This is a genomic window from Streptomyces sp. NPDC013455 (assembly GCF_040632975.1).
Lineage (GTDB): Bacteria > Actinomycetota > Actinomycetes > Streptomycetales > Streptomycetaceae > Streptomyces.
Genome location: NZ_JBEYCX010000019.1, coordinates 113,703 through 161,022, shown reverse-complemented (window position 1 = coordinate 161,022; position 47,320 = coordinate 113,703). Strand labels below are relative to the sequence as shown.

Here is a 47,320-nt window from a genome sequence, read left to right as displayed (position 1 = left end):
TACGGCTACCAGGTCACCAACGTCGAGGCGTCGATGTCCTCGCCCTCGTCGCTGCTGCACTGGACCCGCCGCATGATCGAGATCCGCAAGCAGAATCCTGCCTTCGGACTGGGGTCCTACACCGAGCTGCCGTCGTCGAACCCGGCGGTGCTCGCCTTCCTGCGCGAGGCTCCCCTGTCGAAGGACGGCGGGGACGACCTCGTGCTGTGCGTCCACAACTTCTCCCGCTTCGCCCAGCCCACGGAGCTGGACCTGAGCCGGTTCGGCGGGCGGCACCCCGTCGAGCTGTTCGGCGGGGTCCGGTTCCCGGCGATCGGCGAACTGCCGTACCTGCTCACCCTCGCGGGGCACGGCTTCTACTGGTTCCGGCTGCGCCGGGACACCGTCTAGCCGGCCCGGGTGGGGCGGTTTCCACCGCCCCACCCGGGGCACGCATACGTAACACCCCGACGACCCCCGGGGAAAGGACGTGACGCCCATGGCGGAAACGGTCACCCCCTTCGGCACCACCGGCTCCCTTCTCGCCTCGCTCGATCCGCTGTTGCGCACCTGGCTGCCACGGCAGCGCTGGTTCGCGGGCAAGGGCCGCCCGGTCACCGGCTTCACCCCGGTGGCCGTCACCGAACTGCTGCCCCCCGACGGCCGGCTGGGCCTGTACCACCTGCTCCTGCGCGTCCACCAGCCCGACCTGCCGGGCACCCCGCCGCACCCCGGCGACTGCTACCAGCTCCTCATAGGCGTGCGCGAGGCGCTGCCGCCCCGGCTGGCGCCCGCGCTGATCGGACACGTGAGCGAGGGCCCGCTCGCCGGACGCACGGTGTACGAGGCCCTGTACGACCCCCGGCCCGCCGAGGTGCTCCTGGAGGCCCTGCGCACCCGGGCCCGCATCGGCGGGCTGCGCTTCGAGCGGGACGCGCGGCAGGAGATCCGGGCCGGCCTGGTGGCCCGGCTGCTGACCGCCGAGCAGTCCAACTCCTCCGTGGTCTACGGAGATACGTTCATCCTAAAGCTGCTGCGCAGGGTCGTGCCCGGCGTCAACCCCGATCTGGAGATACCGCTGGCCCTGGCCCGCGAGGGCTGTCCCCGGGTGCCCGCGCCGACGGCCTGGCTGCACACCGAGGTGGACGCCGAGCCGTACGTCCTGGCCGTGCTCCAGCCCTTCGTGAACGGCGCGAGCGACGGCTGGGAGCTGGCGCTGCGCGAGCTGGCCAAGGGCGAGGACTTCGCCGCCGAGGCCCGCGCGCTGGGCCGGGCCACCGCCGAGGTGCACACCGCGCTGGCCCGCGCGCTGCCGACGGTCACCCTCGGCCGCACCCAGCTGGAGCTGCTGGTCGACGGCATGGCCGAGCGGCTGACGGCGGCGGTGCGTGCGGTGCCGGCGCTGCGGCCGTACGAGGACGGGCTGCGCTCGGCGTACGCGGCGCTCGGCCAGCTCGCCGCCGAGGGCCGCACCTGGACCGCGCAGCGGGTGCACGGCGATCTGCACCTCGGGCAGTGCCTGCGTTCCCCGTCCGGGCAGTGGTCGCTCATCGACTTCGAGGGCGAACCGGCCCGGCCGCCGGCCGAACGTCGGATGCCGCAGCCGCCGGCGCGGGACATCGCGGGCATGCTCCGCTCCTTCGACTACGCCGCCCACTCGGCCACCCCGCCCGCCCCGGAGTGGGCGCGGGCCTGCCGGGCCGCCTACTGCACCGGGTACGCGGAGGTGTCCGGCCGCGACCCGCGCACCGACCCGGTGCTGCTGCGGGCCTTCGAGACCGACAAGGCGGTCTACGAAGCCGTGTACGAGGCCCGGCACCGCCCCGACTGGCTCCCCGTCCCGCTGTCGGCGATCCGCCGCCTCGCCGCGTCCGACCCGACCTGACCTGACCTGACCCGATCCTCGCCCGGGAGACTCCCTCGTGACGTCCAAGAAGTCAGCCAGCAGGAAGAACTCCGGCAAGACCAAGGCCGTGCGGAAGGCCACGGCGCCCCGGGCCGCGCAGGTGCCGCCGCAGCCGGCGCCGCCCGCGCCGGAGACCGCCGTCTCCCCCGCCCTCGGCGCCGACGACCGCGAGCGGCTGCTGCACGGCACCCACCACGACCCGCACTCCGTGCTGGGGGCCCACCCGGTGCCGGGCGGCATCGCGTTCCGCGCCTTCCGCCCGTACGCGCGGGCGGTCACCGTGGTCTCGGACGAGCTGCGCGCGGAGCTGCACGACGACGGCGACGGCTTCTTCTCCGGCCTGCTGCCGGTCACCGAGGTGCCCGCCTACCGGCTGCTCGTGGCGTACGACACGACCGTCCACGAGACCGAGGACGCCTACCGCTTCCTGCCCACCCTCGGCGAGCTGGACCTGCACCTGATCGGCGAGGGCCGGCACGAGCAGCTGTGGCAGGCGCTCGGCGCGCATGTGACCACCCACCAGGGCGTCACCGGCACGCGGTTCGCGGTGTGGGCGCCGAACGCGCGGGGCGTGCGGGTCACGGGCGGTTTCAACTTCTGGGACGGCGCCGGCTTCCCGATGCGCTCGCTCGGCGCCACCGGGGTGTGGGAGCTGTTCGTGCCGGGGATCGGCGAGGGCGAGCTGTACAAGTTCGAGATCACCCGCCCGGACGGCTCGCGCACCCTGCGCGCCGACCCGCTGGCCCGGCGTACCGAGGTCCCGCCCGCCACCTCCTCGATCGTGTACGCCTCGCACCACACCTGGGGCGACGCGGAGTGGCTGGCCCGCCGGGCGGAGACGCCGGTCCACGAGGCGCCCTTCTCGGTGTACGAGGTGCACCTGCCGTCCTGGCGGCCGGGGCTCACCTACCGCGGGCTCGCCGAGCAGCTGCCGTCGTACGTGCGGGAGATGGGCTTCACGCACGTGGAGCTGATGCCGGTGGCGGAGCATCCCTTCGGCGGCTCCTGGGGCTACCAGGTGACCGGGTTCTACGCCCCGACGGCCCGGCTCGGCACGCCCGACGACTTCAAGTACCTGGTGGACAGGCTGCACCAGGCGGGCATCGGGGTGCTGATGGACTGGGTGCCGGCCCACTTCCCGCGCGACGACTGGGCGCTGGCCGAGTTCGACGGGCGCCCGCTGTACGAGCACCACGACCCGCTGCGGGCCGCCCACCCCGACTGGGGCACGCTGGAGTTCGACTTCGGCCGGCGCGAGGTGCGCAACTTCCTGGTCGCGAACGCCGTGTACTGGTGCGAGGAGTTCCACATCGACGGGCTGCGCGTGGACGCGGTCGCCTCGATGCTCTACCTGGACTACTCGCGCGAGCCGGGCGGGTGGACGCCGAACGAGCACGGCGGCCGGGAGAACCTGGACGCGGTGGCCTTCCTCCAGGAGATGAACGCGACCGTGTACCGGCGCTGCCCGGGCGTGGTGACCGTCGCCGAGGAGTCGACGGCCTGGGACGGCGTCACCCGGCCGACCCACCACCGGGGTCCGAGCGGCTTCGGCGGGCTCGGTTTCGGTCTGAAGTGGAACATGGGGTGGATGCACGACTCGCTCGGGTACATGAGCCACGACCCCGTGCACCGCCAGTACCACCACCACGAGATGACGTTCTCGATGGTGTACGCCTACAGCGAGAACTACGTGCTGCCCATCTCCCACGACGAGGTGGTCCACGGCAAGCGGTCCCTGGTGTCGAAGATGCCCGGCGACTGGTGGCGGCAGCGCGCCGACCTCCGTGCCTACCTGGCCTTCATGTGGGCGCACCCGGGCAAGAAGCTGCTGTTCATGGGACAGGAGTTCGCGCAGGGCGCCGAGTGGTCCGAGGTGCACGGACCGGACTGGTGGCTGCTCGACCCGGCGTACGGCGCCGAGGCGGACCACCGGGGCGTGCGGGACCTCGTACGGGACCTCAACACGCTGTACCGGCAGACCCCGGCGCTGTGGCAGCGGGACACCGACCCGGCGGGGTTCGCATGGATCACCGGGGACGCGGCCGGCGACAACGTCTTCGCGTTCCTGCGCCACGACGCCGACGGCACCCCGCTGCTCGCGGTCTCCCACCTGGCCCCGGTGGTCCGCCCCGACTACCGGATCGGGGTGCCGGAGGAGGTGCCGGCCTGGGTGGAGGTGCTGAACACCGACGCGGCCCGCTACGGCGGCGGCGACGTCGTCCACCCGGACGTCGTCAAGCCCGAGCCGCAGTCCTGGCACGGCCGCCCGGCGAGCATCCGGCTGACCCTGCCGCCGCTGGCGACGGTCTGGCTGCGGCCTGCCTGATCCGCCGCCGCTGGCGACGGTGTGGCTGCGGCCTGCCTGATCTGCCGCCGCTGGCGACGGTGTGGCTGCGGCCTGCCTGATCTGCCGCCGCTGGCGACGGTCTGGCTGCGGCCTGCCTGATCCCTGCCTGACCTGCGCTTTGCCTTCCGCCCCGCCCGGCGCCTACGCTCGGGCGCCCGGTGGGGCGGAAGGGGCGGAGGGGGACATGCGGCGGATCGTCGTGGCTCTGGGCACGGTGGCGGCCCTGACGGGGTGTGCGCCGGAGCGGCTGTGCACCCAGGCGGACATGGACTCGGGCGTCGCCGTGCTGTGGCGGCCGGCGGACTTCGGCGGGCAGCGGGACGCGGTGACGGTCCGGCTGTGCGTGGACGGCCGCTGTGCGCAGCGCACGTCCGGCGATCCCGCAGACCCCTTCGGCAGGGTGTCGGTCCGGCTCCCGGACGACGTGGGGGCCGGCCCGGTGGCGGTGCGGCTCACGGTGACCGACGGGAAGGACGGCCGGGTCGTCGTACGGGACAGCCGGCGGGCGCGGCTGGCGGAGCAGCATCCGAACGGCCGGTCCTGCCCGCCCACGGCGTGGACGGCGGCCTTCCGCGCGCATCCCGAGCGGGGGCTCACGTCGACGCGGGGCATGCGGTTGCGGCCGGAGCGGGGGGCCTGAGAGCGCTCGCCCCCAGGCCCCCGCGCGTCACTCCGCGTCGGTCAGGCCCGGCGGCAGCACGCCGGTGTGCAGCACACCGAGCCGCTGGGTGGCCCGGGTCAGGGCCACGTACAGGTCGCTGGTGCCGTACGCGGCCGGCTCCACCACCAGCACCGAGTCGAACTCCAGCCCCTTGGCCTGGCGCGGGTCGAGCAGGACCACCGCCCGGGTCAGGTCGGGTTCGGCGCCGGCCGTGACGCCGTCCAGCCGGGCGGCCAGGGAGCGGTGCAGGGCGCGCGGGGCGATCACCGCGAGCCGGCCCTCGGCCGGGGTGAGTTCGGCGACCGCCCCGGCGACCGCGCCGGGCAGGTCGCCGGCGGCCCGCCGCACCCAGGGCCGGACGCCGGTGGCCCGGACGGAGCTCGGCGGTTCGAAGCCGGGCTGCGCGGCCCGGACCACGGCCGCGGCCAGGTCCATGATCTCCGCGGGGGTGCGGTAGTTGACGCCCAGGCGGGTGTGCTCCCAGCGGTCCTCGACGTAGGGGCGGAGGATGTCCGCCCAGGAGCCGACGCCGGCCGCCTCCGCCGTCTGGGCCGGGTCGCCGACCAGGGTCATGGAGCGGGTCGGGCTGCGTCGCATCAGCAGCCGCCAGGCCATCGGGGACAGCTCCTGTGCCTCGTCCACGATGATGTGGCCGAACGCCCAGGTGCGGTCGGCGGCGGCCCGCTCGGCGGCGCTGCGGTGGTCCGCCTCCTCCTGCCGCTCGGCGAACCGCTCGGCGTCGATGATGTCGTGGGCGGACAGCACCTCGGAGGCGTCCGGGTCGCTGTCCTCCTTGTCCTCGAACTCGTACGTCCGGGAGGCGTACGACACGTCCAGGACGCCCTGGGCGTAGGCCACCTGGGTCTCGCGTTCCCGCTCGGCGCGGGCCCGGGCCACCCGGTCGTCCTCGCCGAGGAGCTCGGCCGCCTCGTCCAGCAGCGGGACGTCGGCGACGGTCCAGGCGCGGGTGACCGGGCGGCGGATCGCGTCGGCGTCCGCCTCCGGGAGGTAGGCGTCCGGTTCCGCGAGGAAGTCGGCGACCAGCCGGCGCGGGGTGAGCCGGGGCCACAGCCGGTCGATGGCGTCCCACACCTCCGGGTTCTCGGCGAGCTCGTCGCGGATCTGGGTGATGTCGGCGGGGTCGAGCAGGCTGCCGCCGTCGTAGGGGTCGGTGCCCACGCGTTCGGCGTACAGCTCGGTGAGGGTGTTGAGGATGTGGCCCTCGAAGTACTCGCGGGCCGCGTTGTGCGGCAGCTTGGCGGCCCGGGTGCGCTCGCGGGCGACGCCGACGAGGCCGTCGTCCAGCATGAGCACCTCGCGGTCGTGCTCGATCGCGATGACCGGATCGGGCAGGGCCTGCCGGTCGCGGACGACGGCGGCGAGCACGTCGGCCATGTCGGCGCGGCCCTTGACGGCGGCGGCCTCGGGGGTGTCGGCGGCGGTGGCGCGCACGCCGGGGAACAGTTCGCCGACGGTGGCCAGCAGCACCCCGGTCTCGCCGAGGGAGGGCAGCACCTCGCCGATGTAGCCGAGGAAGGCGGGGTTGGGGCCGACGATGAGGACCGCGCGGCGGGCCAGCAGTTCCCGGTACTCGTAGAGGAGGTAGGCCGCGCGGTGCAGGGCGACGGCGGTCTTGCCGGTGCCGGGGCCGCCCTCCACGACGAGCACGCCCTGGTGCGGTGCGCGGATGATGCGGTCCTGGTCGGCCTGGATGGTCTGCACGATGTCGCCCATCCGGCCGGTGCGCGCGGAGTTCAGCGCGGCCAGCAGCACGGCGTCGCCGTTGTGGTCCTCGTGCCCGGTGCGGGTGGCGTCGCCGAGGTCCAGGATCTCGTCGTGCAGGGAGGTGACGGTCCGGCCCTCGGTGGCGATGTGCCTGCGGCGGCGCAGGCCCATCGGGGTGTGGCCGGTGGCCAGGTAGAAGGGGCGGGCGACGTCGGCCCGCCAGTCGATGAGGACGGGGGTGCGCGCGGCGTCCTCCTCGCGCAGCCCGATCCGGCCGATGTGGTGCTTGGTGCCGTCGGTCAGGTCGATCCGGCCGAAGCAGAGCGAGCCGTCCACGGCGTTGAGCGCGGCGAGCAGCCCCGAGCGCTCGGCGACCAGGATGTCCCGCTCCAGCCGGGCCTGCATCGGCTTGTCGCCCTGGGCGAGCGCGTCCGCGACCGAGGACTCGGCCTCGCCGCGCAGCACATCCACGCGCGCGTACAGTCCGTCGATGAATTCCTGCTCGTGCCGCAATTCATCGTCCGGATATTCACTGTTCGACAGATCCGCGTTTGACAATTCCGCTCCCGCCCGCATATACTGTGCTCACTGGACTTCTCCGCGACTCATTCCGATATGAAGTCGCGAACCACCGAATATACGCACAGAAATCCCCCGAGCGCAATTGCCCGGGGGATTTCTCGTGGCGGTTCCACCGCTTTACAGCACGTCGGCCAGTTCTTCCAGCAGCCGCCGCTTGGGCCGCGCCCCCACCATCGACTTCACCGGCTCGCCGTCCCGGAACACCATGAACGTCGGCATCGACAGCACCTTGTAGGCGTTCGTGGTGTCCGGGTTGTGGTCCACGTCCAGCTGGACGACCTTCAGCCGGTCGCCCTCCTCGGACGCGAGCTGGCTGAGCACCGGCGCCATCTGCCGGCACGGCGGACACCAGTCGGCCGTGAACTCCACCAGCACCGGCAGTTCGGACGCCAGGACCTCCGTCGCGAAGTCCGCGTCGCCCACCTCCGGCACACCCGCCGCTCTGCTCACCGTTTCTGCCCTCCCAGTTCGCACCGGGGTTCCGGACCTCCCGGAACCCGCGCCTCGGCGGCCAGCTCGTCCCGCGCCCGCTCGGCCCGCGCCAGCTGCCCCGCGACCGTCTCGCGCACCGCGGTCAGCTCTCCGATGAGCGAGTCCAGCTCGGCCAGCTTGCGCCGGTAGACGACGAGCGAGGCCGGGCAGGAGTCGCCCTCCGGATGCCCGGCCCGCAGGCACTCCACGAACGGCCGGGTCTCCTCCAGGTCGAAACCGAAGTGCTGGAGGGTGCGGATCTGCTCCAGCAGCCGCAGGTCGCTCTCGTCGTACGTGCGGTGTCCGTTGCCGTCACGCCGGGCCGGCAGCAGGCCCCGGGACTCGTAGTAGCGCAGGGTGCGTGTCGTGGTTCCGGCCCGTGCGGCCAGCTCGCCGATTCGCATGCGTACGACGGTAGGTGTTGACGTCGGCGTCAAGGCAAGGCGATCAGGCCGCCGCGCTGTCCACCAGTTCCTTCTCGTCCTCGGTCGCCTCCGGCGCGGCGGCCTCACGGCGCGGCAGCAGGAAGGCCACCAGGACCGTGCCGACGCCGAGGACCACCGCGCCGACCAGGCTGGTGTGGGCCACCGCGTCGGAGAAGGCGGAGCCCACCGCGTCGGACATCTGCCGGGCGCCGGCGGCCAGTTCGGCGGCCTGCTGCTTGAGCTGTCCGGCCTGCTGCGGGTCGGTGGCCTGCTGGGCCTGCGCGGCGGCCTGGTGCGCCTTCTCGCCGATGCCCTGCGCGACGGCGTACCCGGCGCCGACCGAGTCCTGCGCGGTGTCCAGGGCGTCGGCCGGAAGCCTGCTGCCGGCGGTGGCGTCCGCGAGGTGGTCACCGTAGGAGGTGGCCAGCAGCGAGCCGAGGATGGCGATGCCGAGCGAGCCGCCCAGCTCCAGCGAGGTGTCGTTGACGGCGCCGCCGACACCCAGCTCGGACTCCGGGAAGGCGCCCATGATGGCGTCGGTGCAGGGCGAGAGGGCGAGACCGATGGCGAGGCCCAGGATGACCAGGGGGGCGACGAAGTCGCCGTAGCCGGACCCCGCGTCGATCCGGGTGAGCAGGGCCAGGGCGGTCGTACCGCCGACCATGCCGGCGCTGACGGTCCACTTCATGCCCACGCGCGGGGTGAGCCAGCCGGTCAGGGCGGAGCCGACGAAGACGGCACCGGCCAGCGGCAGCATGCGCACACCGGTCTCCAGGGCGTCGTAGCGCAGGACGAACTGGAGGTGCTGGGTGAGGTAGTAGAAGGCGCCGAAGACGGCGAGGAAGAAGAGGGCGACGGCGAGGTTGGAGCCGGCGAAGCGGCGGCCGGTGAAGCGGCGCACGTCCAGGATCGGGCGCGGGTGGCGCAGCTCCCACACGACGAAGGCGATCAGGCCGGCACCCGCGACGACGGCCGCCCCGACGGCCTTGGCGCCCCAGCCGAAGTGCGGACCCTCGATGATCATGTAGACGAGCGCACCGGTCCAGAGCACCGACAGCAGGCCGCCGACGTAGTCGACGCGGTCCTGGTGGCCGGAGTTCGACGGCGGCACGAGGACGAGGGCCCCGACGATCGCGACGGCCGCGATGGGCACGTTGATCAGGAAGGTCGAGGACCAGCCGTGGTCGCGCAGCAGGGCGCCGGCGACCACCGGTCCGGCGGCGATGGCGAGCCCGGCCGTGGCCGTCCACAGCACGATCGCCTTGGCCCGCTCGGCGCGCGGGAAGGTCGCGGCGAGCAGCGACAGGGTGGCCGGCATGATGAGGGCCGCGCCGACACCCATCACGGCCCGGGCCGCGATGACGGTCGTGGAGCTGTCGGCGAGGTATCCGAAGACGGCCCCGCCGCCGAACACCAGCAGGCCGAGGACGAGCGCTCCGCGCCGGCTGTACTTGTCGCCGATCGCGCCGAGCAGCAGCATCAGCGCCGCGTAGGGGACGGTATAGCCGTCGATCACCCACTGGAGGTCGGCGCTGGAGAGGCCGAGATCCTTCGTCATGTCGGGCGCCGCGACCGTGAGGGCGGTGTTCGCCATCACGATGATCAGCAGGCTCAGGCACAGGACCAGCAGCGCCCACCAGCGCCGGGCGTAGGGCCGGTCCATCCTTTCGACCGGTTCGGTCATGACGAGTCGCATGGCAGGGGGTCGCCTTCCTCGGGTACGCGACGGACTTGCACATTGGCGTGCAATTGCACAACCATGTGCAATGTACGGCGTTGCACACTGCTGTGCAAGTCGGGTCGGGAAGGGTCCGGGAAGGCACAATGACCGCCATGACCACGGGTAACACCAGCCGCGCCGACGCCAACCGGCGCCGCATCCTCGACGTCGCCCTCGCCGAACTGCTGCGCGATCCCGACGCCTCCATGGACCAGATCGCGCGCGCCGCGGGGGTCGTCCGACGGACGGTCTACGGCCACTTCCCCAACCGGGAAGCGCTGATCAGCACCCTGGTGGACGGGGCCGTGGAGGCGCTGGCGGACGCCGACGCGGACGCCCGGGCCGGGGTGAGCGACCCGGCCGAGGCGGTGGCCCGCTCGGTGCTCGCGCTGTGGCCGGTCGCCGACCGCTACCGGCTGCTGATCGCCCTGGCCCAGCGCACGGTCACCGTGCAGGGCATCCGTGAACGCCTCGCGCCGCTGCGCGAGAACAAGGTGCGCCTCCTCCAGCGCGGTCTGGACGAGGGCGCGTTCACCTCCCCGCTGCCCGCGCCGGCCCTCGCCTACGTGCACGAGCAGATGCTCTTCGCGGTGACGGAGGCGGTGAACGACGGACTGCTGGCGGCGGAGGAGGCGGGCCGCTCGGCGACGGTCGCCGTACTGACGGCTGCGGGCGTGCCCGCCGCGCGGGCCACCGCGCTGGTGGCCGAGGTGTCGCGGCACACGGAGAAGCCGGGCGGCTGAGCGTACGGGGGGTACTCAGCCGCCCGGCGGCGGTACCGGACGCCCGGCCCCGGTTCAGGCGGGGCCGGACGTCCGGAGCTGACGGCCGCGCCCCTGGGGGCGCGACGAACTGCGTGGCAAGCCTCGTGGCCGGGGCTCCGCGCCCCCGAAGGAGCGCGGGGAACTGCGCGGCGAGCGCCGTCGGACCCGCGGCCGCGCCGCGGCCGGTCCCGGCGGGGCCGGCAGGCGCCTAGGCCTTGACCAGCCCCTCCTCCCGGACCGCGGGGGCGTCGGTCACCTCGGCGCGGCCCTCGTCCAGCAGCGTCGTCTCGTCGAACGGCAGTTCCCCGCCCAGCACCCGCCGCACCCGGACCTTGTCGATCTCCTTGGTCCACGTGCCGACCAGCACGGTCGCGACCGCGTTGCCCGCGAAGTTCGTCAGCGCCCGGGCCTCGCTCATGAACCGGTCGATGCCGACGATCAGCCCGACCCCGTCCACCAGCGCCGGCTTGTGCGACTGGAGACCGCCGGCCAGCGTGGCGAGCCCGGCACCGCTGACACCGGCCGCGCCCTTGGACGCCAGCAGCAGGAAGAGCAGCAGCGGGATCTGCTCGCCGATCGACATCGGCGTGCCCAGCGCGTCCGCGATGTACAGCGACGCCATCGTCATGTAGATCATCGTGCCGTCGAGGTTGAACGAGTAGCCGGTCGGCACGGTGATGCCGACGACCGGCCGGCTGACGCCCAGGTGCTCCATCTTCGCGATGAGCCGCGGCAGCGCGGACTCGGACGAGGAGGTGGACAGGATCAGCAGGAACTCCCGGCCCAGGTAGGTGAAGAGGGAGAAGACGTTCAGGCCCGCGACGATCCGCAGCAGCGCGCCGAGCACGACGAAGACGAACAGGAAGCAGGTGACGTAGAAGCCGAGCATCAGCACGGCCAGGCTCTTGAGGGCGTCCAGGCCCGCGGAGCCGACCACGGCCGCGATCGCGCCGAAGGCGCCGACCGGCGCGGCCCACATCACCATGGACAGGATCCGGAAGACGAGCCGCTGGATGTGCTCGACACCGCGCAGCACCGGCTCCCCGGCCGGCCCCATAGCCTGGAGGGCGAACCCGGCGAGCAGGGCCACCAGCAGCGTCTGGAGCACCTGCTGCTGGGTGAAGGCGGACAGGAACGTGGTGGGGATGATCGACAGCACGAAGTCGACGGGCGGCAGCGCCTCGGACGACACCTGTTCGTGTCCGGTCTGCTTCAGCGCGTCGGTCAGCTGCAGCCCGTCGCCGGGGTGCAGCACGTTGCCGACCACGAGCCCGATGGCCAGGGCGACGAGCGACATCACCAGGAAGTAGCCGAGAGCGATACCGCCGACGGCGCCGACCTTGGCCGCCTTCCGTACGGAACCGATGCCGAGCACGATCGTGCAGAAGATGATCGGCGAGATCATCATCTTGATCAGGTTCACGAAACCGGTGCCCAGCGGCTTCAGTTCCACCGCGGCATCGGGCCAGACCAGCCCCACGGCGATGCCGAGCGCGACCGCCGCGATGACGGCGATGTACAGGTAATGGGTCCGGTCCCGCTTCACACGGGGTGCGGCAGGTGCCGTAGGGGGAGTGCTGGCGGCCACGACTGCCCTCCTTGACGTCTTCGTCGGTGAACACCGGCGTGCGGCTCACGTCCGGATGGGGAATGCCGTGACTATCTCCCGGGGCTGTGAGGGCGGTCACCCTTGCGTTCATTTAGTTCGCGCTCGGCCGGAGAGGGACACTGCTGGCATGCGCGTACCCACCCTGCCGAGACCCCGCAGCCTGGCGGGCCAGCTCTTCGCCATGCAGGCCGTGCTGATCGCGGTGCTCGTGGCCGGGTACGCGCTGTTCACCTACGTCAGCGACGCGCGGCAGGCCGAGGACGCCGCCGCCCGGCAGGCCACGGCGGTGGCCCGCTCGATCGCCGACTCCCCCTCGGTGCGCGCGGCGATCCGCACCCCCGACCCCACCTCCCGGCTGGAGCCGTACGCCCTCCAGGTCACCCGGGACGCCAACGTCGACTTCGTCACGATCATGAATCCGTCCGGCATCCGCTGGACCCACCCCGACGAGAAGCAGATCGGCCGGCGCTTCCTCGGCAACATCGGCCCCGCCCAGCACGGCCGCACCTTCACCGAGACCTACACCGGCACCCTCGGCCCGTCCGTCCGCGCGGTGACCCCCATCGAGGACGGCGGCCGGATCGTGGGCCTGGTGAGCGCCGGCATCACGGTGGAGACGATCAGCGCCCGGGTCCGGGACCAGGTCACCGCTCTGCTCGGGGTGGCCGGCGGCACCCTGCTGCTCGGCGCGGTGGGCACGTACGTGATCAACGCCCGGCTGCGCCGCCACACCCACGGCATGAACGCCACGGAGCTGAGCCGGATGCACGACTACCACCAGGCGGCCCTGCACGCGGTCCGGGAAGGGCTGCTGATGCTGGACGGGCGGTACCGGGTGGCGCTGATCAACGACGGCGGCCGGGAGCTGCTGGGGGTGGGCCCCGAGGAGGAGGCGGTCGGCCGCTCGGTGACGGACCTCGGCCTGCCGGCCCCGCTGACCGGCGCCCTGCTCTCCTCCGAGCCCCGGGTGGACGAGGTGCACCTGACGGCGTCCCGGGTGCTGGTGGTCAACACGTCCCCGGTCTCCGGGGGCGAGCAGCGCGGTACCGTCGTGACGCTCCGCGATGTCACCGAACTGCAGTCGCTGATGGGCGAGCTGGACTCGGAGCGGGGCTTCACCCAGGCGCTGCGCTCCCAGGCGCACGAGGCGGCGAACCGGCTGCACACGGTCGTGTCGCTGATCGAACTGGGCCGCGCCGAGGAGGCGGTGGAGTTCGCCACGGCCGAACTGGAGCTGGCCCAGGCCCTGACCGACCAGGTCGTCGCGGCGGTGAGCGAGCCGGTCCTGGCCGCCCTGCTGCTGGGCAAGACCGCCCAGGCGAACGAGCGGGGGGTGGAGCTGGTGGTGTCGCCGGACAGCCGCCTGGACGACGGCCTGCTCCCGGAGAGCGTGTCCGCCCGGGACCTGGTGACCATCCTCGGCAACCTGATCGACAACGCGGTGGACGCGGCGCAGGGGAGTGTGCGGGCACGGGTCACGGTGACGGCGTACGCCTCGGCCGCCGAAGTGGTGCTGCGCGTGTCGGACACCGGCCCCGGTGTGGACCGCGCCCACGCCGGCCTGGTATTCCAGCGGGGATTCTCCACGAAGCCGGCCGGGCCCGGCGGGCGGGGGCTCGGGCTGGCCCTCGTCCGGCAGGCGGTGAACCGCCACGAGGGCACGTTGACGGTGGCGGAGTCCGGTACGGACGGCGAGGGCGGAGCGGTGTTCGAGGTGCGTTTGCCGTTGCGTACGGCCACGCCGGCTCCGGGAGGCGGCGGGACATGACGGACGGACAGCCGATCAGAGTGCTGGTGGTCGAGGACGACCCGGTGGCCGCCGACGCGCACGTGATGTACGTCGGCCGGGTGCCGGGGTTCGTCGCGGTGGGGAAGGCGCACACGGGGGCACAGGCGCGGCGCTTCCTGGACCGCACCCCCGTCGACCTGCTGCTGCTCGACCTGCACCTGCCGGATGTGCACGGCCTGCAGCTGGCGCGGTCGCTGCGCGCGGCCGGGCTGCACGCGGACGTGATAGCGGTGACCTCGGCGCGGGACCTCGCGGTCGTGCGGGAGGGGGTCTCGCTCGGGGTCGTGCAGTACGTGCTGAAGCCGTTCACGTTCGCGACGCTGCGCGACCGGCTGGTGCGGTACGCCGAGTTCCACGCGGCGGTGGGCGAGGCGAGCGGGCAGGACGAGGTGGACCGGGCCCTGGCGGTGCTGCGGGCGCCGTCGCCCGCGGCCCTGCCGAAGGGACTGAGCGGGCCGACCCTGGAGCGGGTGACGGGCGTGCTGCGCGAGGCGGCGGAGGGACTGACGGCGGCCGGGGTGGCCGAGGCCGTGGGCATCTCCCGGATCACGGCCCGGCGGTACCTGGAACACCTGGTGGAGGCGGGGCGGGCCGGGCGCAGCCCGCTGTACGGGCAGGTGGGGCGGCCGGAGCTGGTGTACCGGTGGGTGCCGCAGGGGCGGTAGGACACCGGCGGCCGCACCGGCGCGATCCCGCGCAGACGCATTGACCCGACCGGACCACCGCTCTTACCTTCACACGGCAGCAATCTCCGCGCCACCCCCACGTGCGCTCAGGAGGTCATGCCCGTGCGCCCCACCGCCGCATCCCTCGCCGCCCTCACGCTCGCCGCCACCGCGCTCGCCGCCACCGCGCTCACCGCCTGCGGCGGCGGATCCGGCGGCAGCCCGGACACGATCAAGGTGTCGTACAAGCAGTCCACCGACAACTCGGTGAAGGTGACGGACACCTACCTCGCCGGGATCAAGGAGCAGTTCGAGCGCGAACACCCGGGCAAGAAGGTGGAGTTCGTGCCGATCAAGGCGCCGGACTCGGAGTACTACACCAAACTCCAGCAGATGCTGCGCTCGCCGCGCACCGCCCCGGACCTGGTCTACGAGGACACCTTCCTCATCAACTCCGACATCACCAGCGGGTACCTGAAGCCGCTCGACGCATACCTCGCCACGTGGCCGGACTGGGCGCAGTTCATCGACACCGCGAAGGCGGCGGCCCGGGGCGAGGACGGGAAGACGTACGGCGTTCCGGACGGCACCGACACCCGTGGGCTGTGGTTCGACAAGCGGGTGTTCCGCAAGGCCGGGCTGCCTCCGGACTGGCAGCCGAGGACCTGGGACGACATCCTCGACGCCGCCCGGACGATCAAACGGAAGGTCCCCGGTGCCGTCCCGCTCAACGTCTACACCGGCAAACCGGCCGGCGAGCGGGCCACGATGCAGGGCTTCGAGATGCTCCTGTACGGCACGGGCAGCGGCACGGAGGATCCCCTGTACGACAGCGCGAGCAAGAAGTGGATCACCGGGTCCCAGGCCTTCCGGGACTCCCTCCGCTTCATCGAGACCGTCTACCGGGAGGAGCTCGGCCCCGACGTCTCCGACGCCCTCGACCCCAACTTCAGCACCACCGTCAACGGCGAGCTGCTCCCCCGGGGCAGGCTCGGCATCGCCCTCGACGGCTCCTGGCTGCCGCAGGCCTGGCTGCCGGGCAGCGGGCACGAGTGGCCGGACTGGTCCGAGCAGCTGGGGCTCGCCCACATGCCCACCCAGCACGGGCAGGCGCCGGGCAGGGTGAGCATGTCCGGCGGCTGGACCTGGTCCATCCCGGCCAAGGCGGGCAACCCCGACCTCGCCTTCGCGTTCGTCCGGACGATGCAGACGAAGGAGAACGCCCGCACGTGGTACATCGCCAACTCCGGGATCGCCGTACGGAAGGACGTCGCCGACGATCCGGCCTACACCGGTGCCCAGCCCGGCATCCGGTTCTTCACCGGCCTCGTCGCGCACACGCACTACCGGCCCGCGTACCCGGCCTACCCGAAGGTGTCGACCGCCGTGCAGGAGGCCATGGAGGGCGTCACCACCGGTGACCTGTCCGTGGCCGAGGCCGCGCGCGGCTACGACACCACGGTCGAGGACGTCACCGGCGGCCGCGTGGTCGAGAAGTGAGGCGCGGGCACCGGGCCGTCCGGGTCCTCCCCCTCGCCCCCGCCCTGGTCCTGCTGCTGCTCTTCCTCGCCGGGCCGATCGCCTATTGCGTCTGGATCGCCTTCACCGACCTCCAGCTGACCGGTCAGGCCCACTCCTCCTTCGTCGGCCTCGCCAACTTCCGCCGGGCCTTCCGGGACGACGCGTTCCTGAACGCCGTCTGGCTGACGCTGGTGTTCACCGTGCTGTCCGCGCTCGTCGGGCAGAACACCCTGGGGCTCGCGCTGGCCGCCCTGATGCAGCGGGCGTCCCAACCCGTGCGCACCCTCACCGGCGGGGTCGTCGTCACCGCCTGGGTGCTGCCGGAGGTCGTCGCCGGGTTCCTGCTCTACGCCTTCTTCCGGCGCGAGGGCACGCTGAACGCCGTCCTGGACTGGCTGCACCTGCCCCGGCAGAACTGGCTGTTCACGCTGCCGGTCCTCGCCGTGTCGTTCGCCAACGTCTGGCGCGGGACGGCGTTCTCGATGCTCGTCTACTCCGCCGCGCTCGACGGGATCCCCGCCGAGATCACGGAGGCCGCCGAGGTGGACGGGGCCGGCGGGTGGCGGCGGCTGTGGCACATCACGCTGCCGATGATCCGGCGCTCCATCGGCACCACCCTGATGCTCAACACCCTCCAGACGCTCTCCGTCTTCGGGCTGATCTGGGTGATGACCCGGGGCGGCCCCGGGGGCCGGAGCCAGACCCTGCCGTTGTTCATGTACGAGACGGCATTCCGGAACAGCATGATCGGATACGGCACCGCCGTCGCCCTGCTCCTGCTGCTCGTCGGCTCCCTGTTCTCCGTGCTCCACCTGCGCCTGCTGCGGACGGAGGTCTGATGCCCCGCTCGCGCGCCTCCCGCCGGCTCGCCGCCGATCTCGCCCTGCTCGCCCTGGCCGCCGCCTTCGCGCTGCCGCTCGCCTGGGTGCTGCTGTCCGCCGTGGACCCGCGCGCCGGACTGCGGGTCCGGATCCCGGACGGGTTCACCCTGGACCACTTCGACGCGGTCCTGACCCCGGAGATCACCTACACCCCGCTGCTCAACAGCCTCGTCCTGTGCGGCGGCGGCACGGCGCTGACCGTCGGCTGCGCCGCCCTCGCCGCGTATCCGCTGTCGCGGTTCCGGTCCCGGCTGAACCGGCCGTTCCTGCTGACGATCCTGTTCGCGACGAGCCTGCCCGTCACGGCGATCATGGTGCCGGTGTACGCGCTGTTCGTCCGGGTGAACCTGATCGACACCCTCCAGGGCACGGTGTTCTTCTTCGCCGCCTCCCAGCTGCCCTTCGCCATCTGGCTGACGAAGAACTTCATGGACGGGGTGCCGCGGGAACTGGAGGAGGCGGCCTGGACGGACGGGGCCTCGGCGCTCCAGTCCCTGGTGCGGATCGTGCTGCCGCTGATGGGGCCGGGGCTCGCCGTGGTGACCGTGTTCTCCTTCGTGATGATGTGGGGCAACTTCTTCGTCCCGTTCATGCTGCTGCTCAGCCCGGACCGGATGCCGGCCTCGGTGAGCGTCAACGACTTCTTCGGCAACCGGGGCATGGTGGCGTACGGGCAGCTCGCCGCGTTCTCCGTGATCTATTCGACGCCGGTGATCCTCCTGTACGCCCTGGTGGCACGCCGGCTGGGCGGCGGCTTCGCACTGGGCGGCGCCATGAAGGGGTGACGGCGGGTAACAGCAGGTCACAGGGGAGTGACACGGAGTGCCAGCTCACTCTGTGCGATCGCTCCGTACGTTCCTACGATCCGTGATCTCGGTGGAACCGACCGTAGTCAGCGCCGCGGTGCGCCCCTAACTTGTGCCGGGTGCGCCATCCCTCAGTCCCCACCGACCCCCCGGCTCCCCCGTTCAACGCCCCGGCCGCCCGCAGGCTCCGCGCCGCCCTCGGCATGGGGCCCGAGCACGTCGCCTACGGGATGCGTGCCTCGTACGGACTGCCCTATGTCACACCGGATCTCGTAGTCGCCTGGGAGCGCGGCACCGTCGCCCCCGGCAACCCGGAACTCACCGCCATGGCGGGCGTGTTGTGGTGTTCCCCCGGCGAACTGATCGGCCGGCCGCGGACCCTGCGCGAGCACCGCATCGCCCGGGCCGTCGCCCCCGAGGACGTCGCCCACGCCGTCGGCATGGAGCTGCGCGCCTACCTGCGCACCGAGGAGAGCGGCCAGTGGCGGGGCAACGAGCGGCAGTCGGCCGCGCTCGCGCGGATCCTGGACCTCTCCCTGCCCGACTTCGTCGCCGTCACCGGCCGCGAGGCGAAACTCGCCGACCTGCTGCACAGCGCCGTGACCACCCGCTGGCAGGCCTACGTGCGGCCGGTGATGAAGCTCGCCCCGCTCGACAAGGAGGTCGTGGACGCGGTGCTCCAGGAGCTGCACCAGGACTACCAGGGGCACATGGCCGCCACCCTCAGCTGGGGTGGCGGCAGCAGGGGCGCCAGCGAATCGGGGCAGAGGTTCCTGGACGGGATCATCGACACCTTCTGGGCGGCCGTGACGGACCGCACCGGGTGACCACGGGCCCGCCCGTGGCGCAGGTGCGCGGCCGGACGGCTAGAAGACCGACTCGGCCTCGTCCATGCGGTCCTTGGGCACCGTCTTCAGCTCGGTGACCGCCTCGGCGAGCGGCACCATGACGATGTCGGTGCCGCGCAGCGCGGTCATCCTGCCGAACTCGCCGCGGTGCGCGGCCTCCACGGCGTGCCAGCCGAAGCGGGTGGCGAGGACGCGGTCGTACGCGGTGGGCACGCCACCACGCTGGACGTGGCCGAGGATGACCGGCTTGGCCTCCTTGCCGAGCCGCCGCTCCAGCTCGTACGCCAGTGCCGTACCGATGCCCTGGAAGCGCTCGTGGCCGTACTGGTCGATGTCGCCCTTGCCGTAGTCCATGCTGCCCTCGGCGGGGTGGGCGCCCTCGGCGACGCAGATGACGGCGAACTTCTTGCCGCGGGCGAAGCGCTCCTCGACCATCTTGACCAGGTCGGCGGGGTCGAAGGGCCGCTCGGGCAGGCAGATGCCGTGGGCGCCGGCGGCCATGCCGGACTCCAGGGCGATCCAGCCGGCGTGCCGGCCCATGACCTCCACGACCATCACGCGCTGGTGGGACTCGGCCGTGGTCTTCAGTCGGTCCATCGCCTCGGTGGCCACGCCGACGGCGGTGTCGAAGCCGAAGGTGCGGTCGGTGGAGGAGATGTCGTTGTCGATGGTCTTCGGGACGCCGACGACCGGCAGGCCCGCGTCCGAGAGCATGCGGGCCGCGGTGAGGGTGCCCTCGCCGCCGATCGGGATCAGGGCGTCGATGCCGAACTCCTCGACCATGTCGGCCGCGCCCTCGCAGGCCTCGCGCAGCCGGTCGCGCTCCAGGCGGGAGGAGCCGAGGATGGTGCCGCCGCGGGCCAGGATGCCGCTGACCGCGTCCAGGTCGAGCGTGCGGTAGTGCCGGTCGAGGAGGCCCCGGTAGCCGTCCTCGAAACCGATGACCTCGTCGCCGTACTGCGCCACCGCCCGGTGCACGACCGACCGGATCACGGCGTTCAGGCCGGGGCAGTCGCCGCCTGCGGTGAGAACTCCGATGCGCATCGTGCTGTGTCTCCTGCTCGCTGTCGGTTACCGGTGAGCCAGTGTCGATTGTTTCACGTCCCCGGGGCAGGCGAGGTCCTGACGGGCGCCTTATCCGGCAGCGGGGGTATTGTCAAGAGGGTCCTGCTCACCTTGGTGAGCGATTTTTATGCCGCAGAGGCGACGGAAGCGACATGAGGAACGGAGTGGACACGTGACGCGCAGCGTGTACGTCACCGGGATCGACCGCGGTGACGGCCGCCAGGTCGTGGAGCTGGGGGTCATGGAACTCCTGACCCGGCAGGTCGACCGGGTGGGTGTGTTCCGGCCGCTCGTCCACGACGGACCCGACCGCCTGTTCGAGCTGCTGCGGTCGCGGTACCGCCTCTCGCAGGACCCGGCGACCGTCTACGGCATGGACTACCACGAGGCGTCCGCCCTCCAGGCCGAACAGGGCACCGACGAGCTCGTCTCCGCCCTCGTCGACCGCTTCCACCTGGTGGCCCGGGACTACGACGTCGTGCTGGTCCTCGGCACCGACTACGCCGGCACGCTGCTGCCGGACGAGCTGTCCCTGAACGCCCGGCTCGCCAACGAGTTCGGCGCCTCCGTGATCCCGGTGGTGGGGGGCCGCAAGCAGTCCGCCGAGTCCGTGCTCGCCGAGACCCGCAACGCCTACCGCGCCTACGACGGCCTCGGCTGCGACGTGCTGGCCATGGTCGCCAACCGGGTGGCCCGCGAGGACCGCGACGAGCTCGCCGAGCGGCTCGCGGACCGGCTGCCGGTGCCGACGTACGTGCTCCCCGACGAGCCCGCCCTGTCCGCGCCGACGGTCGCCCAGATCGGCCAGGCCCTCGGCGCCAAGGTGCTGCTGGGCGACGACTCCGGTCTCGCCCGCGACGCGCTCGGCTTCGTCTTCGGCGGCGCCATGCTGCCCAACTTCCTCGGCGCCCTGACCCCGGGCTGCCTGGTCGTCACCCCCGGCGACCGCGCCGACCTGGTCGTCGGCTCGCTGGCCGCGCACAGCGCCGGCACCCCGCCGATAGCCGGCGTGCTGCTCACCCTGAACGAGGTGCCGAGCGAGGAGATCCTCACCCTGGCCGCCCGCCTCGCCCCGGGCACCCCGGTGATCTCGGTGTCCGGCAACAGCTTCCCCACCGCCGAGCAGCTCTTCTCCCTGGAGGGGAAGATGACCGCGGCCACCCCGCGCAAGGCGGAGACCGCGCTCGGCCTGTTCGAGCGGTACACCGACACCGCCGACCTGGCCCGCCGGGTGTCCGCGCCGAGCAGCGGCCGGGTCACCCCGATGATGTTCGAGCACAAGCTGCTGGAGCAGGCCCGCGCCGACAAGCGCCGGGTCGTCCTCCCGGAGGGCACCGAGGAGCGGGTGCTGCACGCGGCCGAGGTGCTGCTGCGCCGGGGCGTGTGCGACCTGACCCTGCTCGGCCCGGTCGACCTGATCCGCAAGAAGGCCGCGGACCTGGGCATCGACCTCGGCGACACCCAGCTGATCGACCCGGCCACCTCCGAACTGCGCGACGCCTTCGCCGAGCAGTACGCCGGTCTGCGCGCCCACAAGGGCGTCACCGTCGAGCTGGCCTACGACGTCGTCTCGGACGTGAACTACTTCGGCACCCTGATGGTCCAGGAGGGCCTGGCCGACGGCATGGTGTCCGGCTCGGTGCACTCCACGGCGGCCACCATCCGGCCCGCCTTCGAGATCATCAAGACCAGGCCGGAGTCGTCCATCGTCTCGTCGGTGTTCTTCATGTGCCTGGCCGACAAGGTGCTGGTCTACGGCGACTGCGCGGTCAACCCGGACCCGAACGCCGAGCAGCTGGCGGACATCGCCGTCCAGTCGGCCGGCACGGCCGCGCAGTTCGGCGTGGAGCCGCGGATCGCGATGCTGTCGTACTCCACCGGTACGTCCGGTTCGGGCGCCGACGTCGACAAGGTGCGCGAGGCGACCGAGCTGGCCCGCTCGCGCCGGCCGGACCTGAAGATCGAGGGGCCGATCCAGTACGACGCGGCCGTCGAACCGTCCGTCGCGGCCACCAAGCTGCCCGGCTCCGAGGTCGCCGGGCAGGCGAGCGTTCTGATCTTCCCCGACCTCAACACCGGCAACAACACCTACAAGGCCGTGCAGCGCTCGGCCGGCGCGATCGCCGTCGGCCCGGTCCTCCAGGGCCTGCGCAAGCCGGTCAACGACCTGTCCCGGGGCGCGCTCGTCCAGGACATCGTCAACACCGTCGCCATCACGGCGATCCAGGCCCAGAACACCGCCCAGACCCCCAGCGAGAAGGCGTCCCAGAAGTGACCTCCCCCACCCGTGTCCTCGTCCTCAACTCCGGCTCGTCGTCGGTGAAGTACCAGCTGCTGGACATGCGGGACAGCAGCCGGCTCGCGGTGGGCCTGGTCGAGCGCATCGGCGAGCAGACCTCCCGGATCGAGCACACCTGCCTCACCGGCGGCGGCACCCGGGAGCACACCGGTCCGATCGCCGACCACGAGGCCGCGCTCAAGGCGGTCGCCGAGGAGCTGGGGCGGGACGGGCTCGGCCTGGACTCCCCCGAACTCGCGGCGATCGGCCACCGGGTGGTGCACGGCGGGATGTTCTTCACCGAGCCCACCGTCGTCGACGACGCGGTGCTCACCGAGATCGAGCGGCTGATCCCGGTCGCCCCGCTGCACAACCCGGCCAACCTCACCGGCATCCGCACCGCGCAGGGGCTGCGCCCCGACCTGCCCCAGGTGGCCGTCTTCGACACCGCGTTCCACACCACGATGCCCGAGCCGGCGGCGCGCTACGCGATCGACCCGAAGATCGCCGACCGCCACCGCATCCGCCGCTACGGCTTCCACGGCACCTCGCACGCCTACGTCTCCCGGGAGACCGCGCGGCTGCTGGGCAAGGACCCGTCCGAGGTCAACGTGATCGTGCTGCACCTGGGCAACGGCGCCTCGGCGTCCGCGGTCGAGAGGGGCCGGTGCGTGGACACCTCCATGGGGCTGACGCCCTTGGAGGGGCTCGTGATGGGTACGCGGTCCGGTGATCTGGACCCGGCCGTCATCTTCCATTTGGCACGGGTTGGCGATATGTCCATGGACGAGATCGACACTCTTCTCAACAAGAGGAGCGGTCTGTTCGGTCTGTGCGGGGACAACGACATGCGGGAGATCCGCCGCCGCGTCGACGAGGGTGACGAAGAGGCCGCGCTCGCGTTCGACATTTACATTCACCGGATCAAGAAGTACATCGGCGCCTATTACGCGGTGCTCGGCACGGTGGACGCGGTGGCCTTCACCGCGGGGGTCGGCGAGAACGCGGCGCCGGTGCGGGAGGCGGCGGTCGCGGGCCTGGAGGGGCTGGGGCTGGCGGTCGATCCGGAGCGCAACGCGGTCCGCGGCCGCGAGCCGCGGCTGATCTCGCCCGACTCCGCGCGGGTGGCGGTCGCGGTGGTGCCGACGGACGAAGAACTGGAGATCGCGACGCAGACCTACGCACTGGTCGGAAAGAACAACTGAATAGCACCTGAGCGGTGTGGCACTCATTTGTATCTTCCGCCAGACGGAATATTCCGTAGCGAAACAAACGGATAGGATCGCTCCATGCGCCGTTCGAAAATCGTCTGTACTCTCGGCCCCGCGGTCGACTCCCACGAGATGCTCGTCGCCATGATCGAGGCGGGCATGAATGTGGCCCGGTTCAACTTCAGCCACGGCACCCACGCCGAGCACCAGGCGCGGTACGACCGCGTCCGGGCCGCGTCCAAGGAGACCGGCCGCCCCATCGGCGTCCTCGCCGACCTGCAAGGCCCGAAGATCCGTCTGGAGACCTTCGCCGAGGGTCCGGTCGAGCTGGAGCGCGGTGACGAGTTCGTCATCACGACCGAGGACGTGCCGGGCGACAAGCACATCTGCGGCACGACGTACAAGGGGCTGCCGGGCGACGTCTCGCGCGGCGACCAGGTCCTGATCAACGACGGCAACGTCGAGCTGAAGGTCCTGGACGTCGAGGGCCCGCGGGTGAAGACGATCGTCATCGAGGGCGGCGTCGTCTCCGACCACAAGGGCATCAACCTGCCCGGCGCGGCCGTCAACGTGCCCGCGCTGAGCGAGAAGGACGTCGAGGACCTGCGCTTCGCCCTCCGCATGGGCTGCGACATGGTCGCGCTGTCCTTCGTCCGCGACGCCAAGGACGTCCACGACGTCCACCGCGTCATGGACGAGGAGGGCCGCCGCGTCCCCGTCATCGCCAAGGTGGAGAAGCCGCAGGCGGTGGAGAACATGGAGGACGTCGTCGCGGCGTTCGACGCCGTGATGGTCGCCCGCGGTGACCTCGCCGTCGAGTACCCGCTGGAGAAGGTCCCCATGGTGCAGAAGCGCCTGGTGGAGATGTGCCGGCGCAACGCCAAGCCGGTGATCGTCGCGACCCAGATGATGGAGTCGATGATCACCAACTCCCGTCCGACCCGCGCCGAGGCCTCCGACGTCGCCAACGCGATCCTGGACGGCGCCGACGCGGTCATGCTGTCCGCCGAGTCCAGCGTGGGCGCCTACCCGATCGAGACGGTCAAGACGATGTCGAAGATCGTCACCGCGGCCGAGCAGGAGCTCCTCTCCAAGGGCCTCCAGCCGCTGGTGCCGGGCAAGAAGCCGCGCACGCAGGGCGGTTCCGTGGCCCGCGCGGCCGCCGAGATCGCCGACTTCCTCGGCGGCAAGGGCCTGATCGCCTTCACCCAGTCCGGCGACACCGCGCGCCGGCTGTCCCGCTACCGCGCGACCCAGCCGATCATCGCCTTCACCACCGACGAGGGCACCCGCAACCAGCTCACCCTCAGCTGGGGCGTGGAGTCCCACGTCGTACCGTTCGTGAACACCACCGACGAGATGGTCGACCTGGTGGACCAGGAGATCGCCCGGATGGGCCGCTTCGAACCGGGCGACACCGTCATCATCACCGCCGGCTCGCCCCCCGGGGTCCCCGGCACCACCAACATGCTCCGCGTCCACCACCTGGGCGGCCAGAAGGGCTGACCCGGCCCGCGAGGGACGTGTACGGCACCGAGGGGCGCCCCCCGTATCGGGGGGCGCCCCTCGGTGTGCCCGCGGCTCCCGGACCGGCTCGTGCGACCGCTCAGTCGGTCGTGAAGAGATGCATGCCCGGCACGTGCAGGTTGCCGCCGAACTGGGCCGCCTGCACCACCTTGACGTCGGTGAAGTAGATCAGCGGTATGTTCAGCGGGGGCGGGCTGTCGGGGCTGAACGTCACCGGGATCAGCCCGAACAGGTTGCCCGAGATGCTCTCGGTGTACATCACCGTGTCGCCGCCGGTGATGGTGGACGTCGAACCCCTGGCCGCCTGGACGTGGTAGGTCTTGGCCGCCTGCTTGTCCTTCACCGTCTGGTGCAGGTCGCCTATGTCGGTGCCGCCGGAGATGACGTACTTCAGCACCTTCTTCGTGGTGCCGTTGGCCGTCTTCACCTCGACTATGCCCTGGTAGTCGGCGCCCTTGAGGAGCAGGGAGCTGGCGTTCAGGTGCCAGGGGTCGTCCGCCACCAGCACCTTGTTGTCGACGCCGCCCTCCTCGTCCGTGGCGACGGGGCAGTCCTCGGCGGAGGCGGACTCGCTCGCCGACGGGCTGGGGGTCGCCGACGCGGTCGCGTCCCCGGCGGTCTCGGTGGCGTCCCGCACCGTCCGGCCGGCCGTACCGGTGGTGTCCTCGACGGTGTCCGTGGCCTTGCGCGCGGTGTCCTCCACGGTGCCGGAGGCACCGCCGGCCGAGTCGGCGGCGTCCGTCGCGGTGGTCTCCTGGGGGGCCGGCGACTGCGACGCGGACGGTGTCGCCGTCGGCGCCGGGGTGGCGGACGCCGTGCCGGCCTCCTCGTCCCCGCTCCCGCCGGTGAGGATGTCACCGATCGTGTCGCCGATGGTGTCCAGGACGTTGCCGTCGCCGCTCCCCGGCTGCGACGGCGTCGGCGCGGCCGTGCCACCGGAGCCCGAGCCGGAGCCGGAGCCCGAGCCCGAGGAGCCCGAGGTCTGCGCCGGCTCGGGCGCGGCCCCGTCGCCGGAACCCGGCTCCGACGAGCCCGATGAACCCGAAGAACCCGATGAACCCGATGAACCCGCCGAATCCGACGGCGAGGTGCCGCCCGAGTCCTGTGCGTCCGTGCCGTCCTGGGCGTCCGCGGTCGCCGTGGGGGACGGCGTGGCGGACTCCGCCGACGTGCTCTGCGACGCGGACGGCGACGGCGAGGCCGAGGCGTCCGCGTCGTCGTCCAGCGCCTTGACGCAGTCCTCGTACTCGTCGGCCGTCAGGCTCTTCGCCGAGGACGACGGGGACGGGCTGCCGTTGTTGTCGGCGAGGGCGAGCGTGGAGGTGAAACCCATGCCCATGAGGACCGCCGTGGGCATCGCCACGGAGGCTATGGCCTTGCCGGCCGGCATGTGGAACCTCGTGAACAGCGGCTTCCTGGGGGCCGCGTGGCGGGGCCCGGTTCTCGCGCGGGACCCGTCCACGTCGGTCCCGCGGGTCGCCTCGTCAGCCGGCACTGTGCCTCCCGTTCGCCCCGTTGGCCGGGCTCGTTCCTGAAAGGTCGTTCTCCCAGGGCGCCTTGTAGGGCCCGGCGGGACCCTCCGTGCCCGCCCGGTCCGCGCCCTGGTGCGGCGGCTCGGGAGCGGCCTGCGGGGCACCGCCCTCGCCCGGGGCGGCCCCGGCCGGCGGCTCCGGCTGCGGAGGCGCGCCCGGTGCCCAGGCCACGGCCATCGCTCCGCCGACCAGGGACGTCAGGAAGCCCACGACGAAGCCGCCGAAGTTGGACACGGGGATGGACACCAGTGCGAGCAGGATCGCGGCGACACCCGCGAAGACCCGTACGTGCTTCTGGAACCAGAGGCTGATGCCCAGGACGATGAGCAGCACGCCGATGATCAGGGACCCGGCTCCGGCGGTGGTCGCCATGGCCAGCGTCAGATGACCGAGCTTCAGGTGGGCGTACGGGAAGTACATGATGGGAAGTCCGCCGAGCATGACGAACAGACCGGCCCAGAACGGCCGCGTGCCCCGCCAGGCGCGGAACTGCAGCCTCCGGCGGGTGAACTGGCCGGGTACGGCGGCAGGAGTCTCGGCGCTCATGGAAAACAGCTCCCTGGTGCGGCGTTGCTGTGGTGGTGATGTGTGCCGCGTGCGAAGCGCGGCCGGAGTGTGGACGGGCGGGGGCGCCACCGGCTCCCCCGCCCGTCATCGAGTGCTTAGTAGCACTCCTTGACACCCGTCGACAGCGACATCTTCAGGCCGCTGAGCTTGAAGGTGCCGGCGGTGGTCGCCCACGCCGTCTGCTTCACGCCGGACAGCGTGGCCTTGTCGGCCTGCTGCGCGAAGCCGAAGGGGTTGGCCTGCTCGCCGCCGCCCTTCATGCCCGGACCCTTGGTGGCGTCCTTGGCGGCCACACCGATGTCGATGTTGTCGAACACCGCGTCGGCGTTCAGCTCGGCGACGTCGATGTAGATGTTCTCGGCCTGGACCTTGTCGTGGCCCGCGCCGCCGGCCCGCAGGATCAGGCTGACGTTGCCGAAGATCGGCACGTCCGGCGTGACCACGGACTGGCACAGGTTGGTGATCTCCGCGTGCTTGAACGCCGAGACGGCCACCGGGTGCGCCGTCTTCTTGCCGTCCATCGTGTAGCCGCTGTCGATGGCACCGTACTGCGAGAAGCCGGTGCCGACGAGCTGGTCCGCCGAGACCTTGAACGACTGACCGGACACACTGAACGAAGCGGCCAGAGCGCCCTGCGCCAGGGCGACACCTATCGCGGCCGTCGCGGCGACGCTGGGCACCATGACCACAGCGAACCGCTTCCATCTGGTCCCGCCACGCACCTGGGACTCCATATTTCCTCCTTCTCGGACGTACATCTCCTGGCCCGGGCTCGCCCCAGTCGGCGGCTCAGCCGGGCAGGGATGGGAGAAGTGCTACGTCCTCGGGAAGGAGAGCGCCCGCACTCGGAGGCGCGAACCGCGCCCGAATCACCGGCGATCACCCCCGAGCGACAACCACTGGTCGCGCCTGACACGCATCACGCACAACCTTGCTGGACAGGCTTCACCGGCCGGTGAAGACCCCCCTGCCCCAGGGCCGGCGCCACTGCCGCCGGCCCTGCTCGGTGGGGACCCAGAGTCTCCCGCGACCCGGCCGGCTGCCGGGGTGTGGGATTGGACCGAGCGTCGCCGATCGTGGTGCATTCTCGGCCCGGGCACAAGGGGGTTCGTTACTGGCTAGTAACGGCGGGATAACCGGAGTACGACCGACCGGTCTCGGAGGGCCACGCTCGGTGGCACCACAGGGCAGAGCAAAGCCGTTGATCCCTGGACGAATCCAGACAGATCAACGGCTTTGATTTACTCGGAGTAACACCGGCGGCGATTACCAAGATTTGGTAAAGCGCGGCCGTCGTGGCGGCTGGTCGGCCAACCTTTCACCCCGGCATCACGGGCCGTGGCGTCCGGTGACCGGTCAGAACAGCGCCCGGGCCAGCGCCCGGCGCGCCCCGACCACCCGGGGGTCCTCCGGGCCCACGACCTCGAACAGCTCCAGCAGCCGGAGCCGCACCGCGTCCCGGTCGTCACCCGCCGTGCGCTGCACGGTCTCGATCAGGCGCCCGAAGGCGTCCTCCACATGGCCGCCCACCAGGTCCAGGTCGGCGGCGGCGATCTGCGCCTCGACGTCCTTCGGCCGCTCGGCGGCCTCCCGGCGCACCTGCTGCGGGTCCATGTCCTGCACCCGCTGGAGCAGCTCGGCCTGCGCCAGGCCGAGCTTGGCCTCCGGGTGGGCCGGGTCCTCGGCCAGCACGTTCCGGTACGCCTGGACGGCCCCGCCCAGGTCGCCCGCGTCCAGCGCCTGCGCGGCGGCGTTGAGCAACGCCTCGTGCGGGCCTTCCGGCGCCGCGGCCGCGGCCGCGGCGGGGGCGCCGGGCTCGGCGTCCGGGTCGACGGTCAGACCGGTCAGCCCGAAGCGCTGCTCGGCGACCGCCACCAGCTGGTCCAGGGTCTGCCGGATCTGCTGCTCGCCGGCCGCGCCCTGGAACAGCGGCAGCGCCTGTCCGGCCACGACGGCGAAGACGGCCGGGACACCCTGGATCCCGAACTGCTGCATCAGCATCGGGTTGGCGTCGACGTCGATCTTGGCGAGCAGGAAGCGCCCGTTGTACTCGACGGCCAGCCGCTCCAGGACCGGGCTCAGCTGCTTGCACGGCTGACACCACTCGGCCCAGAAGTCGATGACGACGGGTACTTCGGCGGAGCGCTGGAGGATCTCCCGCTCGAAGCCCGCCTCATCGACGTCGATGACGAGATCGGCCGGGGAGACGGCCCCCGTCCCGCCCTGCCGGGCGGCTTCGGCGCGCGTCTGCTCGGCCTTGGCCTTGGCCTCCTGGGCCGCCTTCACCGCGGCGAGGTCGACGACACCGCTCATGGACATGTTCCGTGGCTGCATGCGTCTATCCTCCCCCGATCCCGCGCCTGAACGAAAAACGCCGGCGCCGGGTCCCCACCCCACGCCTGTGGTCGTCGCCCGTGTACGTCCCTCACGAGCTTTCGCTACGAGTCGTAGCGTAATGCCAGGGGGGCCCGGTGCGACACCGCACGGCGGTGATCTCCCTCACGACCGCACAGATCCCGCCGGTTATCGTCGAGGCATGCAGAGCCGCACTCCCGCCAGCCGTACCGGGCGCCCGCGCAGCGCCGCGGCGGATGCCGCGATCCTGGCCGCGACCCGGGAGGCTCTGGTGGAGCTGGGCTGGTCCAAGCTCACCCTCGGGGACGTCGCCACCCGGGCCGGGGTTGCGAAAACGACGCTCTACCGCCGCTGGGCCGGCAAGAACGAACTGGTCGTGGACGCCGTCGCGGAACTCTTCGACGAACTGAGGCTCCCCGACCGCGGCAGCCTCGCCGCCGACATCGAGGGCGTCGTCCTCCAGTTCGCGGCCATCCTGGCCCGCCCGGAGGCCAAGAGCGGCCTGATGGCGGTGGTCGCCGAGTCCACCCGCGACGACGCCCTGCGCGAGCGCATCCGCGCCTCGATCGTGGAACGCCAGATGGGTCTGGTCCTGGAGGGGCGCGCCCGGGCGCAGCGCCGCGGGGAGCTGCCGCCGGAGCCGGACCCGGCCGAGGCCGCCCGCACGGGCGACCTCATCTTCGACGTGGTGGCGGGCGCGGTGGTCCACCGCACCCTGGTCAGCGGCAAACCGGCGGACGAGGAGTGGGTGCGCAGCTTCACCCGGGTGCTGCTGCTGGGCCTCGCCTCGTCCGCCTGACCGCGCCGCCGCCCGCTAGAAGCCGGCGGGCTCGGTGTACACCCCCCACTCGTCCCGCAGGACGCCGCAGATCTCGCCCAGCGTCGCCTCCGCGCGCACGGCGTCCAGCATGGGCTCGATCATGTTGGCGCCGGACCGGGCGGCGGCCAGCATGCCGTCCAGCGCGCCGCGCACGGCCGCCTCGTCGCGCGCGGCCTTGCGCCCGGCCAGCGCCCGGACCTGCTCGCGCTCCACCTCGTGGCTGACCCGCAGGATCTCCAGGTCGCCGGTGACCGACCCGGTGTGGACGTTGACGCCGACCACCTTCTTGTCGCCCTTCTCCAGGGCCTGCTGGTAGCGGAAGGCGGACTCGGCGATCTCCCCGGTGAACCAGCCGTCCTCGATGCCGCGCAGGATGCCGGAGGTGACCGGCCCGATCGGGTGCCGTCCGTCCGGGTGCGCCCGCAGGCCCCGCTCCTTGATCTGCTCGAAGATCTTCTCCGCGTCCGCCTCGATCCGGTCCGTCAGCTGCTCGACGTACCACGAGCCGCCCAGCGGGTCGGCCACGTTCGCGACCCCGGTCTCCTCCATCAGGACCTGCTGTGTGCGCAGCGCGATCTCCGCGGCCTGCTCGCTCGGCAGCGCGAGGGTCTCGTCCAGGGCGTTGGTGTGCAGCGAGTTCGTCCCGCCGAGCACGGCCGCCAGCGCCTCCACCGCCGTACGGACCACGTTGTTGTACGGCTGCTGCGCGGTCAGCGACACGCCCGCGGTCTGGGTGTGGAAGCGCAGCCACTGCGCCTTCTCGGACGTCGCGCCGTACACGTCCCGCATCCAGCGGGCCCAGATGCGACGGGCCGCGCGGAACTTGGCGATCTCCTCGAAGAAATCGACGTGCGCGTCGAAGAAGAAGGACAGGCCGGGGGCGAAGACGTCGACGTCCAGCCCGCGGCTCAGGCCCAGCTCGACGTACCCGAAGCCGTCCGCGAGCGTGTAGGCCAGCTCCTGCGCGGCCGTGGCCCCGGCCTCGCGGATGTGGTACCCGGACACGGACAGCGGCTTGTACGCGGGGATGCCCGCCGCGCAGTACTCCATCAGGTCGCCGATCAGCCGCAGGTGCGGCTCCGGCTGGAAGAGCCACTCCTTCTGGGCGATGTACTCCTTGAAGATGTCCGTCTGGAGCGTGCCGTTCAGCACCGCCGGATCCACGCCCTGGCGCTCGGCGGCGACCAGGTACATGCAGAAGACGGGGACGGCGGGCCCGCTGATCGTCATGGAGGTCGTCACATCCCCCAGCGGGATGTCCTTGAACAGCACCTCCATGTCGGCGGCCGAGTCGATGGCGACCCCGCAGTGCCCGACCTCGCCGAGCGAGCGCGGGTCGTCGGAGTCCCGGCCCATCAGCGTCGGCATGTCGAAGGCGACGGACAGACCGCCGCCGCCGGCGGCGAGGATCATCTTGTACCGCTCGTTGGTCTGCTCGGCGTTGCCGAAGCCGGCGAACTGCCGGATCGTCCACGTGCGCCCGCGGTAGCCGGTCGGATGGAGCCCGCGCGTGAAGGGGTACTCCCCGGGCCAGCCGATCCGCTCGAATCCCTCGTACGTGTCGCCCGGTCGGGGCCCGTACACCGGCTCCACGGGGTCGCCGGAGAGCGTGGTGAAGTCCGCGTCGCGCTTGCGCGCGGCGTCGTAGCGGGCCTGCCAGCGTCGGCGGCCCTCCTCGATGGCGTGAGCGTCCATACCCTCGAATTTACTTGGACGTCCTAGTAAATGTCGATGGCTGACCGCCGTACGGGGTCCGTACGGCGGTCAGGGGCGGGCTGCGGCGGGGGCGTCAGGCCTTGGCGACGGCCGGGGCCTGGTCGCCGGTCCGGGCGTCCAGCTCGCGGCTGATCTTCCGCTCGACGAAGAACGCGGCGGTGGGGATGGTGCCCGCGATCAGCACCCACAGCTGCTTGCCGACCGGCCACTTCGCCTTGGAGCCCAGGTCGAAGGCGAAGACCAGGTACACGACGTAGAGCCAGCCGTGGGCGATGGCGACGACCCGGGTGAAGTCGGCGGCACCGTCGACGTCGAGCCCGTACTTCGCGATCATGCCCAGGCACAGCAGCACCAGCAGGACACCGGTGACGTAGGCCATGAGGCGGTAGCGGGTCAGCACGCTCTTTTTCATGGCAACGAGCGTAACCACCCGTTCCGGGAGATCTTGCCCCGGGTCAGTCCTCGTCGAAGTCGTGTGCCGCGACCCGCAGCGGGCGCAGCATCGCGAAGATCTCCCGGCACTCCTCCGCGTCGTACACCGCGAGCCCGAAGTCCATGGCCATCAGGTCGCGGGTGGCCGCGTCGACCACCTCGCGGCCCTTGTCGGTGATGACCGCGAGGGTGCCCCGGCCGTCGTTGGGGTTGGGGCGCTTGGCCACCAGCCCGGACTTCACCAGCCGGTCCACGGTGTTGGTCACCGAGGTGGGATGCACCATCAGCCGCTCGCCGATCTTGGACATCGGCAGCTCACCGGCCTTGGAGAAGGTCAGCAGTACCAGCGCCTCGTAGCGGGCGAACGTCAGCCCGTACGGCTTGACCACCGCGTCCACCTCGGCGAGCAGGATCTGCTGGGCCCGCATGATCGAGGTGATCGCGGCCATGGAGGGCACGCTTCCCCAGCGCTGCTTCCAGAGTTCGTCGGCACGCGCGATGGGGTCGAACGGGAGGCTGAGAGGTTTCGGCACGTCATCAGACCCTACCGGCCGGTCATATGCCGGTCAGCTCCGTCTCGGCTTTCGGTCACCGACCGGGAGGGGCACCGGCCGGGACGGGCCCAGGCCGGGACGGGCCCAGGCCGTCCGGGTCAGGAGGCGCGGCCGCCCCCGTGCCGTCGCAGCTGGTGGCGGACGGCCCGCTGGGCGACCGGCCCCAGCGACTCCACCGCGGCCACCAGCGCACCCAGCCGCTCCAGCGCGTCCAGCGCCGCGTGCGCCCCCGCCTCGTCCACGCCCTCGTACAGCTCGATCCCCACGAACGCCGCCGCCACGGCCCGCGCCAGCCCGGCCGGATCGGCGAACTCCCCGAGCGGCGTCGCCGCCAGCACCCGCCCGAGCACCTGCTCGATCTCGGTGATCCACAGCCGCAGCCCGTCGGCCGTGGCCGGCCCCAGCGCCGCGTGCGTCGACGCCCCGGCCAGCAGTTGCCCGAGCAGCGCCACATGCCCGTCGGCCCGCTCGTGCTCATGGATCTCACGGCCGACGGCGAGCAGCTCGGACAGCGAGCCCACCTCGGCGAGCCGCTCCCGGTACCGGGCCACCGCCTTCTCCGCCCCGTACCGGCAGGCCGCGGCGAGCAGCTCGTCCACCGATCCGAAGTGGTAGAAGACGAGCGCCTGGTTGACCCCGGCCGCGGCCGCCACCGTGCGGGCCGAGGTCTTGGCGATGCCCTGCTCGGTGAGCGTCCGCAGCGCGCCCTCCAGCAGCCGCGTCTTGGTCTCCTGCGCCTTCGCGGTCTCCGGGCTCACGCGCGCGCCTCCTCCCGCACCGGGCGCAGCCCGGGCCGTACGCCGCGGGCGCGGACGTCACTGTACGAGGCCGTGAAGGAGCCCTCGTAGCCGAAGAGGGGCCCCACGTACCGGTTCACCACCCGGACCCGGATGCGGAAGCGGCCGGCCGCCTCGTCGTAGGACTCCCGCACCTCGGCCGTGGCGCCGATGAGCTCGGGGACGCGGACGTCGACCGGTCCCTCCCGGAACCGGTGTGCGCCGGAGCGGATCAGCAGGGAGCCGTCGGACTCGGCGTGGAAGTGCAGGTCGCTCGCGAGGTGCTGGTGGGTGCCGAGGTAGTCGAGGACGCGGTCGCCCCGGGGCCCGAGCACCATCTGCGCGTCGAAGCGGCGGGCACGGCCGGGCAGGTGGAAGGTGCGCACGAAGCTCACCGTCTCACGGCCGAAGGAGTCGGCGTACGGCACGTTCTCGATCACGAAGGGGACGTTCCGGCCGGCCCGGGGGACCAGGATGTTGCGGGTGGCGCCCAGCGCGAGGAACGGCTTCACGAAGGCGGGTCCGTGCCAGATCCGGTCCATCACGCCCCGGCCGGTGCACGCCTCGCCGCTCGCCAGGCCCACCGAGAAGCGGCGCTGGAGCGCGGGGTGCAGGCGGTGGAAGGCAGGGCCCATGGCGGTGCGGAAGATCGAGGTCACCGGCTCTTCTCCAGGGTGCGCAGGAGGCGGGGCGCGCGGGTCCCGGTGGCGGGGGCGCGCAGGCAGCGGCGGGCGGCCGGGGTGCCGGCGAGCGGCGGCGTGAACAGGGCGAGGAAGACGCCGACCACCAGCAGCAGGGGGCACAGGAAGGCCAGGGCGTCCGCGAGGGGTCCGGACGGGCCGGGCGGACAGCCGCGTCCGAGCCCGGTCAGGCAGACGGCGAGGACGAGCGCCCGGACGGCCAGCTCCGCCAGCCAGTTGTACCGGGCCCGCTCGGGGGTGATGCCCCGCTCCAGCCAGAGCCGGAGCCGGTCGAAGGACCAGGCGGTCGCCCAGCCCATCAGCGGGCGGAAGACCATGCGGTCGGCGAGGGCGCCGAAGGCTCCCCAGCGGGGACGGTAGTCGTAGCCGGTGAGGAAGCGGACGCCGTGGGCGTCGGGCTGGTAGCGCCACCAGCCGCTGCCCTCGGCGATCAGGGACAGCGGATGCGGGGAGGCGAAACGCAGGGCGGAGGTGCGGGTGCCGTCGGGGCGCTCCTTCTCGCCGGCGGCGACGCCGGTGCCGGAGACCGTCAGGAACGGCAGCACGCGCGTGGCGTACCGGAAGCGCTGGGGTTCGCCCTCGACGTGCGGGAGGTGATCGATCTCGGTGAAACGCAGGTCCCAGCGCCGGTGCCGGGCCGGGTCCTGGGTGCGGGCCCAGAGCTCGTCGAGGTCGGCGCGTATGTGCGTCTCTATGTAGAGACCGAAACCCATGTGTTCCCCCACGTCAGCATGGTGTTTGAGCGACTGCTCAAATCATCTGCCGGAGAACGTACACGCCTTTGAGCGATCGCTCAAACGCTGGTCGCGAGAAAACCCCGGCCCGGAGGACCGGGGTTCGGCGCGGACCGCGCCCGGCGGGACGGCGTTGGACGGTCCCGCGGCTCGGCGGGACGGCGTTGAACGATCCCGCGGCTCGGCGGGACGGCGTTCGACGGTCCCGCTACTCGGCGAGATGCCGTTCGACGGTCTCCACCTTGGAGGTCAGTCCGTCGGTCACACCGGGGCGGATGTCGGCCTTGAGGACGAGCGACACCCGCGGTGCGCGCTCCTCCACCGCGGCGACGGCCCGCTTGACGACGTCCATGACCTCGTCCCACTCGCCCTCGACGGAGGTGAACATCGCGTCGGTGCGGTGGGGCAGGCCCGAGGCGCGGACCACGCGCACGGCCTCGGCGACGTACTCCCCCACCTCCTCGCCGACACCGAGGGGCGTCACGGAAAAGGCGACGATCACGCGTTCACGACCCCTTCCTTGCGGGCACGGGCGGCGATGACCGCGTCCTCGGCCTCACGGCGCAGCGTGCGCTCGGCGACGAAACCGCCGCCGGGGATGATCGAGTAGGCGAAGTAGAGGGCCGCCTTCCCGCCGTTCCACTTGGTGCGGTTCCAGGCGTCCAGCCAGAACAGCACGTACAGGACGAACAGCACGCCGTGGATCGGCCCGAGCACCGGGGCGGCATCGAAGCCCGACGCGACCGTGTACTTGATGATCGTGCAGGCCGCGAGGACGATCCAGGAGATGCCCTCCGGCACGGAGATCAGGCGGAGGCGGCGGATGGCGGAGGCTGTCTTGAGGTCCACGGGTCACCTTCGGTCGTGGGCGTACTGCGGTTTGTGAACGGAAGCACAAGCGTTCGCCCATTGTGGCAAACCGTCCCCCTAGGGGTCCGCTCGGGGTGGGTATCCACCCACGGGCCCTGTTCCGTCCACCCGGCCGGCGGCTACTTTCGCACCGTGGCGATGTTCCGACTCCAAGGGAGCAAGGTGCTCGCCGTCGACATGACCGGGGATGCCGTCAAGGCGAAGAACGGCTCGATGGTCGCGTACGACGGGCAGATGGCCTTCAAGAAGCTGAGTGGTGGCGGCGAGGGGCTGCGGGGGATGGTGACCCGGCGGCTCACCGGCGAACAGATGACGGTGATGGAGGTGAGAGGACACGGAACCTGCTGGTTCGCGGACCGGGCGGCCGAGATCAACCTGGTGGAGCTGCGGGGGGACAAGCTGTACGTCGAGGCGGGCAACCTGCTGGCGACGGACGCGGGGCTGCGCACGGGCACGACGTTCACCGGAGTGCGCGGGGCCTCGCAGGGCAACGGCCTGTTCACCACGACCGTGGAGGGCCACGGCCAGGCGGCGATCGTCTCGGACGGCCCGGCGGTCGTCCTCCGGGTCAGCCCGCAGTACCCGCTGATCGTCGATCCGGGCGCCTATGTCGCCCACCAGGGCGACGTGCGGCAGTCCTTCCAGTCCGGTGTGACCTTCCGCACGCTCCTCGGGGAGGGCGGCGGCGAGGCGTTCCAGATCCGCTTCGAGGGCGACGGACTGGTATACGTGCAGCCGAGCGAGCGGAACACGATCGCGGGGGACCTCTAGATGACCTTCCGGGAGATCAACTCCAAGATGGTGGAGGCGACCGTGCTGCCGGGGCAGCGGCTGTTCAGCCAGCGCGGCGCGATGCTCGCCTACCGGGGGGACGTGTCCTTCACCCCCAACGTGCAGGGCGGCCAGGGCGGGCTGGCCTCCATGATCGGGCGCCGGGTGGCCGGCGAGGCGACGCCACTGATGACCGTCGAGGGCAGTGGCACGGTGTTCTTCGGGCACGGCGGCCACCACGTCCACGTCATCACCCTCACCGGCGACACCCTCTACGTGGAGGCCGACCGGCTGCTCGCCTTCGAGGGCACGCTGCGGCAGGGCACGATGTTCATGGGTTCCCAGGGCGGGGTCATGGGCCTGGTGCGCGGGCAGGTCACCGGGCAGGGGCTGTTCACGACCACCCTCCAGGGCCACGGCGCGGTGGCCGTGATGGCGCACGGCGGCGTCTTCGAGATCCCGATCGGCCCGCAGCGCCCGGTCCACGTCGACCCGCAGGCGTACGTCGCCCACCACGGGGACGTGCGCAACAAGCTGTCCACCGCGCTCGGCTGGCGCGACATGGTGGGCCGCGGCTCCGGCGAGGCCTTCCAGCTGGAGCTGAGCGGCAGCGGCACGGTGTACGTCCAGGCGTCGGAGGAGAAGCTGTGAGCACCCACGGAATGCCGGGCGCCGGGCCGGTCGTGCACGACCCGACGACGCTGCCCGCCGACGGCAACGTGAACAACTACACCTTCTGCGTGGAGCTCAAGGGCGGGGAGTGGTTCCTGCAGAAGGGAAAGATGATCGCCTACTACGGGGCGATCGAGTTCAACGGCATCGGGCACGGCCGGCTCGACCGGCTCGTCCGCACCTCGTTCCATTCGCCACTGCACGCGAGCGACTGGGTCGTCGCGTCCGGCTCCGGGAAGATGCTGCTGGCCGACCGGGCCTTCGACGTCAACTCCTACGACCTGGACGACGGGAACTTGACCATTCGCGCGGGCAACCTGCTCGCTTTTCAGCCAAGTCTCGCGCTCAAACAATCGATCGTGCCGGGTTTTCTGACCCTTATCGGAACCGGCACGTTCGTGGCCGCATCTAACGGTCCGGTGGTGTTCATGGAACCTCCGATCCGGGTCGACCCTCAGGCGCTCGTCGGGTGGGCCGACTGCCCGTCCCCGTGCCATCACTACGACCACGGGTACCTGGCGGGCGTACTGGGCGGTCTACGTGCGATGACGGGCTTCGGCGGGGCTTCCGGCGAGGAGCACCAGTTCGAGTTCGTGGGCGCCGGGACGGTCCTGCTGCAGTCGACGGAGGCCCTCATGGCCGAGGCGGCCACGGGGGCGGTTCCCCCCGAACCGGGGGTGCCCGGAGGTGGCGGAACGGCACCGGGCGGACACGGTCCGCAATCGTCGGCCGTACCGCGCCTTCCCGGACAGCTGGGAGACCTCCAGCGTCGCTTCGGGCTGTGAGCGGTAGTCTGCGGAGTGTGACGTCGAACGCGTGCGCACAGTCACACCACCCGAAGTAGTTCGTCATTCAACTTCTTAGGTAGACTTCATTCATGGAGACCGAGACGGCCACGCGCTGGCTGACCGATGCGGAGCAGTGCGCCTGGCGCACCCACCTGGAGGTCAACAGGCTGTTGACGTACCAGCTCGAAAAGGATCTGCAGCCGTTCGGCCTGACAATGAACGACTACGAGATCCTGGTGAACCTGTCCGAGTCGGACGACGTACGGATGCGGATGAGCGACCTGGCCTCCGCGACCCTGCAGTCCAAGAGCCGGCTCTCGCACCAGATCACCCGTATGGAGAACGCGAACCTGGTGCGCCGCGAGAACTGTGACACGGACCGGCGGGGTCTGTACGCCGTCCTCACGGAGCACGGCCTGGAGACGATGAAGAAGGTCGCGCCGCACCACGTCGCGTCGGTGCGGCGGCACTTCATCGATCTGCTGTCACCGGACGCGCTGATGGAGCTGGACAAGGCGCTCAAGCCGATCGCGGAGCATCTGCGGGGGCAGCGCGGGCGGCCCTGAGCGGCCCGGCCGCCACCGCGGCGGCCGCCAGGGCGGTGGCGCCCGCCAGCAGGAAGCAGGCGCCCGGCGACAGGCGGGCGACCAGCAGTCCCGCCAACAGCGCCCCTGCCGAACTCCCGGCGTTGACCGCCGTGTTCACCCACGCCCCGGCCTGTGTGCGGGTGTCCTCGGAGGCCGTCTCGTCGGCCAGGAGGTACGCCGTCGTCAGCGCCGGGGCGATGAACGCGCCCGCGAGGGCCATCGCCCCGGTGAGCGTCCACAGCCCCGGCGCCAGGCCGGCCGGCGCCAGCACCACGCCGAGGCCGGCCGCGAACCGCCACAGCCGGACCCGGGTGCCGGTACGCCACCGCACCGCACCGGTGACCAGCCCGCCCAACGCGCTGCCCGCCGAGAGCGCGCCCAGCACCCAGGGCACCAGGGCGGTGTCGTACGAGCGCTCCGCGGCGAAGGCCATGACCAGCAGTTCCACAGCGCTGAGGGCCAGGCCGACGCCGAGGGCGACGGCGACCGGGGGCAGCAGCCCCCGGACGGCGCGCCGCCCGCGCCCGGCCGGCGCGGGCCGGGGTCCCGGCAGGGCCGGCGAGGTGACGAAGACGCAGGTGCCGCAGACGTTCAGGGCGGCGCCGAGCAGGATCGCGGCGGCCGGCGGGGCGACGCCCACCAGGGCGCCGACCAGCGCCGGGCCGGACACGAACAGCAGTTCCTCGGCGACTCCGTCGAGGCTGTAGGCCCGACGCAGCAGGTCCCGGTCGCCGATCAGCTCCGACCACACGGCCCGCATGGTCGGACCCAGCGGCGGCGCGCACGCGCCGGCGAGTGCGGCGGCCGTGGCGATGGCCGGCGCGGGAGCCCCGGGGCGCCAGGTGAGGGCCGCCAGGGCGCACAGCAGGGTGCCGTGGAGCACGGACAGGGGCAGCAGGGCCCGGCGTGCTCCATGGCGGTCGATCAAGGACGCCCGCAGCGGCATCAGGAAGACCGTCGTGGCGCCGAAGAGGGACAGCACGGCACCGGAGACGGCGTAGGAGCCGGTGGCCCGGGTGACGGACAGCAGGACCGCCAGGGCGACCGTGCCGTAGGACAGGCGGGCCGTCAGGGCGGCGGAGAAGGTGCGGCGCGCCAGGGGGACGCGCAGAACGGCGGCGTACGAAGGCCGCGGAGCGTGCGTGGACACGGCGAAGTTCCTCTGTGCGAGGCGTGGAAGAGGGGACACCGAAGGGCGCGGTGGCCGGTCGTCGGCCCCGCGGACCCGGGTGCGCTCTACGCCAGGGAGAGGAACATGCGCGTCAAACTAGCAGCGCGCCGTGCGAGTTGACCAGGTCAGCCCTCGGTCAGCCCCGCGACCAGTTCGTCGGCCGCGCGGTAGGGGTCCAGCTCGCCGGCGACGATGCGCTCGGCGAGGGCGCCGAGCCGGCGGTCGCCGTGCAGGTCGCCGATGCGTTCGCGCAGCGCGGTGACGGCGATGGTCTCCACCTCGTGAGCGGCCCGGGCCGTGCGGCGCTCGGTGAGGACCCCCCGCTCCTCCATCCAGGCCCGGTGCTTCTCCAGGGCCTCCACGACCTCGTCGACGCCCTCCGCGCGGGCCGCGACCGTCTTGACGATCGGCGGGCGCCAGTCGCCGGGGCCACGGGACTCGCCGAGGCCCAGCATGTGGTTCAGCTCGCGGGCCGTGGCGTCGGCGCCGTCCCGGTCGGCCTTGTTGACGACGTAGACGTCACCGATCTCCAGGATGCCGGCCTTCGCGGCCTGGATGCCGTCGCCCATGCCGGGGGCCAGCAGCACCACGCTCGTGTCCGCCTGGGAGGCGATCTCGACCTCCGACTGGCCCACGCCGACCGTCTCGACCAGGACCACGTCGCAGCCGGCCGCGTCCAGCACGCGGATGGCCTGCGGGGCCGCCCAGGCCAGGCCGCCGAGGTGGCCGCGGGTGGCCATCGAACGGATGTAGACGCCGGGGTCGGAGGCGTGCTCCGACATGCGGACCCGGTCGCCGAGCAGGGCGCCCCCGGAGAACGGGGACGAGGGGTCGACGGCCAGGACGCCGACCCGCTTGCCCTGCTTGCGGTACGCGGTGACGAGCGCGGAGGTGGAGGTCGACTTGCCGACGCCGGGCGAGCCGGTCAGGCCCACCACATAGGCGTTGCCGGTCAGCGGCGCGAGCGCCGCCATGACCTCCCTGAGCTGCGGGGACGCCCCCTCCACGAGGGAGATCAGCCGGGCCACGGCCCGCGGCCTGCCTTCCCTGGCCTGGGCCACCAGAGAGGAGACGTCCTGCATCGCACAGCTCCGTTCGCTTCTACCGACGTACCGGAATCGGACCTAGGGGGCTCAGGCCTTCGGGACCCGCACGATCAGCGCGTCGCCCTGGCCGCCGCCGCCGCACAGCGCGGCCGCGCCGACACCGCCGCCCCGCCGCTTGAGCTCCAGTGCCAAGTGCAGCACGATGCGGGCGCCGGACATGCCGATCGGGTGGCCCAGCGCGATGGCGCCGCCGTTGACGTTCACCTTTTCCGTGGACACGCCGAGGTCCTTCATTGACTGCACGGCGACGGCGGCGAAGGCCTCGTTGATCTCGATGAGGTCGAGGTCGGACACCTCCAGGCCGTCCTTCTTCAGCGCGTGCCGGATGGCGTTGGACGGCTGGGACTGCAGCGAGTTGTCCGGGCCGGCCACGTTGCCGTGGGCGCCGATCTCGGCGAGCCAGGTCAGGCCCAGCTCCTCCGCCTTGGCCTTGCTCATCACGACCACGGCCGCCGCACCGTCCGAGATCTGCGAGGAGGAGCCGGCGGTGATCGTGCCGTCCTTGGCGAAGGCCGGGCGCAGCTTGCCCAGGGACTCCGCGGTGGTGTCGCCGCGGATGCCCTCGTCCTTGCTGAACAGCACCGGGTCGCCCTTGCGCTGCGGGATCTCCACCGGGGTGATCTCCGCTTCGAACAGGCCGTTCTTCTGCGCGGCGGCGGCCCGCTGGTGGGACAGGGCGGCGATCTCGTCCTGCTCGGGGCGCTTGATGCCGAGGCGGGTGTTGTGCTTCTCGGTGGACTCGCCCATGGCGATGCCCTCGAAGGCGTCGGTCAGGCCGTCGTGGGCCATCGCGTCGAGCATCTGGATCGCGCCGTACTTGTGGCCCTCGCGGGAGCCCGGCAGCAGGTGCGGGGCGTTCGTCATGGACTCCTGGCCGCCGGCCACGACGATGTCGAACTCGCCCGCGCGGATCAGCTGGTCCGCGAGGGCGATGGCGTCGAGGCCGGAGAGGCAGACCTTGTTGATGGTCAGCGCCGGGACGTTCATGGGGATGCCGGCCTTGACCGCCGCCTGGCGGGCCGGGATCTGGCCCGCGCCGGCCTGCAGCACCTGGCCCATGATCACGTACTGCACCTGGTCGCCGCCGATCCCCGCACGGTCGAGGGCGGCCTTGATCGCGAAGCCGCCGAGGTCGGCTCCCGAGAAGGATTTCAGCGAGCCCAGCAGCCGTCCCATGGGCGTACGGGCGCCCGCGACGATCACAGAGCTGGTCGTTCCAGAAGACATGAGCTGCGATCCCCTTACCGGCCTGCACAGCCGAGGAGTGAACGAGGGTTTACTTCGAATGTACTGAGCGGTTGGACACGGCGTCACCGGCCCGCCGGTGTGATCGCGCGCACGTTGCGTAACCATGTCGGGAGCGCTGCACTGAATCCATGCTGACGCGAATCGACCACATCGGGATCGCCTGCCACGACCTCGACGCCACCGTCGAGTTCTACCGGGCCACGTACGGCTTCGAGGTGTTCCACACCGAGGTCAACGAGGAACAGGGCGTGCGCGAGGCCATGCTCAAGATCAACGAGACGTCCGACGGCGGCGCCTCCTACCTCCAGCTGCTGGAGCCGATCCGCGAGGACTCCACGGTCGCCAAGTGGCTCGCGAAGAACGGGGAGGGCGTCCACCACATCGCCTTCGGCACGGCGGACGTCGACGCGGACGCCGCCGGCATCCGCGACAAGGGCGTACGCGTGCTGTACGAGGAGCCGCGGCGCGGCTCCATGGGGTCGCGGATCACCTTCCTGCACCCCAAGGACTGCCACGGTGTCCTCACGGAACTGGTGACTTCGGCCCCGGTTGAGTCGACCGAGCACTGACCCCCGTACATAAGGGCCGGTAGGGTTGGGGGCGGTCGTCCCTGAAACGGGGACGGCCGCATGCCGGGGTCCGGGTTTCGGGGGACGAGCGTCGGGGCAGCAGCCCGTGCTCCGCCGTTGATCTGACACCATTCCCCGGGGGCCCCGTTCGGCGGATGGACGGAGCTCGTTGGAGAAGCTGACCAGGGGACGGATGGGACCGCGCAGTGCGGGGCTACGAGAGCCAGGAGCGAGAGCCGGCGGCTGACGTCGACCACCTCTCTCGGTTCGAGGCCGAGATGAAGCGGCTGAGGACCGAGCGGGAGAAGGCGATCCAGCACGCCGAGGACCTCGGCTACCAGGTCGAGGTGCTGCGCGCCAAGCTGCACGAGGCGCGCCGCACTCTCATGACCCGGCCCGCCTACGACGCGGGTGACATCGGCTACCAGGCCGAGCAGTTGCTGCGCAACGCCCAGATGCAGGCCGAGCAGCTGCGTCAGGACGCCGAGCGGGAGCTGAGCCAGGCCCGCGCGCAGACCCAGCGCATCCTCCAGGAGCACGCCGAGCAGGCCGCCCGGCTCCAGGCCGAGCTGCACCAGGAGGCGGTCACCCGGCGCCAGCAGCTCGACCAGGAGCTCGCCGAGCGCAGGGCCACCGTCGAGTCGCACGTCAACGAGAACGTGGCGTGGGCGGAGCAGCTGCGCGCCCGGACCGAGCAGCAGGCCCGCCGGCTGCTGGACGAGTCCCGCGCGGAGGCCGAGCAGGCGATGGCCGCCGCCCGCGCGGAGGCCGAGCGGCTGACCCGGGAGGCCCGGGAGCGGCTGCAGAGCGAGGCCGAGTCGGCGCGTGCCGAGGCCGAGCAGATCCTGCGCCGGGCCCGTGCCGACGCCGAACGGCTGCTGAACGCCGCCTCCACACAGGCGCAGGAGGCCACCGAGCACGCCGAGCAGCTGCGCACCGCGACCGTCACCGAGTCGGACGCTGCCCGCCGGCAGGCCGCCGAGCTGAGCCGGGCCGCCGAGGAGCGGATGGCGCAGGCCGAGGAGGCGCTGCGCAAGGCGCAGACCGAGGCCGAGAAGGTGGTCACGGAGGCGAAGGAGGCCGCCGCCAAGGCCCTCTCCAGCGCCGAGGCCGCCAACGAGACCCGCACCCGCACCGCCAAGGAGCAGGTCGCCCGGCTGGTCGAGGAGGCCACCAAGGAGGCCGAGCAGACCAAGTCCGAGGCCGAGCAGCTGGTCGCCGACGCCCGGGCCGAGGCCGAGAAGATCGTCGCCGAGGCCGCCGAGAAGGCCCGCTCGATCACCGCCGAGGAGACGGCCACCCAGCTGGCCAAGGCGGCCAGGACCGCCGAGGACGTGCTCAACAAGGCGTCCGAGGACGCCCAGAAGACCACCAAGGCCGCCGCCGAGGAGGCCGAGCGGATCCGCACCGAGGCCGAGGCCGAGGCGGACCGGCTGCGCGCCGAGGCGCACGACATCGCCGAGCAGCTCAAGGGTGCGGCCAAGGACGACACCAAGGAGTACCGCGCCAAGACGGTCGAGCTGCAGGAGGAGGCCCGCCGGCTGCGCGGCGAGGCCGAGCAGCTGCGCGCCGACGCGGTCGCCGAGGGCGAGTCGATCCGCGCCGAGGCCCGCCGCGAGGCGGTGGCGCAGATCGAGGAGGCGGCCAAGTCCGCCGAGGAGCTGCTCGCGAAGGCCAAGGCGGACGCCGACGAGCTGCGCAAGACCGCGACGGCGGACAGCGAGAAGGTCCGCACCGAGGCCATCGAGCGCGCCACCGGCCTGCGCCGGCAGGCCGAGGAGACCCTGGAGCGCACCCGCAAGGAGGCCGAACGGCTGCGCGCCGAGGCCGCCGAGCAGGCCGAGACGGTCGCCGCGGACGCCGAGAAGGCCGCCCGCGAGCTGCGCGAGGAGACCGAGAAGGCCGTCGAGGCCCGCCGTGCCGAGGCCGCCGAGGAACTGACGCGGCTGCAGACGGAGGCGCAGGAGCGGCTGGCGTCGGCCGAACAGGCGCTCACGGACGCCCGTGAGGAGGCCGCCCGGATCCGCCGGGAGGCCGCCGAGGAGACCGAGCGGCTGCGCACGGAGTCCGCCGAGCGGATCCGTACGCTCCAGCAGCAGGCCGAGGCCGAGGCCGAACGGCTGCGCACCGAGGCCGCGTCGGACGCGTCCGCCTCCCGCGCCGAGGGCGAGGCCCTCGCCGTACGGCTGCGGTCCGAGGCCGCCGCGGAGGCCGAGCGGCTCAAGGCGGAGGCGCAGGACACCGCCGACCGGCTGCGCGCGGAGGCGCAGGCCGCCGCCGAGCGGCTGGGCGCGGAGGCGTCCGAGACGCTGGCCGCCGCGCAGGAGGAGGCCGCCCGGCGCCGCCGCGAGGCCGAGGAACTCCTCGGTGCCGCCCGTGCGGAGGCCGACCAGGAGCGGCAGCGGGCCCGTGAGCAGAGCGAGGAGCTGCTGGCCTCGGCGCGCAAGCGCGTGGAGGAGGCGCAGGCCGAGGCGGTCCGGCTGGTGGAGGAGGCCGACCGGCGCGCCACCGAGATGGTCGCCGCCGCCGAGCAGCACGCCCAGCAGGTGCGGGACTCCGTCGCCGGGCTGCACGAGCAGGCGCAGGAGGAGATCGCCGGGCTGCGCTCGGCCGCCGAGCACGCGGCGGACCGCACCAGGCGGGAGGCGGAGGAGGAGGCGGACCGGGTCCGCGCCGACGCTTACGCCGAGCGGGAGCGGGCGAGCGAGGACGCCTCCCGGGTCCGGCGCGAGGCGAACGAGGAGTCGGAGGCCGCCAAGGCGCTGGCCGAGCGCACGATGGCGGAGGCGATCGCCGAGGCCGAGCGGCTGCGCGCGGACGCGGGCGAGTACGCCCAGCGGGTGCGCACCGAGGCGTCGGACGCGCTCGCCGAGGCCGACCAGGCGGCGGCCCGTACCCGGGCGGACGCCCGCGAGGACGCCAACCGCATCCGCTCGGACGCGGCCACCCAGGCCGACACCCTCATCACCGAGGCCCGCAACGAAGCCGAGCGGCTGCAGACCGAGACCGCCGCCGAGGCCGACCGGGTGCGCACCGAGGCGCTCACCGAGGCCGAGCGGCTCCAGAGCGAGACCGCCGCGGAGGCGGAGCGGATCCGCACGGAGGCGTCGGAGGTGCTCGCCGAGGCCACCGACGCGGCGGCCCGTGCCCGGGCGGACGCCCGCAAGGACGCCAACCGCATCCGCTCGGACGCGGCCACCCAGGCCGACACCCTCATCACCGAGGCCCGCAACGAAGCCGAGCGGCTCCAGAGCGAGACCGCCGCCGAGGCCGAGCGGGTCCGGGCGGAGGCCGTGGCGAGCGCCGAGCAGCTGATCGGGGACGCCACCGACGACGCGGAGCGGCTGCGCGCCGAGGCCGCCGAGACGGTCGGGTCCGCCCAGCAGCACGCCGAGCGGGTGCGGGCGGACGCCGAGCGGCTCAAGGCGGACGCGGAGGCGGCGGCCGAGCGGCTCGTCAACTCCGCGCGCGAGGAGGCCGAGCGGACCCTTGACGCGGCCCGCAAGGACGCCAACAAGCGGCGCTCCGAGGCGGCCGAGCAGGTGGACAAGCTCATCACGGAGACCACGGCCGAGGCCGACAAGCTGCTCACCGAGGCGCAGGCGCAGGCCCTGAAGGCCACCGCGGACGCCGAGTCGCAGGCCGACACGATGGTCGGGGCGGCCCGCAGCGAGGCCGAGCGGATCGTCTCCGAGGCCACCATCGAGGGCAACTCGCTGGTGGAGAAGGCGCGTACGGACGCGGACGAGCTGCTGATCGGTGCCCGCCGGGACGCGACCGCGATAAGGGAGCGGGCGGAGGAGCTGCGCGACCGCATCACCACGGAGATCGAGGAGCTGCACGAGCGGGCCCGCCGCGAGGCCGCCGAGACCATGAAGTCCACCGGTGACCGCTGCGACGCGCTCATCAAGGCCGCCGAGGAGCAGCTGGCGAAGGCCGAGGCGAAGGCCAAGGAGCTGGTCTCCGACGCCGACTCCGAGGCGGGCAAGGTGCGCATCGCCGCCGTCAAGAAGGCGGAGGGCCTGCTCAAGGAGGCCGAGCAGAAGAAGGCCCGCCTGATCAAGGAGGCCGAGGAGCTGAAGGCCGAGGCGATCCGCGAGGCGCGGCGCACGGTCGAGGAGGGCAAGCGGGAGCTGGAGATCCTGGTGCGCCGGCGCGAGGACATCAACGCCGAGATCTCCCGTGTCCAGGACGTCCTGGAGGCGCTGGAGTCCTTCGAGGCCCCGGCGGCCGGCAAGGACGGCGGGGTCAAGGCGGGCGCCACCGTGGGCGCCCCCCGATCGGGTGGCAAGTCCCCGGAGAGCTAGCGGGAGAGTTGCGTTCCGGTGTCTTCTGGGGTCTTTGCCCGACTCCTTGGCAAGCCGTCCGACGGCCGGCCACTCAAAAGAGGTGCCATTCTCCAGATCAAAACCGTATCCGCTCGATGACACACCGCTTCGGCCCCTAGGATTCCCTTATCACCTCACCGGTCTCATTCGACAGGAACCCCATGAGCGACACTTCCCCCTACGGCTTCGAGCTTGTGCGGCGTGGGTACGACCGCGCTCAGGTGGACGAACGTATCTCCAAGC

Annotated in this window: 43 protein-coding genes (1 of these 43 running past the window's edge); 22 read left to right on the top strand and 21 right to left on the bottom strand. The window is 72.2% G+C overall.

The window, feature by feature from the left end; all coding sequences use genetic code 11:
• The 4 genes from ABZ576_RS27115 to ABZ576_RS27100 form a co-directional block, all read left to right on the top strand.
• Positions 1-390, top strand: a 390-nt coding sequence (locus ABZ576_RS27115; protein ID WP_360746059.1) for an alpha-glucosidase C-terminal domain-containing protein, incomplete at its 5' end; no start/stop codon positions are given.
• An 88-nt stretch (positions 391-478) separates the two neighbouring features.
• A complete protein-coding gene (locus ABZ576_RS27110) occupies positions 479-1,864 on the top strand; it encodes a maltokinase (RefSeq protein WP_360746056.1) in 1,386 nt (461 codons plus the stop codon).
• A 37-nt stretch (positions 1,865-1,901) separates the two neighbouring features.
• Positions 1,902-4,211 carry a 1,4-alpha-glucan branching enzyme gene (gene glgB, locus ABZ576_RS27105; RefSeq protein ID WP_360746053.1) on the top strand — a complete coding sequence of 770 codons (2,310 nt, stop codon included), beginning with the start codon at positions 1,902-1,904 and terminating at the stop codon, positions 4,209-4,211.
• A gap of 205 nt (positions 4,212-4,416) precedes the next feature.
• Positions 4,417-4,872, top strand: coding sequence for a membrane lipoprotein lipid attachment site-containing protein (locus ABZ576_RS27100; protein WP_360746050.1), 456 nt, complete (start codon positions 4,417-4,419; stop codon positions 4,870-4,872).
• Between the two features lie 27 nt (positions 4,873-4,899).
• Here the strand turns inward: ABZ576_RS27100 and ABZ576_RS27095 are convergent, their stop codons facing one another.
• The 4 genes from ABZ576_RS27095 to ABZ576_RS27080 all read right to left on the bottom strand — a co-directional run bounded on the left by ABZ576_RS27095 (position 4,900) and on the right by ABZ576_RS27080 (position 9,792).
• Positions 4,900-7,194: an ATP-dependent DNA helicase gene (locus ABZ576_RS27095; RefSeq protein ID WP_360746047.1), complete on the bottom strand. Its 2,295-nt coding sequence runs from the start codon at positions 7,192-7,194 to the stop codon at positions 4,900-4,902.
• A 123-nt stretch (positions 7,195-7,317) separates the two neighbouring features.
• The gene (trxA, locus tag ABZ576_RS27090) at positions 7,318-7,632 is read right to left on the bottom strand and encodes a thioredoxin (protein ID WP_360746082.1); all 315 of its coding nucleotides are present in this window, start codon (positions 7,630-7,632) and stop codon (positions 7,318-7,320) included.
• A gap of 14 nt (positions 7,633-7,646) precedes the next feature.
• Positions 7,647-8,075: a MerR family transcriptional regulator gene (locus ABZ576_RS27085; protein ID WP_360746044.1), complete on the bottom strand. Its 429-nt coding sequence runs from the start codon at positions 8,073-8,075 to the stop codon at positions 7,647-7,649.
• Positions 8,076-8,118: 43 nt separating this feature from the next.
• On the bottom strand, positions 8,119-9,792 hold the full coding sequence (locus ABZ576_RS27080) for an MFS transporter (RefSeq protein ID WP_360746041.1): 1,674 nt from the start codon (positions 9,790-9,792) through the stop codon (positions 8,119-8,121).
• A 128-nt stretch (positions 9,793-9,920) separates the two neighbouring features.
• Here ABZ576_RS27080 and ABZ576_RS27075 point away from each other — a divergent pair, with 128 nt between their 5' ends.
• Entirely contained in the window at positions 9,921-10,559 is a 639-nt protein-coding gene (locus tag ABZ576_RS27075; RefSeq protein WP_360746038.1) for a TetR/AcrR family transcriptional regulator, read from the top strand.
• A gap of 229 nt (positions 10,560-10,788) precedes the next feature.
• Here the strand turns inward: ABZ576_RS27075 and ABZ576_RS27070 are convergent, their stop codons facing one another.
• Positions 10,789-12,168, bottom strand: a complete 1,380-nt coding sequence (locus tag ABZ576_RS27070; protein ID WP_360746035.1) for a cation:dicarboxylase symporter family transporter — start codon at positions 12,166-12,168, stop codon at positions 10,789-10,791.
• A 148-nt stretch (positions 12,169-12,316) separates the two neighbouring features.
• Here ABZ576_RS27070 and ABZ576_RS27065 point away from each other — a divergent pair, with 148 nt between their 5' ends.
• From ABZ576_RS27065 to ABZ576_RS27040, 6 genes are all read left to right on the top strand, one after another.
• Complete coding sequence (locus ABZ576_RS27065) at positions 12,317-13,957, top strand: sensor histidine kinase (RefSeq protein WP_360746032.1); 1,641 nt, start codon at positions 12,317-12,319, stop codon at positions 13,955-13,957.
• Positions 13,954-14,643 (top strand): response regulator, encoded by a 690-nt coding sequence (locus ABZ576_RS27060; RefSeq protein WP_360746029.1) that lies wholly within the window; start codon positions 13,954-13,956, stop codon positions 14,641-14,643. Before ABZ576_RS27065 ends, ABZ576_RS27060 begins: the two co-directional genes overlap by 4 nt.
• A 117-nt stretch (positions 14,644-14,760) precedes the next feature.
• A complete protein-coding gene (locus tag ABZ576_RS27055) occupies positions 14,761-16,143 on the top strand; it encodes an extracellular solute-binding protein (RefSeq protein ID WP_360746026.1) in 1,383 nt (460 codons plus the stop codon).
• A complete protein-coding gene (locus tag ABZ576_RS27050; protein ID WP_360746023.1) occupies positions 16,140-17,003 on the top strand; it encodes a sugar ABC transporter permease in 864 nt (287 codons plus the stop codon). Before ABZ576_RS27055 ends, ABZ576_RS27050 begins: the two co-directional genes overlap by 4 nt.
• Positions 17,003-17,830 carry a carbohydrate ABC transporter permease gene (locus ABZ576_RS27045; protein ID WP_360746020.1) on the top strand — a complete coding sequence of 276 codons (828 nt, stop codon included), beginning with the start codon at positions 17,003-17,005 and terminating at the stop codon, positions 17,828-17,830. Before ABZ576_RS27050 ends, ABZ576_RS27045 begins: the two co-directional genes overlap by 1 nt.
• 140 nt (positions 17,831-17,970) lie before the next feature.
• On the top strand, positions 17,971-18,678 hold the full coding sequence (locus ABZ576_RS27040; RefSeq protein ID WP_360746017.1) for an XRE family transcriptional regulator: 708 nt from the start codon (positions 17,971-17,973) through the stop codon (positions 18,676-18,678).
• A gap of 39 nt (positions 18,679-18,717) precedes the next feature.
• Here the strand turns inward: ABZ576_RS27040 and ABZ576_RS27035 are convergent, their stop codons facing one another.
• A complete protein-coding gene (locus ABZ576_RS27035) occupies positions 18,718-19,743 on the bottom strand; it encodes an ATP-dependent 6-phosphofructokinase (RefSeq protein ID WP_360746014.1) in 1,026 nt (341 codons plus the stop codon).
• A 193-nt stretch (positions 19,744-19,936) separates the two neighbouring features.
• Here ABZ576_RS27035 and pta point away from each other — a divergent pair, with 193 nt between their 5' ends.
• From pta to pyk, 3 genes are all read left to right on the top strand, one after another.
• On the top strand, positions 19,937-22,039 hold the full coding sequence (gene pta / locus ABZ576_RS27030; RefSeq protein WP_360746011.1) for a phosphate acetyltransferase: 2,103 nt from the start codon (positions 19,937-19,939) through the stop codon (positions 22,037-22,039).
• On the top strand, positions 22,036-23,247 hold the full coding sequence (locus tag ABZ576_RS27025) for an acetate kinase (RefSeq protein ID WP_360746008.1): 1,212 nt from the start codon (positions 22,036-22,038) through the stop codon (positions 23,245-23,247). The genes pta and ABZ576_RS27025 overlap by 4 nt, the downstream gene beginning before the upstream one ends.
• 84 nt (positions 23,248-23,331) lie before the next feature.
• Entirely contained in the window at positions 23,332-24,759 is a 1,428-nt protein-coding gene (pyk, locus tag ABZ576_RS27020; RefSeq protein ID WP_360746005.1) for a pyruvate kinase, read from the top strand.
• A 100-nt stretch (positions 24,760-24,859) separates the two neighbouring features.
• Here the strand turns inward: pyk and ABZ576_RS27015 are convergent, their stop codons facing one another.
• From ABZ576_RS27015 to ABZ576_RS27000, 4 genes are all read right to left on the bottom strand, one after another.
• Positions 24,860-26,275: a hypothetical protein gene (locus tag ABZ576_RS27015; protein ID WP_360746001.1), complete on the bottom strand. Its 1,416-nt coding sequence runs from the start codon at positions 26,273-26,275 to the stop codon at positions 24,860-24,862.
• Positions 26,265-26,858 (bottom strand): DUF6114 domain-containing protein, encoded by a 594-nt coding sequence (locus tag ABZ576_RS27010; protein WP_360745998.1) that lies wholly within the window; start codon positions 26,856-26,858, stop codon positions 26,265-26,267. Before ABZ576_RS27010 ends, ABZ576_RS27015 begins: the two co-directional genes overlap by 11 nt.
• A gap of 116 nt (positions 26,859-26,974) precedes the next feature.
• Positions 26,975-27,613, bottom strand: coding sequence for a DUF6230 family protein (locus ABZ576_RS27005; protein ID WP_360745995.1), 639 nt, complete (start codon positions 27,611-27,613; stop codon positions 26,975-26,977).
• Between the two features lie 622 nt (positions 27,614-28,235).
• Positions 28,236-29,213, bottom strand: a complete 978-nt coding sequence (locus ABZ576_RS27000) for a tetratricopeptide repeat protein (RefSeq protein ID WP_360745992.1) — start codon at positions 29,211-29,213, stop codon at positions 28,236-28,238.
• Between the two features lie 202 nt (positions 29,214-29,415).
• Between ABZ576_RS27000 and ABZ576_RS26995 the strand changes: the two genes are divergently transcribed.
• Entirely contained in the window at positions 29,416-30,033 is a 618-nt protein-coding gene (locus ABZ576_RS26995; protein ID WP_360745989.1) for a TetR/AcrR family transcriptional regulator, read from the top strand.
• Between the two features lie 15 nt (positions 30,034-30,048).
• Here ABZ576_RS26995 and ABZ576_RS26990 read toward each other — a convergent pair whose 3' ends face one another.
• The 8 genes from ABZ576_RS26990 to ABZ576_RS26955 all read right to left on the bottom strand — a co-directional run bounded on the left by ABZ576_RS26990 (position 30,049) and on the right by ABZ576_RS26955 (position 35,816).
• A complete protein-coding gene (locus ABZ576_RS26990; protein ID WP_360745986.1) occupies positions 30,049-31,749 on the bottom strand; it encodes a methylmalonyl-CoA mutase family protein in 1,701 nt (566 codons plus the stop codon).
• Positions 31,750-31,843: 94 nt separating this feature from the next.
• Entirely contained in the window at positions 31,844-32,182 is a 339-nt protein-coding gene (locus ABZ576_RS26985) for a DUF3817 domain-containing protein (RefSeq protein WP_360745983.1), read from the bottom strand.
• 43 nt (positions 32,183-32,225) lie between these two features.
• Positions 32,226-32,735 carry a MarR family transcriptional regulator gene (locus ABZ576_RS26980; RefSeq protein WP_360745980.1) on the bottom strand — a complete coding sequence of 170 codons (510 nt, stop codon included), beginning with the start codon at positions 32,733-32,735 and terminating at the stop codon, positions 32,226-32,228.
• A gap of 119 nt (positions 32,736-32,854) precedes the next feature.
• Complete coding sequence (locus ABZ576_RS26975; protein ID WP_360745977.1) at positions 32,855-33,514, bottom strand: TetR/AcrR family transcriptional regulator; 660 nt, start codon at positions 33,512-33,514, stop codon at positions 32,855-32,857.
• On the bottom strand, positions 33,511-34,191 hold the full coding sequence (locus ABZ576_RS26970; protein WP_360745974.1) for a DUF4166 domain-containing protein: 681 nt from the start codon (positions 34,189-34,191) through the stop codon (positions 33,511-33,513). Before ABZ576_RS26970 ends, ABZ576_RS26975 begins: the two co-directional genes overlap by 4 nt.
• Complete coding sequence (locus tag ABZ576_RS26965; RefSeq protein ID WP_360746079.1) at positions 34,188-34,946, bottom strand: hypothetical protein; 759 nt, start codon at positions 34,944-34,946, stop codon at positions 34,188-34,190. Before ABZ576_RS26965 ends, ABZ576_RS26970 begins: the two co-directional genes overlap by 4 nt.
• 229 nt (positions 34,947-35,175) lie before the next feature.
• Entirely contained in the window at positions 35,176-35,469 is a 294-nt protein-coding gene (locus tag ABZ576_RS26960) for an MTH1187 family thiamine-binding protein (RefSeq protein WP_360745973.1), read from the bottom strand.
• Positions 35,466-35,816 carry a DUF3817 domain-containing protein gene (locus ABZ576_RS26955; protein ID WP_360745969.1) on the bottom strand — a complete coding sequence of 117 codons (351 nt, stop codon included), beginning with the start codon at positions 35,814-35,816 and terminating at the stop codon, positions 35,466-35,468. Before ABZ576_RS26955 ends, ABZ576_RS26960 begins: the two co-directional genes overlap by 4 nt.
• Positions 35,817-35,975: 159 nt before the next feature.
• Between ABZ576_RS26955 and ABZ576_RS26950 the strand changes: the two genes are divergently transcribed.
• From ABZ576_RS26950 to ABZ576_RS26935, 4 genes are all read left to right on the top strand, one after another.
• Positions 35,976-36,608, top strand: a complete 633-nt coding sequence (locus tag ABZ576_RS26950; protein ID WP_360746076.1) for an AIM24 family protein — start codon at positions 35,976-35,978, stop codon at positions 36,606-36,608.
• Positions 36,609-37,259 carry an AIM24 family protein gene (locus tag ABZ576_RS26945; protein ID WP_360745966.1) on the top strand — a complete coding sequence of 217 codons (651 nt, stop codon included), beginning with the start codon at positions 36,609-36,611 and terminating at the stop codon, positions 37,257-37,259.
• Positions 37,256-38,065, top strand: a complete 810-nt coding sequence (locus ABZ576_RS26940) for an AIM24 family protein (RefSeq protein ID WP_360745962.1) — start codon at positions 37,256-37,258, stop codon at positions 38,063-38,065. The genes ABZ576_RS26945 and ABZ576_RS26940 overlap by 4 nt, the downstream gene beginning before the upstream one ends.
• 92 nt (positions 38,066-38,157) lie before the next feature.
• Positions 38,158-38,634 (top strand): MarR family transcriptional regulator, encoded by a 477-nt coding sequence (locus ABZ576_RS26935; protein WP_360745959.1) that lies wholly within the window; start codon positions 38,158-38,160, stop codon positions 38,632-38,634.
• On the opposite strand, the gene ABZ576_RS26930 is transcribed toward ABZ576_RS26935, so the two are convergent.
• From ABZ576_RS26930 to ABZ576_RS26920, 3 genes are all read right to left on the bottom strand, one after another.
• Positions 38,588-39,805 carry an MFS transporter gene (locus tag ABZ576_RS26930; RefSeq protein ID WP_360745956.1) on the bottom strand — a complete coding sequence of 406 codons (1,218 nt, stop codon included), beginning with the start codon at positions 39,803-39,805 and terminating at the stop codon, positions 38,588-38,590. The two genes, ABZ576_RS26935 and ABZ576_RS26930, sit on opposite strands and share 47 nt — an antisense overlap.
• Before the next feature lie 146 nt (positions 39,806-39,951).
• Positions 39,952-40,908 (bottom strand): methylmalonyl Co-A mutase-associated GTPase MeaB, encoded by a 957-nt coding sequence (gene meaB, locus ABZ576_RS26925; protein WP_360745953.1) that lies wholly within the window; start codon positions 40,906-40,908, stop codon positions 39,952-39,954.
• A gap of 51 nt (positions 40,909-40,959) precedes the next feature.
• Positions 40,960-42,159 carry an acetyl-CoA C-acetyltransferase gene (locus tag ABZ576_RS26920; RefSeq protein WP_360745951.1) on the bottom strand — a complete coding sequence of 400 codons (1,200 nt, stop codon included), beginning with the start codon at positions 42,157-42,159 and terminating at the stop codon, positions 40,960-40,962.
• A gap of 149 nt (positions 42,160-42,308) precedes the next feature.
• On the opposite strand from ABZ576_RS26920, the gene mce reads away from it, so the two are divergent.
• The 3 genes from mce to ABZ576_RS26905 all read left to right on the top strand — a co-directional run.
• Positions 42,309-42,749 (top strand): methylmalonyl-CoA epimerase, encoded by a 441-nt coding sequence (mce, locus tag ABZ576_RS26915; RefSeq protein ID WP_360745948.1) that lies wholly within the window; start codon positions 42,309-42,311, stop codon positions 42,747-42,749.
• Positions 42,750-42,955: 206 nt separating this feature from the next.
• A complete protein-coding gene (gene scy, locus ABZ576_RS26910; protein ID WP_360745945.1) occupies positions 42,956-47,056 on the top strand; it encodes a polarized growth protein Scy in 4,101 nt (1,366 codons plus the stop codon).
• Between the two features lie 182 nt (positions 47,057-47,238).
• Positions 47,239-47,320 carry the 5' portion of a cellulose-binding protein gene (locus ABZ576_RS26905; protein WP_360745942.1) on the top strand. It continues 854 nt past the right edge of the window, so the window shows 82 of its 936 coding nt (coding positions 1-82); the start codon lies at positions 47,239-47,241; its stop codon lies beyond the right edge, outside the window.

What these genes read in the sequence shown, in the direction of transcription:
- ABZ576_RS27110 (WP_360746056.1), top strand. Translation starts at nt 479, where the DNA reads ATGGCGGAAACGGTCACCCCCTTCGGCACCACCGGCTCCCTTCTCGCC.
- ABZ576_RS27100 (WP_360746050.1), top strand. Translation starts at nt 4,417, where the DNA reads ATGCGGCGGATCGTCGTGGCTCTGGGCACGGTGGCGGCCCTGACGGGG.
- ABZ576_RS27095 (WP_360746047.1), bottom strand. Translation starts at nt 7,194, where the DNA reads ATGCGGGCGGGAGCGGAATTGTCAAACGCGGATCTGTCGAACAGTGAA.
- ABZ576_RS27085 (WP_360746044.1), bottom strand. Translation starts at nt 8,075, where the DNA reads ATGCGAATCGGCGAGCTGGCCGCACGGGCCGGAACCACGACACGCACC.
- ABZ576_RS27080 (WP_360746041.1), bottom strand. Translation starts at nt 9,792, where the DNA reads ATGCGACTCGTCATGACCGAACCGGTCGAAAGGATGGACCGGCCCTAC.
- ABZ576_RS27075 (WP_360746038.1), top strand. Translation starts at nt 9,921, where the DNA reads ATGACCGCCATGACCACGGGTAACACCAGCCGCGCCGACGCCAACCGG.
- ABZ576_RS27065 (WP_360746032.1), top strand. Translation starts at nt 12,317, where the DNA reads ATGCGCGTACCCACCCTGCCGAGACCCCGCAGCCTGGCGGGCCAGCTC.
- ABZ576_RS27060 (WP_360746029.1), top strand. Translation starts at nt 13,954, where the DNA reads ATGACGGACGGACAGCCGATCAGAGTGCTGGTGGTCGAGGACGACCCG.
- ABZ576_RS27055 (WP_360746026.1), top strand. Translation starts at nt 14,761, where the DNA reads ATGCCCGTGCGCCCCACCGCCGCATCCCTCGCCGCCCTCACGCTCGCC.
- ABZ576_RS27045 (WP_360746020.1), top strand. Translation starts at nt 17,003, where the DNA reads ATGCCCCGCTCGCGCGCCTCCCGCCGGCTCGCCGCCGATCTCGCCCTG.
- ABZ576_RS27035 (WP_360746014.1), bottom strand. Translation starts at nt 19,743, where the DNA reads ATGCGCATCGGAGTTCTCACCGCAGGCGGCGACTGCCCCGGCCTGAAC.
- pyk (WP_360746005.1), top strand. Translation starts at nt 23,332, where the DNA reads ATGCGCCGTTCGAAAATCGTCTGTACTCTCGGCCCCGCGGTCGACTCC.
- ABZ576_RS27010 (WP_360745998.1), bottom strand. Translation starts at nt 26,858, where the DNA reads ATGAGCGCCGAGACTCCTGCCGCCGTACCCGGCCAGTTCACCCGCCGG.
- ABZ576_RS27005 (WP_360745995.1), bottom strand. Translation starts at nt 27,613, where the DNA reads ATGGAGTCCCAGGTGCGTGGCGGGACCAGATGGAAGCGGTTCGCTGTG.
- ABZ576_RS27000 (WP_360745992.1), bottom strand. Translation starts at nt 29,213, where the DNA reads ATGCAGCCACGGAACATGTCCATGAGCGGTGTCGTCGACCTCGCCGCG.
- ABZ576_RS26995 (WP_360745989.1), top strand. Translation starts at nt 29,416, where the DNA reads ATGCAGAGCCGCACTCCCGCCAGCCGTACCGGGCGCCCGCGCAGCGCC.
- ABZ576_RS26990 (WP_360745986.1), bottom strand. Translation starts at nt 31,749, where the DNA reads ATGGACGCTCACGCCATCGAGGAGGGCCGCCGACGCTGGCAGGCCCGC.
- ABZ576_RS26985 (WP_360745983.1), bottom strand. Translation starts at nt 32,182, where the DNA reads ATGAAAAAGAGCGTGCTGACCCGCTACCGCCTCATGGCCTACGTCACC.
- ABZ576_RS26965 (WP_360746079.1), bottom strand. Translation starts at nt 34,946, where the DNA reads ATGGGTTTCGGTCTCTACATAGAGACGCACATACGCGCCGACCTCGAC.
- ABZ576_RS26950 (WP_360746076.1), top strand. Translation starts at nt 35,976, where the DNA reads ATGTTCCGACTCCAAGGGAGCAAGGTGCTCGCCGTCGACATGACCGGG.
- ABZ576_RS26945 (WP_360745966.1), top strand. Translation starts at nt 36,609, where the DNA reads ATGACCTTCCGGGAGATCAACTCCAAGATGGTGGAGGCGACCGTGCTG.
- ABZ576_RS26935 (WP_360745959.1), top strand. Translation starts at nt 38,158, where the DNA reads ATGGAGACCGAGACGGCCACGCGCTGGCTGACCGATGCGGAGCAGTGC.
- meaB (WP_360745953.1), bottom strand. Translation starts at nt 40,908, where the DNA reads ATGCAGGACGTCTCCTCTCTGGTGGCCCAGGCCAGGGAAGGCAGGCCG.
- ABZ576_RS26920 (WP_360745951.1), bottom strand. Translation starts at nt 42,159, where the DNA reads ATGTCTTCTGGAACGACCAGCTCTGTGATCGTCGCGGGCGCCCGTACG.
- mce (WP_360745948.1), top strand. Translation starts at nt 42,309, where the DNA reads ATGCTGACGCGAATCGACCACATCGGGATCGCCTGCCACGACCTCGAC.